The organism is Rhizobium sp. RHZ02 (genome assembly GCF_014851575.1).
Lineage (GTDB): Bacteria > Pseudomonadota > Alphaproteobacteria > Rhizobiales > Rhizobiaceae > Rhizobium > Rhizobium altiplani.
In genome coordinates this window covers 55,809-113,222 of sequence record NZ_JACUZX010000011.1, presented here as the reverse complement: position 1 = coordinate 113,222, position 57,414 = coordinate 55,809, and the positions used below count along the sequence as shown (strand labels likewise).

Sequence of the window (57,414 nt, the reverse complement as noted above, 5' to 3'; positions counted from 1 at the left end):
ATATCTTCGGGCGTGCCCAGGCGCTCCAGCGGGTTCATCTTGGCCATGCGGGCGATCAGTTCCTCCGATTTCCCATCAAGGAAAAGGTCGGTTGCTGTCGGCCCGGGAGCCACGGCGTTGACGGTGATGTTACGGCCGCGCATTTCCTTCGACATGATCGCCGTCAGGGCTTCGACGGCGGCCTTGGTCGCGGCGTAGACGCCGTAAGTTTCCAGCTTCAGGCCGACGATACTCGTTGACAGATTGATGATGCGACCGCCGTTGCGGAGGCGCTTTGCGGCTTCGCGCAATGTATTGAACGTGCCCTTCAGGTTCACGCTGACATGGCGATCGAAATGGGCATCGTCAGCATCGGCAATCGACGAAAGCTGCATGATACCGGCATTGTTGACGAGCACATCGATGCCGCCGAAGGCTGCTTCTGCCGCATCGAACATCCGGCTGACAGTCTCGGCATTGCTGACGTCGGCCTGCGCCGTCAGAGCCTTGCCGCCGTCGCGCTCGATCGTCTGCACAAGCTCCTCGGCGAGTGCGACGTTTCCTGAGTAGTTGACGACGACGGTGAAACCGTCTCTGGCCAGACGCTCCGCGATTGCGGCGCCGATGCCTCTCGATGCACCAGTAACCAGCGCAACCTTGTTCTCATTGCCCATTGCCTCTCTCCTTCTTTCGTTTTGCTCAGCACGTTTCTGATGGGGAGAAGATGCCGCTTTTCAGTTTGCGGATAATCAATCACTATCTGGCATCACTATCCGAATAATGCGAACAAATAAGATGGACAGATTCGATGCCATGCGGGTCTTCTCCCGCATCGTGGAGCGCCGGAGCTTCACACTTGCCGCAGAGGACATCGGCCTGCCGCGCTCCACGGTGACGGATGCCGTCAAACAACTCGAAGCACGCCTCGGCGTGCGGCTGCTGCAGCGGACCACGCGCCATGTCAGCCCGACACTGGACGGCGAAGCCTATTACCAACGCTGCCTTTCGATCCTCGCCGACATCGAAGACGCGGAAGGCGCCTTTGCCGACGCCATGCCGAAAGGCATGCTGCGTGTGGACGTGCATGGCACGCTTGCCCGGCATTTTGTGCTGCCGAGCCTTCCGCATTTCCTCGAAACTTATCCTGATATCGAGTTCTACATGAGCGAAGGCGACCGGCTGGTCGACCTCGTTCGCGAGGGCATCGATTGCGTGTTACGCGTCGGCACGCCCCAGGACAGCGACATGGTAGCAAGACGCGTCGCAATGTTGGAGGAAGTTACCCTTGCAGCTCCCGCCTATGTCGAGAAACACGGCCTCCCCGAACATCCGGACAGGCTCGATGGCCACCGCATGGTCGGTTTCCGCTCGACGGCGACGGGCGGCGTGCTACCACTGGAATTCATCGTCGGCGGCAGCATCCGTAATGTCACCCTGCCCGCGACGGTGACGGTGAACGCCGCCGAGAGCATCATGTCGGCTGCCAGGCTCGGCCTCGGCTTGATACAGGTGCCACGTTATCACGCCGAAGCGGATCTCGCGGCCGGCACGCTCATTCACGTCCTGCCGGATTTCCCGCTGACCGAAACACCGGTCTCCCTGCTCTATCCGCCCAACCGGCAGCTCTCGCCCCGCGTTCGCGTTTTCATCGACTGGCTGGTGAAGGTCTTTGCTCGACAATCCTAGCGAAAAGCGTTTCACTTACAGTGACTGTCAGAGCTGGAGAATTTTCATGACCATCACAGACGTCACCGTGCATCCGAAGGACGGCTGTTTTGTCGTCATCTTCACGGATCAGTCCGGCAACAACATATCGGTCACGCTCTATGCCGCCGCCTCTCCCGGGCTAACGAGCGATAATGCGATTACCCGCGCGAGGGCGTTGCTCGCAACAACACTGCAGAGTTCGCAAGCCGATGGCACACGCGGCAAGGATGCCGCGCTTCTCGAAGAAGAACTGGAAGAAGGCCTCGAGGATACTTTTCCGGCAAGCGATCCCGTCTCGGTGACCGGATCCTCCATTTCTGCTCATGACCCAAAGGTCGGTCATTAGTGCCTCATGGACCGGAAGCCTGAAACAGATGACACATGGCGTCGGTGCGATCGGCGCCACTCCCCTCGCCGGCCCTGATCTCACGCGCTTTTTCGAGCGCGATGCGATTGCCGTCGCCCAGGATCTGCTGGGCTCCCATCTGCGCGTCGGCGATGTCGGCGGCCGCATAACCGAGACTGAAGCCTACTTCCCTGACGACGAAGCCTCGCACGCCTTCCGCGGTCCCACGCCGCGCAACCGCGCCATGTTCGGTCGACCTGGCAATGTCTACATTTATCGCATCTACGGGATACACTGGTGCCTGAATTTCGTGTGCACCCCCGGCGCGGCCGTGCTGATCCGCGCAATCGAGCCGGAAGCCGGCATCGCGACGATGATCGAACGCCGCAGCAACCATGCGCTGACGCAGCTCTGCAGCGGCCCCGGCAAGCTCTGCCAAGCGCTCGGCGTCGATCTCTCCCTGAACGACAGGTTGCTCGACCGGTCGCCCTTCTCGATCGCTCCTTCGGCTCCCGTCGAAATTGTCGCCGGCCAGCGGATCGGCATAACGAAAAATGCCGAAGCGCCATGGCGCTTCGGCATCTCAGGATCTCGCTATCTCAGCAAACCGTTCCGCTGAGGCTCATTCCATGACGGCGCTGTGATCCATGGCAGGTGCCACTTTCGGCTTGCGCAGCAGCAGCGCGAGCGGAATGACCGCCAGCGACATGAGCATCAGCAGCTTGAAGTCGTCTATATAGGCGATGATCGTCGACTGCAGGGTGATCACTTCGTTGAGAGCCGCACGACCGGCCGCAGTCAGCGGATTCAGCCCCTGTGCCGACGTCGCCTCGAAGGCCCGGTTGAACGGCGTCACATAGGCAGCGATGCTCTCGTGGTTCACCTGGGCGTTCTCGACGAGAAGCGCCGAAACGATCGAAATGCCGACGCTCGAGCCGATGTTGCGCGACAGGTTGTAGAGGCCGGTGCCGTCGCCGCGCATGTGAGCGGGCAGCGTCGAAAAGGCGATCGTCGTCAGCGGCACGAACAGGAAGCCGAGCCCGGCGCCCTGAATGAAGCCGACGGACACGATCGTCCACTGCGAGACATCGGGCGTCCAACCGGTCATGTCATACATCGCCCAGGCCGTCAGCCCGAGTCCGGTCACCAAGAGCAGCCGCGAGTCAACTTTCCCGATCAGCTTGCCGACGATAAACATGCAAAGCATCGTGCCGAGCCCACGCGGCCCCATGACGATGCCCGCGGTGATGACGGGATATCCCATCAGCGTCTGCAGATAGGGCGTCATCAGCGCCAGCGAGGCGAGGTAGGTGATGCCGATCACGAAGATGAAGAGCATGCTCACCGAGAAGTTCCGATCGAGGAACAGCTTCGGATTCACGAACGACTTTTCGGCCGTCAGCGTATGCACGATCAACAGATAGAAGGCAGCGGCACAGACGATCGCCTCGATCATGATCTCGCCGGACGCGAACCAGTTCAGCTGTTCGCCGCGATCGAGAAAGAGCTGCAGCGACGCGATGCCGAGACTCATCATCCCGAACCCGAACCAGTCGAGCTTCGCCAGCGCATCGAGCTTCGTCTCCGTGACGTAGATCACGATGCCGGCAAACGCCAGCGCGCCGATCGGCACGTTGATGTAGAACACCCAACGCCAGCTGATATTATCGGTCAGCCAGCCGCCGATGACGGGTCCCAGGACCGGCCCGACCATGACCGAGACGCCAAATAAGGCCATGGCCGAGCCTCGCTCCTCAGCAGTGTAAATGTCGAGGAGGATGCCCTGAGAGAGGGGAACCAGAGACGCGCCGAACAGGCCCTGCAACAGGCGGAAGGCAACAATCTGGTTCAGCGATTGCGCAAGGCCGCAAAGAACGGAAGCCGCGACGAAGCCGGCGATTGCCGCCAAAAGCACCCGCTTGCGACCGAACTTGGCGGCCAGAAAGCCTGATGGCGGCGTCATGATCGCGGCCGCCACGATGTAGGAGGTCAGGACCCAGTTGATCTGGTCGGCGCTCGCCGAGACGCTGCCCTGGATATAGGGCAGCGCGACGTTGGCGATCGTCGTGTCCAGCGCCTGCATGATCACTGCCAGGATGACGCAAGCCGTGATCGCGCCCCTGTTGGCAACCAGGGTGGCCGGTGATGATGCAGCGTTACTCATGGTCCTTGCCGCCAGAGCGGCCCAAAAGCTTGGAAACGAAATCCGGAAGGCCACGGGCGCGGCCCGTATCGACATCGACGACCGTGCTCATGCCGACACGAAGCGGCGGCTTGCCTGCCGCGTGATCGATGCTGACGCGCATCGGAATGCGCTGCACGACCTTGACCCAGTTGCCCGTCGTGTTCTGCGCCGGCAGCAGCGAGAAGCTGGAGCCGGAGGCCGGGCTGATGCTCTCGACCTTGCCCTTCCACTCCACGCCCGGATAGGTGTCGACATAGATCGTCACCGGCTGGCCCGGCTTCACATAGGTCAGTTCCGTTTCCTTCGGGCTCGCGGAAATCCAGAGGTTATTGTCCGAAACCAGCGAGAAGGCCTGCGTGGACGCCTGCAGGTAGGAGCCCGGCTGCAGCGAGTTGACGTTCGTCACGATACCATGGAACGGCGCCTTGACGACGCTGTGGTCGAGTTCGCGCTGTGCGTCGTCCACCTTCGCCTTGGCTTCGAGATAGAGCGGGTTCTGCTCAACCGGCTGATCGGCATTGCCGCCGAGCTGGGCCAATGTTGCTGCCGCTTCGGCCTTTGCGACGGCGACCTTCTGATGGCCCGCATCGAGATTGTGCTTGGCCTGATCATAAGCAGTGCGCGTCGCGGCCGAGCTGTTCAGCAGGTTCTGCTGACGGTCGAATTCGGTCTGATAGTACGGAATATCAGCTTCGGCCTGCGTGATCTCGGCAAGCGACTGCTGATAGCTAGCCTTCAGATTGAGGATCTGGTTTCGGACGGCGCCGAGCTGCGCCTCCGCACCGTCGAGAGCAATCTTGAAGGAATCCTGCCGCAGGCTGAAGAGCACCTGGCCCTTCTTCACGGCTTCGTTCTCATGCACGTTAATCTGGTCGACGATACCGGAAACGTCTGTCGTCAGCCCCACCATGTCAGCCTGGATATAGGCATTGTCGGTCGACATGATCTGTCCGCCATTGACGTAGTAGTAGCCGCCAACGACGAGCGCGACGGGCAGCAGCGTGAACAGAACGGGGCGCGTGAGACTGCGCCGGCGGCGGACCTGAGTGCCGCTAGGCGCAGCCACAGCAGTAGCGGGCGCTGAATTGGATGAAGGCGCCTCGGCTACCGGTTCCTCACGAGGAGAAACATCCTTTTCTTCAACTGGGTTCTTGGCATTTGCGTCTGTAACGACGCGCAGGGAGGACTTCTCAGCCATGTTTTGTCTCATTCTCGGCTACCGGGGATCGGCAGGCCTGCACCAGGTTCGTCTTCATTTCGGTTAGAATGTCGAACAGCTGATCGCGCTGCTCGGAAGGGATGCCGGCGAATGCCTCGCCGCGTGTCAGGTCACCAAGCTCGCGCATCTCGGCCAGAAGCGGATGGGCTTCCTCGCGCACATGGAGAAGCCAGATACGGCGATCGGTCGGATGCTGCCGGCGCTCGATGAGACCGCGATCGGCGAGTTTGTCGAGAATGCGGACAAGCGTGATCGGCTCGATTTCCAGGATCTCGGCAAGTCCGCTCTGGTGGATCCCCTCATTGCTGCGCAGATAAGCCAGGGTCTGCCACTGCGACCGCGTCAGCCCAAGGCAGCGCGCACGCTGCTCAAACCGCTTGCGAAGCAGCCGTGCGACGTCGTGCAATAGGAAGCCGAGAGTAGGATTGCTGTTCATGGAAGCCAGTGCCGATAATTAATAAGCACACTTATAATACGCTCAGATATATTAAGCGTGTGCATAGCACAATAGGCGCTTCTCCAGATTCCGCATCTGCGGCCAAAATGCCGCATGAGAATACGCGCAGAGATTTCTGAGGGCTTTCGCAAATTGCAACCGTGTGGCATTTGCAATTTCGAGCGGCAGCCGTTTAAAGTAGAAATCCAGAGGGTTACCGGCGGCCGACCCATTTTTCTCGATGGTAGGGCCGGAACGCGGCCGAACGCGGTGATCGTGAATTTACAATGGCATAGGTGAATGAGGGCAGAGCCTTTGTTCAGAGACATCAAGACATGAATCGCATCACATCAGCATAAGCGACGGCAGCGTTTGCGGCCGTCCGGATAAGGAAACCGCCATGCCTTCCTCCCTTCGACGACTGCTGACTATTGGCACCCTGACTTTCCTGCCGTTCGCTTCGGCGGTGGCGCAGCAGCCAGGCTCTCCCCCTCCCGTCTCTGTCGCCAAACCTGTCGTGCGCGATGTCGTCGACAACGATGAGTTCATTGGACGCTTCGAGCCGGTCGATCAGGTATCGGTGCGCTCGCGCATTGGCGGCTACCTTCAGGAGGTTCACTTCACCGACGGCGCGCTCGTCAAGCAGGGTGACCTGCTCTTCGTCATCGACCAGAGGCCATTCGTCACTGCCCTGAACGAGGCGAATGCGGCACTGGAGGTGGCCAAGTCGACGCTCGTCTATGCCGAAGCGCAATTCAAGCGGGCCGAGAGCCTTGCGACGAGTGGTAGCCAGTCGATATCGATCCTTGACGACCGCCGGCGCGAATGGGTTTCGGCACAGGCAAACGTCCGTGGAGCGCAAGCAACGGCCGATCGCGCGGCACTCGACCTCGAATATACTAAGATCACAGCGCCGATCAGCGGCCGCATCGACCGCCGGCTGATCTCCGTCGGCAACCTTGTTCAGGCTGACCAATCGATTCTGACGACCATTGTCTCGGTGGATCCCATCGACTTCTATTTCGACGTCGATGAACGCCGCCTTCTCAACTTCGCGCAGACTGCCCGCGACCGCGGGGTCGATCTGCAGCAAGGCGGTGGCGGCGTGGAGGTCGAGGTCAGGATCACGGATTCGACCGAGAAGCCATTCAAGGGCAAGCTGGACTTCGCTGAAAACAGGATCGACAGCGAGACCGGCACGAAGCGCATACGCGCGCGCTTCGACAATCCGAACTATGTGCTCCAGCCGGGGCTGTTCGGTCGCGTTTCTGTCGAGGCGTCAAATGTTTACAAGGCGATCCTTGTCCCCGACGAAGCAATCGGGTCCGACCAGAACCAGCGCGTCGTCTATGTCGTCGGAGAGGATGGGACGGTCACTGCAAAGCCCGTCCGCCCGGGCCCGCGCCTCTACGGCTATCGCGTCATCCGCGAGGGCATGGACGGCAACGAGACGATCGTCATCAATGGCCTGCTGCGAGCCCGCCCCGGCTCCAAGGTCACGCCGCAGGTCGTCGAGCTACCGCAAAGCCGCGAGGAGATTGCGCCAGAAGCCGCCGGCCTGGAGCTCAGCCGATGAGATTTGCACACTTCTTCGTCGACCGCCCGATCTTCGCGTCGGTGCTCTCTATTGTGCTGCTGATTGTCGGCGGCATTGCCTATTTCCAGTTGCCCGTGGCGCAATACCCGGAGATTGCACCGCCGACCATCGTCATCCGCACCTCCTATCCCGGCGCTGACGCCGAGACGATCGCCAACACCGTGGCGACGCCGATCGAGCAAGAGGTCAACGGCGTCGAGGACATGCTCTACATGTCTTCCTATTCGACGGCCGATGGCTCCATGGCGCTGACCGTGACTTTCAAGCTCGGTACGGACCTCGACAAGGCACAAGTGCTTGTCCAGAACCGCGTTGCCATCGCCGAGCCACGCCTTCCCGAAGAAGTGCGGCGCATTGGCATCACGACGGCAAAAAGCTCGCCCGACCTGATGATGGTGGTGCATCTGCTGTCGCCGAATTCCCGATACGACCAACTTTATGTCTCCAACTACGCACGCACCCGTATCCGCGACACCCTGGTTCGTCTTGACGGCGTTGGCGACGTCATCCTGTTCGGTGAACGCGAGTATTCGCTGCGCATCTGGCTCGACCCGCAGAAACTGTCGGCTTATGGCATGACCGCCAGCGATGTCGTCGACGCGCTGCGCGAACAAAACGTGCAGGTCTCCGGCGGCTCGATCGGCGGGCCGCCGGCCGCCGGCACCAACGCCTTCCAATATACGGTGACGACGCAAGGACGTTTTTCGGATGCCCGACAGTTCCGATACGTCATCGTCAAAGCGACCTCCGAGGGGCGTCTCGTCCAGTTGCAGGATATCGCCCGCATCGAACTCGGCGCCAAGGACTATGTCACCAATAGCTATCTGAACGGCAAGCCGGCGGTCGCGCTCGGCATTTTCGCGCGTCCCGGCACCAACGCGCTTGCAGCCGCGGCCGAAATCAAGAAGACGATGGACACAGTCGCCCAGGATTTCCCGCAGGGCCTTAGCTACGACATCGTCTACAACCCGACCGAATTCATCGCGGAGTCGATCAACGAGGTCTACAAGACGATCGCTGAAGCCGCCCTCCTCGTCGCCATCGTGGTTCTCATCTTCCTACAGTCGTGGCGAACGGCAATCATCCCCATCGTTGCCATCCCGGTCTCGCTGATCGGCACCTTCGCGTTTCTGCTTGCCTTCGGGTTTTCGCTCAACATGTTGACGCTGTTTGGCCTCGTACTGGCGATCGGCATCGTCGTCGACGACGCCATCGTCGTGGTCGAAAATGTCGAGCGCAACCTGGCAAAGGGAATGACGCCGCGAGCGGCGGCGCATGTGACGATGAACGAAGTCGGAACGGCAGTCGTCGCCATCTCTCTCGTGCTGATCGCCGTGTTTGTCCCAACGGCCTTTATCCCCGGCATATCAGGCCAGTTTTATCGTCAGTTCGCCGTGACGATCGCGGTCGCAACCGCGATCTCGGCATTGAATTCCCTGACCCTCTCGCCAGCGCTCGCAGCACTGGTGCTCAAGCCACACGAGGAGCACGAGAAGCGGCGCAATCCGATCGCGCGTTTCGGAAGCGCGCTTGCGAATGGATTCAACAATGGGTTCGACAGGCTCAGTGCCGGCTATTCATGGATCGTCCGTCATACGGTGCAGACAGTCGCAGCACTCTGCGTCGCACTGCTGATCTTTGTCGGCCTGCTCGGCGCCACATACTATATGAGCAGGATCGTTCCCGGCGGCTTCGTCCCGGTCATGGACCAGGGGTACGCCATCGTCGTCGTGCAACTCCCTGACGGTGCAGCGCTTTCACGCACCGACGCGGTCGTCGAGCGCGCTTCGGAGATCATCCGCAACACGCCTGGCGTCAAGAATGCTGTTGCCTTCTCGGGCTTCAGCGGCGCAACGTTTACCAACGCTTCTAACGCCGGCGTGGTCTTTGCCGCCTTCGACACCTTCGAAAATCGTTTGGAGCATGGCGAGACGGCCACGAAGATCATCGGCCAGCTCTATGGGAGCCTGCAGGCGATCCAGGAAGCCTTCATCATCGCCATTCCGCCGCCGCCGATCTCCGGCATCGGCAATGCCGGCGGCTTCAAGATCCAGCTGATGGATCGCGAGAGCTCCGATATGCGCCGCGTCCTCGGCGTTGCCTATCAGCTGATGGGCATGGCGAACCAGACCGAGGGTCTGACGGGTGTCTTCACGACGTTTTCCGCCAACAGTCCACAATATTTCCTCGAAATCGACCGCGACAAGGCGCGCACGCTGAACGTACCGATCACCAACATATTCGACACGCTGTCGATCAATCTCGGCACATCCTATGTCAACGATTTCAATGCCTTCGGGCGTGTCTATCAAGTGCGCGCGCAAGCCGACCAGCAGTATCGCGTCGAGCGTGACGACATCCTCGCCCTCAAGGTAAGATCTGCGACGGGTGCACTCGTCCCGCTTGGCACGCTGGTCGACATCCGTGATACCAGCGGCCCATCCCTCGTCCAGCATTACAATATGTATGTGTCCGTCCCCGTGCAGGGTAATGCCGCCCCTGGCGTTTCGACGGGCACCGCACTCGACAAGATGGAAGGCCTCGCCAAGCAGATCCTGCCGGCAGGAACGACCTTCGAGTGGACGGAAATCGCCTTCCAGGAGAGGAACACCGGCAATACCGCAATCTACATCTTCGCCCTGTCGGTGGTCTTCGTGTTCCTGGCCCTGTCGGCGCAATATGAAAGCTGGGTTCTGCCGCTAGCCATCATCCTCATCGTCCCCCTTGCGATCCTGGGAGCCTTGCTTGGGGTCCATCTGCGCGGAATGGACAACAACATCCTGACGCAGATCGGCTTGATCGTTCTGATCGGGCTGGCGGCCAAGAACGCCATCCTGATCGTCGAATTCGCGAGACAGGCACAGGACGAAGGCAAGTCGGCAACCGAGGCCGCCATCGAGGCCAGTCACCTGCGGCTGCGGCCGATTCTGATGACGGCCTTCGCGTTCATCTTCGGTGTCGTGCCGCTAATGATCGCCACCGGCCCCGGCGCCGAAATGCGCCAATCGCTCGGAACGGCCGTTTTCTCAGGGATGCTCGGCGTAACGATTTTCGGCCTGTTCCTGACACCCGTCTTTTACGTCGTGTTGCGCGGGCGCCGGCGAAAGCCTGTTGCGCAGGCCGAGCCCGCCCCGCCCTCCGAGGAGGCTGCCACTGAGACTTCTTCATGAAGGGCGCCGCTCGACCGCGCTCGGTTTGAACAGGTCTGACGAAAGGATCTTCCGGAGCGGCTTTTCGACAAACTCGTAGGCTGCCGTTCCGAGGATCGTGCCGCCAATGACGGCAATTACGATCGTCGGCGTTGCCGACAGCCCGGCCGCGCCGGCAGCCTTGACGATCACGGAGATTGCCAGCGTGTGCCAGAGGTATATCGAATAGGATGCATCGCCGAGATAGGTGAGAAGCGGTACGCGGCCAATGCTGCCGTCCGCCTCGAGCGACACCATGCCGTAGACCAAAGCGATGGCCAGCGGCCCACAGATCGTTTCATTGAAATCGGCTTCGATCAGAAAGATCATGGCGAAGCCGACGAGTGATGCGCCAACGAATGCAAGGCCGAGACTGGTGCCTGCAATCCAGCGCCGGATCCACAATTCGGCGAGCAGCACTCCCCCGAGGAATTCGAGGATGATCGACCGGGTATAGGTGTTCAGCACGGGCGATGCAGGCTTGAACACCAGGCCGATCAGGAAGAAGCTCCCGAAAATGGCCGTCAGATAGACCAGTCTCCAGCGACGCGGCAGGAAGAGCGCGCCGGCAAACAGTATGTAGAAGAACATCTCGAAATTCAGCGTCCAGCCTTGGACGAGGACCGGCCAGATCTCGCCAGTGCTCGGCGAGTGGGCAGGAATGAAGAAAAGCGAGGACAAGATATGGGCGCCGGTCAGCTTCAGGTTTGGAAACAGACCGACGAGGGCGCCGGCGATCATCACGCTCGTGACCAGCCAGTAGGAAGGCGCAATGCGGCGAATGCGATCAAGCAGGAACCCCTGTGGCGTCATTGGGCGGCGGTCGCTGATGACCCACATGATGAAACCGCTGATGACGAAGAAAACATCGACGCCGGCGGCACCAATGGCGAAATGCTCACCGGTTCTTTCGGCCGCGTGGAAGACCACGACGGCAAGTGCCGCGAAGGCGCGCAGATATTGGATGCCGTAAAGTGTCTTCATCCGTTTCCTCGGAGAACCGGACCAAGCCCGGTCGAAAATGCAATGACATTATTGAGGGAGAGGCTCAGGCGACGCGTGCTGTCGCCATGAGCTCACCGCTGGTTGGCGGCGCGCTGTCGCCAGCTTTCCGGCGGCGAAATAGAAAAGAAACGTCCCGACGTTGTACGGTGTCAGAATATCGATCTCGACGAAGGAGCGGATCGTCAGCAGCACGGCGATCGAGAACAGCAGATAGGATTCGTCGTTCCTGAAATCCTCGATGACGCGGCGCAAGTGCCCCCACAAAATCCGCAACAGCATTCCTGCAAGAACGACCACGCCCGCGAGGCCCAGCTCGACGGCCGTTTCGATGTAGGTGTTGTGGAAGTGGAAGCCGCTGCGCGATCCGATGAAGAACTCTTCCCACAGGCGCTCCGGCTCCGAGAAGCCCTGAACCCAATAGGCCTGGTAGCCGATGCCGAAGACCGGATTCTGCTTTGCCGCCTCGATCCCCTGCTGCCAGAGATAGGTACGCCCGGTCAGCGTGGAATCCTTGCCGAAGATGCCGAGAACGGCATCGACCGCGCCGAGATAGACGCCAGCAACGGCGAGAATGATGACGGCGACGCCACCGCCGACGACCAGCAGCTTGCGGTGGTCGGGGGTCAGTGCGAGCACGACACGCAGCCCCATCATGAGGGCAATCACGACGGCAGTCGTCAAAACGGACGTCGCAGACTGGCAGGCGATGAGGCAGTAGGCCGATAGCAGCCCGACTATTCCCGACGCCGCCATCCAGAGGCGTCTCTCACCGAAGATAAAGACGGCCGCGAAGGAAACGATCAACCCAAGCGACGCATAGAAGCCAAGCTGGTTCTTCGAGGCGAAGGCCCCAACGAAACTGAAGGTGCCGTCCAGGGGATCGTACTCGTAGTAGCCGAACAGCAGCGAATAGACGAGAACGATCCCCACACCGGCGATCATGCCCACCGTCAGGCTTCTGACGTCCACCACGCGGACTGCAATCAGGGCACAGATGACCTGAGTCAGGTACTGGATGCTGGCACGCAGCGAAATGCTCGGAACCGCCGACCAGAAGACCGACAGGAAGGCAAGTGCTGCGAAGGCATAGATCCAGAGATAGCGACCATGGCTGCCGAGCACCTTCTTGTAGTCCACGGCAATCAGCGGCAACCAGAGCGCATAGTAAAGCAGGATCGCCACCTGCCCGAACTTAATCGAGTAGGCGAAGCAAAAAAGTGACAGCGCCACGGCAGGGATGGCGAAATTCGCATTCCTGCCTGGCTGAATGAGCACAGATTTTGCGATCCGCATTGCGGCCTCGTTATCTCATTGCCAATCCGGCGGTGACCTTGATCAGGTCGCCGGGCTGCAGTGCCGTATTTTCCTGAACCGGAATCTCCTTCGCCTTGCCGTCGACATCGCGGACGATCGAGTAGGCGATGCTCGCAGCCCCGGTGCTGGTGTCAAAACGGGCGGCATCGGTGGATTGCGTCAATGCCTCCGCCATCAGCGAATTGCTGGTTTCGAGCTTAAGATGGAGTTCGTCTAGTTGAGCTTCGGCATTCTGAAGTTCCTGGGCAAGCTGCGCATCCCAGTCGTTCCGAAGCGTGATCTCGTCCTGATCGGCCTTGCTGATATCCTGCTTGGCCTTCAGCGAATTTGTGTCGATATCGAGAAGCGTCGCCTCGGTATCGGCAGCGCGCTGCTCGGCGGCCATCTTGCGGGCGCTGAGTGCCAGACCCTTCTCCGCAAGATCCTCGACCTTGTCGCGGTCCGCGGTCGCAAGCTGCAATTGCCGAGTCTGCGTTTCGCTCTTTTTGGCGAGGGTCTCGACCTCGCTTTGCAGCAGTTGCTTGAGGTCAGCAAGAGCCTGAAGCTGCAGCGTCAGCCGCTTCTTGCGCGTGTTCATGAGAGCCGTTTCGCTGTCAAGCAGGGGCTTCGCCTCCGGCTTGTCTTGCAGCTCCTTCGGCATTTCGATCGTATCCTGGTTCGCGATCTCCGCGCGCAACCGCGCCTGCTTCACCAGCAGGCGTGCACGGTCGGCCATGTAGACGACCGCGTCACCCTTGGCGTTGATGAAGTCGCGGGCGAAGCGTTGCCCGGCGTCCGCGCGGCGCAGGCCACCCGCGAGGCTCACGGCCTTGACGATCGTGAGATTGGGCGCGAACGGATATTCACCGGGCTTTTCAACGTCACCGGAGAGATAGACCGGCCGGAATTCCGACAGTTCCACCGAGGCAGAAGGTCGGTCTTTCAGAGCAAATTGCTTCTGCAGAGCCGAACCGATCTCCTGGGCGATCGCATCCGTCGTCTTGCCTGATGCGGGCATGTCACCGACGAAAGGCAGGGAAATGCTTCCTGAAGGCCCGACCGTATAGTCCCCACTGATAACCGACCAGTCGCGGATGCTGCCATCCGCGGTCTGCCACTCGGCCACCCGAATCCTCAGCTTGTCCATCATTCCGAGACGGTAGTCGTCTGCACTGGCAAGCGATGAGGACGCCAATAAAGCAGCAAGTCCGGCTGCGACAACAATACCGGATCTTAGCGAACGAAATCGTCCGGCCTTGCCGTCAAGAAAGCGTCTTTCCATGAACCTTCCCCGTGTCTCAGCACGACAAGCCGCAAGGCGTCGCCGCGCAGTACTGTTTTGGGTTTTGAGATGCGGCTTAGTAGCTGCCGCGTTGAGCGCATACCGCCGGGATTGTGCGTGCGATGATCACGACATCCCGAACCAGCGACCAGTTTTCGACATAGTGCGTGTCGAAGGCGACGCGGGTGGCGTAAGAAACGTCATTGCGTCCGCTGATCTGCCAGAGGCCTGTCAGGCCAGGGCGAGCTTGCAGATAATAGACGGCCGCATTCTCGTATTTTTCGAGTTCGTCTCGAACAACGGGACGCGGACCGACGACGCTCATTTCGCCGCGGATGATATTGAAGAGCTGGGGCAGCTCATCAAGGCTCAATTTGCGTAGAACGGCACCAACGGCAGTAACCCGGGGGTCATCCTGCAGCTTGCGCGTTTCACGCCACTCTTCCATGGCCTTCGGATTGTTTCGCAGGTGCTCCTGCAGAACCTTGTCACCATTGGTGACCATTGTCCGAAACTTCAGGCAACGGAACTCCTGGCCATTGTGGCCGATGCGGCGATGTCCGTAGAAGATCGGCCCCCTGTCGGAGAGCTTCACAAGCAACATCACCATCAAAAAAAGCGGGCTCAGAAAGATGAGCCCGAGGCAGGCGGCGGACACATCGAATGCCCGTTTTGCGATCCCGCCAGTCGGCGGAAACACGCTCTGATGAACTGCGCCATAAAATGGCGAACTGTCCGATCTCGTCGCAGACTTCATAGAGGTAACTCCACTTATGTTTGCCGTTTGGTCGGGTAGGCTCAGGCCGCTTAGCTGGCCCTGACGAATTCGAAGTGTATGAGGTGATTTTGTTTTTTTAAGCCACAATTTTACGACTGACGCTTTACGACGTGTTTTTCCGGCCGCCGTTCAGATTTTTTGTTTTTAAGAATCCGCTGAAATAGTCATACAATTCTCTGGCGATCTCGAAATAATCTATGCGTGTACCAATAAAAGTCTGGGCCGTTGCTATCGGAGCCAAAGATACTGAAGTCTAGGTCGTTCGGGCATGGTGGGAGCAATTGGTGGTTTGCACTGGCGGCTTCTCGCAAAGCAATGGATTCTATTTGTCGAAAGAGTTCTCTATTGCATTGCACCATCAGTTTTGCACTGCACTAGCAAACCGATTAAAATTAAAAACTTTGTAATAAAAGTTGAACGCACAACCCCTCCAACGCACCCGTTGTGACCGACATTGTGGCACTAATGCTTACGTGTATTGCCAAATTAGGCGCAACCAAAGATCGATGTAATCTTCTTTAATCATCTTTCGCAAAAGCCCGCGAAGGGTGACAGCGCGTGGCATTTTTACCAATAGCCGGAAGAAACCTTTAAGATCGTCGCTGTACTACGCATTTCGCAGGCGCAAAAAACGTCTCCAGACCTTCAGTTGAAACAGGAAGTCCTGTAAAACATTATCCTAGGAAGGATCCCGGTGGCGCTTTCGTCTTCGATAATTGTTCGTTGAAGAAGCTCCGATGGAGGAGGCAACAGATGTATGCACCTCGCGTTATCTTCAGCATGCTCGGCGCATTGGCCGTATTTGCTGTGGCGACGTATTGGCTGAGCGGTTCCCTCGCTGGCACCGCGATCAAGACCGCAATTTGCGCCGTCCTGCTTCAGGCCGGCTACTTTGGCGGCGTGCTTTACCTTGTCTGGAAGGAATCCAGGAGCCGCACGATTCGCCCCGCCGTAAAGCGCGAAGAAGCGGAAAAAATGCCTGTGTCGCCCTTCAAGGGCTCTGAGCCGTTCAATCGCTAAGCATCGCAATTCGTACCGCGGTCGTGCCTGTCCGGCATGGAAGGCATCCTCGCCCCGTAACATCATTTGAACGGCCGCCCGTTGTCCGCCACACTTTGACGTCCTAGTTGTTGAGCGAAAACAACGGAGGCTACGCGTGGCAGAAACGGCAAGCATTTGCGTCATCATCGCAGCCAAGAACGCGGCGGACACGATAGAAACCGCCGTGAGATCGGCGCTTCGGGAGCCCGAAGTGACCGAAGTGGTGGTCGTCGATGACGGCTCCAGCGACGGCACGGCAGGGGCCGCGAGACGTGCGGACGACACCAGCGGAAGGCTGAATGTCGTCAGATTCGATCAGAACAAGGGCCCCTCTGCCGCCCGCAACCACGCCATCGACATCTCTTCGGCACCCCTGATCGCAATCCTCGATGCGGACGACTTCTTCTTCGAGGGCCGCTTTCGCCAGATGCTTGTGGAGGACGACTGGGAGTTCGTTGCCGACAACATCGCCTTTGTCGATGCCGATACAGCAAGCCAGGCGCCCCAGCGCCTACAGCAATTTGCCGCAAGCCCGCTCTTCCTCGACCTGCCCACCTTTGTCGACGGCAACATTTCCAAGCGTGGCGTTCGGCGCGGCGAGATTGGCTTCCTTAAGCCGATCATGCGACGCGCCTTCCTGGACAAGCACGGCCTGCGTTACCGCGAGGAGATGCGGCTTGGAGAGGATTACGACCTCTACATCAGGGCGCTGGCGCTCGGCGCGCGCTACAAGGTGATCCACAGCTGCGGCTACGGGGCGGTCGTGCGCGGAAATTCGCTCAGCGGTCGACACCGCACCGAAGATCTTCGTCGCCTCTACGAGGCCGATCGCGTGCTGCTGGCATCGTCAAGATTGCCGCCTGAGGCCGCCGATGCTGTGCGTCGGCACGAGCGGCACGTGCGCGGCAAATATGAGCTGCGGCGGTTCCTCGACATCAAATCACAATCGGGCCCGCTGGCGGCCATCGCCTATATCGCAACCCACCCAACCGCCTTCCCGCCCATTGCGACGGGCATCCTGATGGACAAGACCGAGCGCCTGCGAAATCCGGGTGGCGTTTCCGTCACCGCGCAAGGCGATGGCTTGCGATATCTTCTGAGCGCCCCAGCCAAGTAGCCGGGTTCGACTATCTGGAAAACTTGGCCGCCGCCAGCTGCAGCGCGCTCTGAAGCAATCGGGGATCGCGTGCCGCCCAGCGTGCGAGCAGCCGGAAATCCGGCTTCTTGCGGCGACGCAGAAGGCCGATCTGGCTCCAGATCGCCTGCTTTCGGGCGGTGTTCTTGTGCTCCTTGATCGTCTCCACCTCCCGCGGTCGGCGAGAGAAGCGGCTCTCCAGCTCGTCGAGCGCCATCCAGGTGATGAACTGCTGCTTGAGAAACTCCGGCGAGGCGTTGTCGACACCGTGGAAGATGTTGATGCCCTCGCCGCGCAGCGCCCCAGGCTCGCCGCAGAGCAGCACCTGTTTCGCGGCGATGATGCAATCGCAAAAGAACAGAACGTCCTCGGCCGCCAAGCGCAGGGCCGCGTCGAAACGAACCTTCTCGAACAGCGGCTGGCCGATGACCATGCAGGACATGTGCAGGAACGCCCAGTTCTTCAGCATGACGCCCGCGAGGTCAGGCACGTCGAGGATTAGCGGCTTGCTCAGGAGACGCCGCGCCCCCTCCTCTTTCTCGAGAGCGGCGATACCAAAATGGTAGTCGAACTCCTCGCCCCCTTCGATGGACGCCCAGTAGCAGTCGCCACCGAAAGCCTCCATCGCCTTGGCTGCATTGGCCAAATGATCGGGCGTCCAGACATCGTCGGAGTCGAGAAAGGCAACATATCGCGTCGCCTCCGGCACATGATCGAGTCCCGTGTTCCGGGCACCGCCCGGTCCGGCATTCGGCTGGGCGATCACCGTGACACGCGCCCTATCCTCCTCCGACAGCGACGCTAGGTCCGCATCCGGAGAGCGTGGCGACTGGTCGTCGACGACGATGACATCAACATCCTTGAAGCTTTGCGAGAAGACCGACGCCAGGGCGCGGCTGAGAATGCCGTCCTGACGTTGGTAGAAGGGGATGATGATCGTGAAGGTCGCCATACGCTCTCCTTGAGATACGCGAAGTGATGTTTTCCGCCCCTGACGCATCTAGGGGTGAATGAAAGTGCAGCAAGTCTGCTGCACTGCAAAATGATGACGTTCATTTCGGCCGAAGTTTGTCAAAGCGGGTGATCTGAGCGGGTCGTCCCAAACTGTATCGGAACGAAACGGCCGTTCAGTCCCAAGCCGCAATTCGGCCACGATCGGAGCAATTCGTCAGCCTCGCGTTGTAACAATCGTTCACTAGTCAACAAAAACTTTCAGGCCCCGCGGCGCATAAAGAACCCAGAAATTGATGAATATCATCATGTTATGAAATGCACTGCTCACGTTGACGTTGAGCTCGATTCGGCAGACCCCTGCGTAGGCGTTTTCCCATACTGAGCCAGGACAGAACGACTGTTACGAAGTGGGACCGCCGATCACTTTTTGCTGCAGTGCCATATTTTCTTCCGGGAATCCGCCGTAGCTTTCTCGGCGCGGGCTCGAGTCTGCTCTGATTGAAAACGGTCGCAAGGGGAGGTGCGGCCCAAAAGGGGTGACTGATAACGTGAATGTTGATGCGAATGTATCGTCGCGGATCAATCTGATGCGCATCGTGCTCATTTCGGGCATTGTGTTTGTTCACATACCGTTCGATGCCGCCAGCAGTCCCTACGACGGGACCTACGGCGCATTTGACTGGATTCGGGTTTTCCTGACGGAGGCGCTCTTTCGCGTCGGCGTTCCCTGCCTGAGCGCGATCTCGGGCTATCTGCTGTTTCGCGGCGGACAGGAAAACTTCAGCTACAGGAAAACCGTGCGCACGAAAGTGCAGACGGTGTTCCTGCCATTCCTGCTCTGGAACTGCGCGTTCATTGCAGCGATCATTCTGGCGACCAGTGTCGGCATCGGTGACGGCTATCTGCCTGATCCGCTGAACGCGTCCGGCCGCGATCTCATGACGCAAGTGCTGGCAGTGGAGAATTTTCCTGACAATGTGCCGCTCTACTTCCTCCGCGATCTCTTCGTCTGCATCCTGCTTTCACCGATCCTCGCGTGGCTGATCAGCCGTGCGCCGATTTTGACGTTGACCGCCTTGCTGGTGATCGCGCTGATTCCGGAGCTGTCGATCTACATCGTTCTCAAGCGCTCGATCCTCTTCAGCTTCAGTCTCGGCATCTTCATTGCCCTGCAGCAGTTCGACTTGAAGGCTCTCGATCGCTTTGCGCCGGTTGGCGTCTTTCTCTTGCTCGCCGCCTCGGCGCTCCTCGCAACGGCGATCTTCTTCACGGGCCCGTCCTTGCCGGACTGGGTGCAATTGTTTCGCAACGCGCTAGCAATCGTCGGCGCTCTTGGCTTCTGGCTGCTATCGGCGCCGCTGATCAAGACGCAACTCGGCCAACGGCTCGCGAAAACGGGAAGCCTGAGCTTCTGGATCTTCTGCGCCCACTATCCGCTACTCGTCTTTTTCTGGATCCTATGGGGCAAGTCGGACCTGAGCTTCTACCCGCTCTTCTTCGTTCTGTCTTTCGCGCTGCTGTTTCCGTTTCTCACGTTCTCGAACGGGCTCTGCCGGAAGAATTTTCCGCGGCTCTACGCAATCCTGACGGGTGGCAGAACCAAACGGTCCGCAAAACCGACGTCGCCGCACGACGTCTCCCCCGAACTTGCTACACAGCAAAGGTGACACATGACGACCCAAATCGCCCATGCGCGAAAACTTTGCCTCGGCCTGATCGCCATTACGGCAGCCTGCGCTTCAGCGCTGCCGGCTTCAGCACAGCAGGCATCCGGAAAGTCCTTCGTTGACGATTTCGACAAGATCAACCATGGCTTCTGGTACGTTTCTGACGGCTGGAACAACGGCGCCCACCAGAATTGCACCTGGTCGAAGAACAACGCGAAGGCCGAGGACGGCGCCCTTCAGCTTTCGTTCGCCGACGGAAAATCGAACGACCGCAACTACTTGTGTGGTGAGATCCAGACGACCAAGCGTTACAGCTACGGCACCTACGAAGCCCGCATCAAGGCTGGAACAGGCTCGGGGCTGAACTCCGCTTTCTTCACCTATATCGGTCCAGCCGACAAGCAGAAGCACGATGAGATCGACTTCGAAGTGCTGGGCAAGAACACCGGCGAGGTGCAGGTGAACCAGTATGTGCAGGCCAAGGGTGGCAACGAGAAACTCGTTCCGGTTGGCAACAAAGCCGATGAGGGCTTCAATGACTATGCCTTTATCTGGGAAAAGGATCGACTGCGTTACTACCTGAACGGCAAGCTTGTTCAGGACGTTACTGATCCGTCGAAGATACCGTCCAACCCGCAGAAGATCTTCTTCAGCCTATGGGGTTCCGACACACTTTCGAACTGGATGGGGCGCTTCAACTACACGAAGCCAACCACTCTCAGCGTTGACCGCGTGGCCTTCACCGCGCTCGGCGACAAGTGCCAGTTCCCTGAATCGATCGCATGCACGCTCAACTGACCAGCGCGGGCCAAGCCCATACAGCAAAAGGAACGTCGATGCTCAAAGTGCTCTACCTCGTGCACGACCTGGCAGATCCGGCCGTCAGACGGCGGGTGCTGATGCTGCGCGAGGGCGGCGCCGAGGTCGTGCTTGCCGGTTTCCGCCGCGGCGAGAACCGGCTTGCGGAAGTGCATGGCGTCACGCCGATCGAGCTTGGACGCACGGCCGATGCCAAATTTGCGCAGCGCATGAGCGCCGTCGCAAAGGCGATGACCGGCCTCAAGGCTCTGTTGAAGAACGTAGAGAAGCCCGATCTCATCATCGGCCGCAATCTGGAGGCACTGGCCGTCGCGCACAAAGCCAACACGCTTTTCGGTGGCAACGTTCCCGTTGTCTACGAATGCCTGGATATCCATCGCCTTCTGCTGCGCGACGACGTGGTCGGCAAGGCGATCCGCCGCGCAGAGGCGCATTTCGGCAGGAATACCAAGCTCATTCTGACCAGCTCTCCGGCTTTCATCGAGAACTATTTCAATCCTCGCTCCGGCGTCAAAGCCGAGATGCTTCTGATCGAGAACAAGGTCATCGCCCTTGACGAAGCCGCTATCGAGCCGGCATTTGGCCGTCCCCTGAAGCAACCGGGCGAGCCGTGGAAGATCGGCTGGTTCGGTGCGCTTCGCTGCCGCAAGTCGCTCGGCCTTCTTGCCGAATTCTCGCGCCGCATGGAAGGCAAGGTCGAGATCGTTCTGCGTGGTCGCCCCGCCTACTCGGAGTTCGAGGATTTCGATGCCTTCGTGCGCGACGAGCCCTATCTTCGTTTCGAAGGCCCCTATCGCAATCCCGAGGATTTGCGGGCGATCTACGACGACGTCCATTTCTCCTGGGCGATCGATTTCTTCGAGGACGGCCTCAATTCGAGCTGGCTCCTGCCGAACCGGCTCTATGAGGGATGCCTGTATGGCGCCGTGCCGATTGCCCTCGAAGGCACGGAGACCGCGCGCTTCCTCCAGTCACGCGACATCGGCCTAGAGCTTTCCGAAGCCAACGTTTCGCAGCTCGCAGAGTTGTTCGAAACCATGACAGGCGAGCGGCACCGCGCATTGAGCGAGGCCGTCGCCGCCAAGGATCGCAAGATCTGGCTTGCCGACCGCAACGATTGCGCGGCCCTCGTCGCAAGCCTTTCCCGCCTTGTCCCGGCAACCGCAGAGAGGGGCGGTGCCGGCGCAATCATTCCAACAAGCGTGTCTCCAGAAGGGTGGACAACCATGAAGCCTGATGTCGGTGCCAGCGTCTCCAGTCTCATCATCATTCCCTGCCTGAACGAAGAGAAGCATATCGAGGCGTTGCTCGCCAAATTGAGCCTCGAAATCGATCACATGGATGCCCGGATCGTCGTCGCCGACGGCGGCAGCACGGATGCGACACGCGACATCGTCGCTCGCATCAGCGCTGCCGATCCGCGGATCGTGCTCTTGCACAATCCCCGACGGATCCAGAGTGCGGCGGTCAATCTCGCGGTTCAGACCTTTGGCCGTGACTACGACTACCTGATCCGGATCGACGCACACGGCGATTACCCCGCCGATTACTGCCGACGCCTCGTTCAGGAGGCCGTGCTCACCCAGGCGGACTCCGTCGTGGTCGCCATGGAAACGGTCGGCTTCGGTGTCTTCCAGAAGGCAACTGCCTTTGCTCAGAATTCCAAACTCGGGAATGGCGGTTCCAAGCATCGCGAGGGCGCCAAGGGGCATTGGACCAATCACGGCCATCACGCGCTGATGCGCATCGCGGCCTTCGACGCGGTCGGCGGCTACGATGAAACCTTCAGCCACAACGAGGATGCGGAGCTCGACTACCGCCTGAAGCAGGCGGGCTTCGGCATCTGGATGACCGACAAGACGCGAATGACCTACTATCCGCGCTCGACCATTTCGACGTTGTTCCGCCAATATCTTGGCTATGGCAGAGGTCGCGCGAAGAACATCCTGAAGCATGGCAGCATGCCCAATCTTCGGCAGATGCTCCCGCTTCTCGTCGTTCCGGTCTTTATCGGCGCATTTCTTGCCGTTCTGAACTGGGCGGCCGTTATCCCATTCAGCCTCTGGGCCGTCGCATGCGTCGGCTACGGCTTCTGGATGGCCATCGGCCACAAGAATCCATACGGCCCGCTTGCCGCTGTTTCGGCAATGGTGATGCACTTCGCCTGGTCTGCCGGTTTCTGGATGGAGCTTCTGAGCTTCCGCGGCAGAAAGGTCTCTTCATGAACGACATGCCCCCCCTGCAGATCGATATCGGCATTTGCACTTACCGCCGCGCTTCGCTTGACGAAGCGCTGCTTTCGCTTGCGGTCCTCGCGGTGCCCGATGGAGCAACGCTGCGGATCATCGTCGCCGACAACGACAAGGTTCCGAGCGCCAAGGAACGGGTCGATGCGCTTCGTCCGACCATTCCGCATGAAATTGCCTATGTGCACTGCCCGGCATCGAACATTTCGATTGCCCGCAATGCATGCCTGGAAAATGCGACGGGCGATTTCCTTGCCTTCATCGACGATGATGAGGATGCCAGCGAGGAATGGCTGGTGGAATTGCTTGCCGTTGCCAGGAAGACCAAGGCGGATGCGGTGCTTGGCCCCGTCCGCAGCGTCTACTCGTCCACGGCGCCGAACTGGATGCGCGAGGGCGACTTCCACTCGACCCTGCCCGTATGGGTCTGCGGTGAAATCCGCACCGGTTACACCTGCAACGTCCTTCTTCGCCTCGATTCGCCCCATGTGGTCGGGCGCCGCTTCAACCTTGCACTTGGGCGCACCGGCGGCGAGGACACGGAGTTCTTCAGCCACATGCATGCCGATGGCGGCGGGATTGCCTTTGCACCCGAGGCCTATGTTTATGAACCGGTGACCGAAAGCCGCGCTGGCCTGTCCTGGCTTGCCAAGCGCCGCTTCCGCTTCGGCCAGACGCATGGGCGGCTGCTCCAGGAAAAGAACGCTGGCCCGCAGCGGCTAAAGCAGATCGGCCTGGCGGCAGCCAAGGCGGCCTTCTGCTACGGCGCGGCGCTTGCCTGCGTCTTTTCTCCGGTTCTGAGGTATCGCTACGCCCTTCGCGGCCTCATGCATACCGGCGTGGTGAGTGGCCTGCTCGGCGTTCGTGAGATTCGTCAGTATGGAACGGCGGAGGCTGCATGACGCAAACCCAGCCCGACGTCAGCTTCATCGTCGCTGCCTACAATGCCGAGGAGACGCTCGCCAAGGCGATCGACAGCGCCCTTGCACAAGAGGGCGTGTCGGTTGAGGTGATCGTCGCCGATGACTGCTCAACGGACGAGACGAGAACCATTGCGGAAAGTTACGCGAACAGGGGCGTGAAGCTCCTGGCGCTTGGGCGCAATGGTGGGCCGGCGGCAGCGCGCAATGCCGCGTTGTCGGCTGCAACCGGCCGGTGGCTTGCAGTGCTCGACTCCGACGACACGGTCGAGCCGCAGCGTTTGCAGCGCATGATCAAGCGCGCAGAGAATGCCGGTGCCCAGATTGCCGTCGACAATCTCCGTGTCATTCGCGCCGACGGCACGCCGCCGGAGACGATGTTTATCCAGCAGTCGTTGGCCGAGACACCTGAGCTGACGCTTCCGATATTCATACGATCGAATGCCCTTTTTCAGACAACGCATAACTTTGGTTATCTCAAGCCGATCTTTCAGCGCGCCTTTATCGAACAGCATGGACTTCGCTTCAACGAAGCCCTCAAGGTCGGTGAGGACTATCTGTTTCTCGCCTCGGCCATGGCGCTTGGTGGGCGTTGCGTGATCGAGCCAATCCCTGGCTACGACTATCAGATTCGTGAGGGATCGATTTCACGCGTTCTTGCCCTTCATCACATCGATGCCATGATCGAGGGTGATAAGGCCTTCCTTCGAGATCACACGCTGGATGCGGAGGCGGCGGCCGCACAGGAGTTTCGCGAACAAAGCCTCCGCCGGGGCCGCGCATTCCTCATCCTCGTACAGAACATCAAAGACCGGTCGATCTCCGGAGCGATCAAGACGGCCTGGAGCAATCCGTCGGCGTTGGCCCATCTCAGGATGCCAATCGCCATCCGGATCAATCGCGCACTCGCGCCGCTTCGCCACTTGGTAAGCCCTCGGACCAACCTTACAGCCATCGATGGCGTGACCCGCTCCCGCAAAGGATAGAGCCATGAACCAACGGAACCTGACCTTGCACAGCACTCTGCCCAAAGCGGCCGACGATTCCGATTCTTTCATCGACATCGATCGCCTGATTGCCATCCTGATCCGGCGCGCCGGATCAATCGCGCTCTGCGTTGCCGCAACCGTGACGCTCGCCGTCATCTTTCTGCTCCTTGCGACCCCGCAATATACGTCGATGACGCAGATCCTGCTCGATGACGACATCGCGAAATACGCGCAGGATCCGACGCCGGCCGCCAGCTCGCAGCAGGTCGACATGCAGATCGCCAGCGCCGTCGAAATTCTCAAGTCGAACGAACTTGCGCTTCGCGTCGTCGATGCCGAGAAACTTCAGGACAATTCGACAATCCTTGACCCTTCGAAGTCGCCAGTTGAGCTAGTCAAGTCCGGCGTGAAGCTGATCGTCAGCGCCTTGGCGCCCGGCGGTCCGCCGGTAACGGAAGACGATGCGCGCAACGGCCGCCGCCAGAAGGCGGCCGCCCTGCTGCAGGAGGCCGTGGCGGTATCGCGGGTCAATCGCAGCTCCGTTCTCGCGGTTTCCTTCCGTTCGACCGACAAGCTTCTGGCACAACGGATCACCAAGGCGTACGCCACCGCCTACCTGAACGATCAGCTGAACGCCAACTTCGACGCCACGGAAAGCGCCTCGGTGTGGCTGCAGCAGCGCCTTGCGGATCTTCGCGAGCGGTCGCAGCAGGCTGCCCTCGATGTCGCGAAGTTCAAGTCCGACAACGGCCTCACGTCGGCCAATGGCGAACTGATGTCGGAACAGCAGCTTGCCGACCTGAACAAGCAACTGATCGTCGCCCAGGCAGACAGTGCCAGCGCGTCGGCCCGCTACAGCCAGTTCAAATCGATCATCGACCTTGGTCCGGAGAGCGCTGTGAACAACGCCGCGATCTCGTCAGGCCAAGCGGATAATACCGTGATCAAGGATTTGCGCACGCGTTACGCCGCGGTGAACAAGCGCGAGCAGGAGGTTACAACCAACTTCGGGGAAGACCATCCGCAGGCCGTCGCTTTGCGTGCCGAAAAGCAGGACCTGACCCGCCAGATCTATCAGGAACTGCAGCAACTGACGGCCAGCTACCACAACGAATCCGAAGTCGCGCGCGTACGCGAGGCCTCGCTCCGCCAGAACATCGAACACCTGACTGGCAAGAATTCGGAGGCCGACAGGTCGCTCGTCCAACTCAACGATCTCGAGCAGCGCGCGACCGCCCTGAAGACCCTTTATGAATCCTACCTCGGCAAATACGAGGAAGCCTCGCAGCAACAGTCCTTCCCGATCGCCAAGGCTCGCGTCATCTCTGAAGCCGGCGTGCCGGCATCGCCGTCCAGCCCGAAAAAGACCATGACGCTTGGCCTCGCCATCGTTCTCGGCCTGATGGCCGGGGGTGGACTTACGGCGTTCCAGGAATTCCGTGAACGGTTCTTCCGTGTCGAAGGCGATGTCAGGACGATCCTTGGCCTCAAGTTCCTCGGCTACCTGCCGCTCATCGGCAAGGCGCCGCGGGAGGGTAAGATCTTCCGGCCGCGCACCAATCCGCCGGTCGAAGCCGCCGAAGCAGAGTCGGATGCAACCTTCGAACGCATCATGCGCGTCGTCCTCGAGGCGCCACGCTCGGTCTTCGCCGAAACGCTGCGCAACGCGAAGCTTGCAAGCGACGTCATGTTCCTGGGCAAGTCGGACCGCGTCATCGGAGTCGTCTCGGCGATGCCGGGAGAAGGCAAGTCGACCACGGCGGCCAATTTCGCAGCACTTCTCGCCTCCAGCGGCAAGCGCACGCTGCTGATTGACGCCGACCTGCGCAATCCGGGCCTGACCCGTATGCTGCGGAACCCACCGCAACAGGGTCTTGTCGAAGCAGTCCTCGGTGAGGTTCCGTGGGCGAGTGCCGTCAAGATCGATCCGATAACGAAGCTCGCGATCCTGCCGGTTCTGCCGAACGATCACCTTATGCACACGAGCGAACTGCTTGCTTCGCAGGGCATGTTCAATCTGATGGAAAATGCCCGCAAGATGTTCGACTACATCGTGGTCGACCTTGCACCGCTCGGCCCTGTTATCGACGCCAAGGCGTTTGCTCCGCAGGTAGACGGCTTCCTGTTTGTGACCGAATGGGGCTCGACACCGACATCAGTCGTGCGCGACCTTCTGAATTCCGAGCCGCAGATCAAGTCGAAGATTCTGGGTGTGATCCTCAACAAGACCGACATGACGGAACTCGGCAAGTTCACCAACTTCGGCGGCACTGAACGCTACCGCCACAAATATGTGAGCTACTACACCGAAGAGACGTCAAGGAAGCGGGAGCCCGCAGAAGCCGGCGCCTGATCACGTCTGGAAGAGATGCACGCGCCCTCTCCACAGTCTGGCAACCGTAAGTCTGCCGCTGTGGAAGGCGCCTGTATCAAGGTTGAGCCTCATCGGCAGGACCTCGGGCTCATCGTTCGGCGTATGGCCATGAACGATCACTTTCGGCAGCGGCCGGCTGCTCTCGAAAAAGCGATGGCGGATGAAAACGAGATCCTCGTCGCTTTGCGCATCGATCGGCAGCATCGGATCGATGCCGGCATGAACGAACAGAACATTCGGCGTGTCGACGAAGATCGGCAGGGATCGCAGGAAATCTATGTGCGGCTTCGGTATTGACTGCTTGATGTAGCCCACGAGCTTGGCGGCGTTCGGAAAAACCAGCGGCAGTTGTTCCGGATCGAGCCCGTAGGAGCGTAGCAGCGCATCCGACCCCATCCGCATCCAATCCGAGAAGGAAACCAGACCGTCGAGATAGTCGAGCATCGTGGTCTCGTGGTTCCCGGTCAGGCAGATGCGGTCGAAATTCGCCGCTGGAGGCATCATCAGGTGCGAGATCACCTGTGCCGAAGAGGGGCCGCGATCAATGTAGTCACCGAGCGTGATGATAAGCTTGCGCCCCGGGATCACGGCAGCGTCGTCAATGATGGCCTGCTCCGCCTTCAGCAGCAGGTCGTACCTGCCATGAATGTCACCGATGGCGTAGATCGGAATGTCGCCGGGATCCAGTTTCAGCCGCTCATGGACTGTTGAAGGCATGTTGAACCTCTCATTGCGGACAGCGAAGCGTCGCACGCTTCGCATTAGTGCAATCAAGCGACAATAAAATTCAATCGCTCGTGCATTCGTAGAAAAACGCGCCTTATCATTGCACCCGCGATCCAGCAATCCTAGAGGCGCAACTGATAGGAGAAGCGATGGGAACCGTATCGCGGTTTCAAGACCGGACAAGACCAGCCGCGCACCGTATCGAAAGCGAGGAAGAGGCGATAGCCACCGCGCGCCGCCTTGCCGCGGACTTTGCGCTGCAGGCGAGCGAGCGTGACATCAACCGGGTGTTTCCTCGCGCGGAGCTCGACGCCCTTTTCCAGTCGGGACTGACGGCCGTGACCGTGCCGCCTGAGAACGAGGGGCTGGACGTCGGCAATGCGCTTCTCGGCGAGATCGTTGCCATAATCGCTGAAGGCGATTCTTCCATCGGGGAGTGCCTCGAACGCCATTTCACGGTGCTCGAGGAACTCCGGAGTGAACAGAATGAAGAGCGAAAGGCACTCTTCTTCGCTCACGTCCTTGCCGGCGATCATTTCGTCGCAGCAGCTTTTCCCGAAGCCGGTGCGGCTGTTCCCTCCGGCCTCCATTATCAATTAAGCGGCCGGAGCTTGCGTGCGCCCGGCATCCTCTTTGCCGATTGGATCGCTGTCGACGCGACTGACACGCAAGGGCAATCGGTTCGCTTCTACCTTCCCCGCGAAGCCGCGGGCCTGCAGATCATCGATGACTGGGATGGTTTCGGGCAACGGACGAATGGCGCCGGAACCGCTGTCGCCCAAGGTGTCACCGGGAACGCCGAAGAGACGGACAATCAACGGCAACGCCACTCGACCAGTTCGGCGCTGGCCGCCCTACTCCATGCAGGCACGGACCTCGGCATTGCCCGGGCCGCGCTCGCCAACCTCCGGGAGGCGCCGCTCTCAGCCAGCATCGGCAAGCTTGCCCTTTCCGTGCAGGCGACTGCAGCGCTCCTGGAAAGCGCCGGCAACAAACTCGATTTTTCCCAGGTCGGCCCATCGACCGGCGCGGTCGAACTCGCGTTCTTCTCCGCTTCAGCTGCCAAGATCATGGCAAGCAGGACGGCCCTGGAAGTCGCCAACGCACTGTTCGAGCTGTCGGGCTCCGGCGCGACAAGCATCGGCCGGAATCTCGATCGACATTGGAGAAATGCGCGAATTCGCGCGAATGATGCGGCCGACGACGATCTTTACCGGGCGGCAGCAGAGCATTATTTTGGCGGTAGCTGATGCTGCTTAGTTGGCAACCGAGATAGCGACTTCCTCGTCCGCATCGTCCAGCTTGCTGCCCGACGCGACGAACTGCTCAAGCGTCATATTGTCAAGAATGTCTGCGATCGCATCGCGGACCTCAGTCATGGAGCGCCGCACCTGACAGTTTTCGGGATCGGAACAGTCGTCGCAGGCTTCGTAAGCTGTACGGCTCGCACAGCGAATAGGCGCCAAAGGCCCGTCAAGCGTGCGGATGACGTGGCCAATGCGAATTTCAGACGCCGGACGCGACAGCGAGTACCCGCCACCGGGGCCCTTTTTCGACCGAAGAATGCCGACATTTCGCAATTCGAGAAGAATCGTATCCAGGAATTTCTTCGGAATGTTGTTGCGCGAAGCAACGTCATTGATGAAGGCGGTTTCCCCCGGCGCAAGCCGCGCCAAGTCAACCAGCGCCTTCAGCCCATACTTTCCCTTTTTCGTCAGCATTTCTTGTTGCCTTACGCCCCCGTACTCTCCATCCCCATTATTCAGCAAATAACGCCAAAACCGTGAACACACAACAAATAGCTATTATTTATATAGTTTATATTCGCCTTCTGCTCGCCCCGGGAACGACTCCGGAAGGCGAAAGAGCTCGACCTTCTCCGAGAAGCCCTTGAGCGCGTGCCAGCCCACCGAGACGGCCTCGGCCTGAGCCTCGCACCGGAATGCATCGGACATCAGGAGCGGGACGCGAAGATCTCCGCATGCCGTTTGGATGCGGCTGACCAGATTCACGTCGGGACCGATCAACGTGAAATCGAGGCGGCGACCGGATCCGATATTGCCGTAGCTGACTTCGCCATGGTGCAGGGCGATGCCGACGTTGAGAGCGATATCGCCGAACTCGAATTTATCGATCTCACGCAGAATGTCCTTGGCGGCGATCAATGCCGAAGCGCTACTGCGGGCCGGATCATAGCCAGGAAAGAACGCAAGGACGGCATCGCCCATAAATTTCAGAACTTCGCCGCCTTCGCGCGTGATGGCGGGAATGACCTTGTCGAAATAGGCGTTGAGCAACTCGAGCACGCTGTTGCTTGGCAGCCTGTTGGATATCTCCGTGAACCCGCGCAGATCGCAAAGCAGAAGAGCCGCCTCAATGGACTCGATCTCGCCCTGCCGGACTCGCCCGGCGAGGATGCGCTGCGCTGTGAGCGGACCGATATAGGTGTCGAGCAGGCTGAGTTCGACTTGACGCATCACCCGCAATTCGCAGGTGTTGCGCAACGCCGGGAGGATCCGCTCGAGAGCCTGGATTTCGGCAGGTGTAAAGCCGCCGGGCCGCCGGGTCCCGAAGGCAGCCGCGCTCACCGGCCCGTCGGCATTGCAAAGAGGCGCGATCATCAATTGCACGAGGCCACGGCCTGCAAAGATATCGATATCCTGCCAGCGGCCGTGCATGCTGTCACCCAGCCCGACAACCAGCGGCTCGCGGCTGTCCATGACCTTGCGCAAAGGACTGCTGGCAAAGGTCTGGCGCGCGCTGTGTTCGCGATCGTGGATCTCGACCGGATCGCCCGGAGCCCAGGCAAGCGTACGGCCAATCAGTTCCGGATGAAGCGTCATGAGATGAAGCGTCATGCGATCGATAGGCAGTCCGAGTGCCAGTAGGCGGCGGCCGAGGGTGGAGATCAGGCCGGGCTCATCGAGCGCATGGCATTCATCGCCGGAGAGCCACTCGATCAACGACAGCAGTGAGTTTGTATTGCCTGCTACGCGATCTGTCTTTGAGGGGCGGGTCTCGGTTTCGATTTGGAGGATGCGGTTCATGGCGTTTCTCCCTGGTGGCGGAGTGAGGCGCTAGTGAGCGCCGCCCCCGGACAGATGACCCGGCTTCTTCAGCAGCAGCGTTGCGAGCAGTGCGACGAGCAATGCGGCACCGAGCACGAAGAATGTGTCGCTGAAGGCCATGATGTTGGCCTGCTTGCGCAGCTTGAGCGCGATGGCGACGACGGCCTTGTTGGTGGCAACAGCCTGATCGCTGACACCGTGACTCATGAAGTAGGCGGTCAGTTTCGCTACACGATCCCGAGTGGCTTCTTCGAAGACCGAGATCGAATTCGTCAGGATATTCGAATGGAATTGCTCGCGCTTGCTCAGAAAGGTCTGCAGGCTTGCGATGCCGACGGCGCCTCCGAGGTTACGCATCATGTTGAAGAGCGCGGATGCGGAACCTGCATTTTCCTGTTCGATGCCCGCTGTTGCGACGGCCGAGAGCGGCGCGAAGACAAGCGCCTGCCCGACGGCGCGGATGACGTTTGGCCAGAAGAGCTGGTCACTCGCATAGTCGGCGGTCATGTAGACATTCATGAAATTCGAAGCGGCAAACAGCGCAAAACCGAAGGCGATCAGTAAGCGAACGTCAAAACGCTTCATCAGGCGGGGCACCAGCGGGATCAACAGCAGCTGCGGAATGCCCGTCCAGGCGAGGACCATGCCGATCTGCTCGGAATTGTAGCCCTGGATGCGCGACAGATAGATTGGAAGAACGAAGGCAGAGCCATAAAGGGCGATCCCAAGCAGGACGTTCGCCACAATCCCGAAGCCGAAGTTGCGACGGACGAGGAGCCTGAGGTTTAGCAGCGGATGGGCGGTCTTCAGCTCGATAATGAGGAACAGCGTCAACGACACGACAGCGATGATCGACAGGCGGACGATGAAATCCGATCCGAACCAGTCCTCCTTGTTCCCCTCTTCCAACACCGTCTGCAGGGCGGCAAGGCCGATTGCCATGGTGATGATGCCCGGCCAATCGCCCTTGGCGAGCAGACCGAGTTTCATCGGAGCGCGATCGAGCGACGCCCAGAGCATTCCCACCATGAGCAAACCGGGAACCAGATTGACGTAGAAGATGAACTCCCAGCCGTAGTTCTCGGTCAGATATCCGCCGATGGTAGGCCCGATGGCAGGAGCAAAGGTCGCCGAGAGGGCAAAGAGGGCCAGACCGATCGGCTGCTTGGGCTTCGGCAGAAGCGTGATGATGATGGTGAACGCCATGGGGATCAGCACGCCGCCCGCAAAGCCCTGAACGGCGCGCAGCACGATCATCTGCTGGAGGTTCGCCGCGAAAGCACAGGCGACGGAAAATAGCAGGAACAAAATGGCGTTGGTCAGGAGATACTTGCGGACGGAAAAGACCTGAGCAAGCCAACCGCTGAGAGGGATGACCACGATCTCCGCAATCAGGTAGGAGGTCGAAATCCAGCCACCGTCGTCCTTGCCCGCGCCGATCGCACCCTGGATATCCGCGAGCGAAGCGTTGACGATCTGGATATTGAGGACGGCCATGAACGCGCCGAGCGTCGAACCGACGACGGCGCTCCACATGCGAAAGGCGCTCATCGCAGCTGCGGGCTTCGGAGCCGCAGCGTCCACTGGACGCGGGCTGGAATTGTTGGCGACGATCTGAAGTGTAGCCATGACGTCTCTCCTTCCGGCTATGCGGAAACAATCTCATGACGAGGTTCGGCTGATAATTCGGGAAAGGAGGGAAGGATCATCCAGTCAGGCTGGATAATCCTTCCCGGTACCACCTACCTGACGGCCGCTTTGGTATCGATCTCAGGCTCGACGGACATTCCGGCGCGAAGCAAACCGCTCACTTTCTCGTCGTCGATGACGATCTTTACCGGGATGCGCTGGACGATCTTGGTGAAGTTGCCGGTCGCATTGTCAGGGGGTAGCAGTGAGAACTCCAGCCCGCTCGCTGGTGAAATACTGTCGACATGGCCCTTGATTTCCACGTCGGGGAAACTGTCCACCTTGACCTCGACAGGCTGCCCGGCGCGTACATGAGTGAGCTGTGTTTCCTTGAAGTTGGCGACGACATAGACGGAATGCAGCGGCACGACCGCCATCAACTGCGTCCCCGAGGTTACGAACTGTCCGACTCGAATGGTGCGGGCGCCGACGGTGCCGTCGACCGGAGCGATGATCTGTGTATAGGAAAGGTTAAGTTCAGCCTGATGCTGGGCGGCGGCGGCGCGCTCACGCTGCGCGACAGCCTGCTCGCGCTGTGTCTGAAGAACGGGCACCTTCTTTTCCGCGGCGACCAGCGCCGCCCGATCCCGTTCAAGTGCCGCCTGCGCCTGATCGCGAAGTGATTGGCTCTGTTCCGCCCGCGACTGCGTACCGACACCATTGGTGATCAGCCGTTGCGAACGGGCCGCATCGGAGCGAGCAAAATCCAGCGTCGCCAGTGATGCATCGATCGTCGCCCTGGCTTGGCCGATGATCGACTGCTGCAGTTCGATCTGCGCATCGAGATTTGTGATGGCTGCAGTTGCGGCCTTGACGTCGGCCTTGACCTGGGACAATGCGGCCTGATGGTCGCGATCGTCGATCTTGGCGAGCACCTGCCCAGCCTCGACTGCATCGTTATCACCGACAAGGACTGCGGCGACATAGCCCGAGACCTTCGGTGCAACGGTCGTATAGTCGGCCTTCACATAGGCATCATCAGTGGATTCGATGAAACGGCCAACCGTCCAATAGTGATGGCCGTAGTCCGCCACAAAGGGGGCACCGGCAAGAAACGCGGCAGCCAAGATCGCCCGCTTAACGAGCTTGCGACCCTTCTTGCCTTTGGCTTCGACGGCAGAGGCAACGTCCGCTGCCGGTGCAGCCGGGGCTTCGGTGACCCTTGCAACCTCGGGCTCGCCAGCCGCCTCGAAGGCTTCCTTGCGGGGTAATTCGACCATTGTCCTTCTCCAGTGGTTTGCCTCGTCAGGCGAGGCTAAATTCGATGAGACAGACAATGCGTCGTTACACGCGATCTGATAATCTGCTTAAATCGGGAAGGATCATCAACTCAGAGCGGATAATCTAGGGGGTGCAATGGATCGGCTGACGAGCCTCACAGTCTTTGGTCGCGTGGTGGAGTGCGGCGGCTTTTCAGCGGCCGCGCGCCGTCTCAACATGTCGGTGACGATGGTCGGCAACCACGTGCAGTCCCTCGAGGACAGGCTGGGCGTCAGGTTGCTCAACCGCACCACGCGCAAGGTCAGCCTCACGGAAACCGGCAAGTACTACTACGAACGCTCGGCTCAGATACTTGCCGATCTCGAGGAAGCCGACAGCACGGCCGGTGCAATGAGCTCGACACCGCGCGGCACGCTCAAGGTCTATACCAGCGCGGCCATCGTCCGCTTCCTGCTGCCCGTCGTCAGCGAGTATCTTGAGCTATATCCCTCGATCGCGCTCGACCTGAGTGTTGGGGAGAGGATGATCGATATGGTCGAGGAAGGTTACGACCTCGTGATCCGCACCGTGCCGCCACCGGATTCGAGCCTTGTTGTCAGGAAGTTGACGCCATGGCGCCATATCCTGGTCTGCTCGCCGAACTACCTTGAGAACCATCCGGCGCCACAGGTCCCGGCGGATTTGGCAAATCACAACTGCCTCCAATATACGTATTACCCCTACGGAGACGAATGGCGCTTCGAAGATGCAGATGGCGCCCAGATGAGTGTGAAGATTGGCGGCAACGTCGTATCCAACAGTGCCGAGACCCTGCGGCACCTCACGACGACGGGCCAGGGCATATTCCTGGCACCAAGTTTCGTTGTGTTTGATGACATCGCCTCCGGACGATTTGTCCGGGTCATGCGCGACTATCGCGCCGTCGAGTTCAGCATCAATGCCATCTATCCGAACCGCAACCACTTGCCGACGAAAGTTCGCCTGTTCATCGACCTCCTCGCGGAGCGCTTCGCGGAGCACCGGAAATGGATGACGTGAGGGCCTTGGTCAGTTCGTGTTCTGCGTCGGCGGCGGTGCGGTGCTGGGGCTGCTTGCCCCTGCCGGTGCTCTCGGTGCAGGGCTGCTGCCGCCGCCCGTCCAAACGCTGAACGCCAAGAGGACCGCGGCAATCACGAAGGCGACAGCGCCCAGCAACGCCCAGGCGGACAGGCTGCGCCCTTCTCGGGACAGCGCCGTTTCCTGCGCTTCGTAAGCAGTTTGCCGATCGCTGGAATGATTGTCCGGCCTGTTGTCATTGGCGGTCATCATTGCACCTCTGGCAACGAAACGCCGGCGGCGTTCGCCAAGTTCCAAGAGATCAGATCAGAGGATCCCGTCCTTCGGCAGCGGCGAGGTTCAGTTCGCGGGCGATGTCCTCCGCGTCCCTCTTGCTAAGGCCGACGAAATCCCTTCCGTCCGTTGCCGCCGGCAAGGACGTCAAGGTATCGACGATCGTCCACCTGCCACGCGGCTCCTGACGGATTTCGTAACGGGGAAGATCCTCGGATGGACAAGCTTCATCTGTCACGTTCTTACCGCTACCTCAGAGTGCTCCTGGGCCACATCTGGCGCGATGCATGGCTTTTGCAAGGCATCTCTGCCTACGCCTTTACATCCGGAACGTTCGCTTTCAATTCCTTGAGCCATATCCGGGCGTTGCCGTCCGACGGCGCGCGCCAATCTCCGCGGGGAGACAGGGAACCACCCGACGTCACCTTCGGGCCGTTCGGCGATGCCGACCGCTTGAACTGGCTGATCGTGAAGAACCGAAAGAGGAAGACCTCCATCCAGTGCTTGATGACAGGCAGATCGAAACTGCGGCGCTTGTCGGCGGGGAAATGCGGCGGCCAGACGCCGACCTCGGCGTCCCGCCAGGCATTGTAGGCAAGGAAGGCGATTTTCGACGGGCGAAGCCCGAAACGAGTCGTGTAGTAGAGTGCGAAGTCGTGCAGATCGTATGGGCCGATCTTGTCCTCCGTGCTCTGCATGACGCCATTTTCATCGGCAGGCACCAGTTCCGGCGAAATCAGCGTGCCAAGAACGCTTTCCAATGTCGCATTGGCTTCCTCGTTGAAATCCCCTGAGCGGATCACCCAGCGGATCAGGTGCTGGATCAAGGTCTTGGGCACCGATGCGTTGACGTTGTAGTGGCTCATCTGGTCGCCAACGCCGTAGGTCGACCAGCCGAGGCCGATTTCCGACAGGTCTCCGGTTCCCAGCACCAGCGCGTTTCGCTGGTTTGCCGCGCGGAACAGGAAGTCCGTGCGCAGGCCGGCCTGGACGTTTTCGAAGGTTGTATCGTAGACCGACTCGCCGCCTGCGAAGGGATGCTTCAGATCCTTTAGCAACTGTAGCGCCAACGGCCTGATATCGACCTCCTCCGCCGTGACGCCCATGCTGCGCATCAAGGCCCAGGCGTTCGACTTGGTGGCGTCGCCCGTCGCAAATCCCGGCATGGTGAAGCAAAGAATATCCGAGCGCGGCCAGCCGAGCTGGTCGAAGGCACGCGCCGCGACGAGTAGCGCATGGGTGGAATCGAGCCCACCCGAAATGCCAATGCAAAGCCGCTTGATGCCGGTCGAGCGCAGCCGCTTCATCAGTCCCTGCACCTGGATGTTGAACGTCTCATAGCAATCCAGATCGAGGCGGCTTTCGTCAGCCGGCACGAAGGGGAAGCGCGCAACATGGCGTTTGAGGCCAATGTCGCCCTTCGGCTTCTTGAACTGGAACCCTACTCGCCGGAATTCGCGACCGGCGGTAAGAGTGAGCGTCGCCGCATCATTGAACGTGCCCGTTCGCAGCCGCTCCAGCCGCAGTCTCTCGACATCGATGTCCGCAACGCACATCTGCGACGAAATTGGGAAGCGGTCGGTTTCGGCAAGCAGGCTGCCGAGCTCATAGATGCAGGCCTGGCCGTCCCAAGCGAGGTCCGTCGTCGATTCGCCGGGGCCGGCTGCTGAATAGACATAAGCCGACAAGCTGCGCGCCGATTGTGCCGAGCACAAAAGCTTGCGGGTCTCAGCCTTTCCGACCGTTATGTTGCTGGCCGAGAGATTTGCGAGAATCAATGCGCCGGCCAACGCGCCGAAATCGCTCGGCGGCGCCGGAGCCCAGAGGTCTTCGCAGATCTCGATATGGAAGATGAAATCATCCATGTCCTCGGCGGCGAAGACGAGATCCGTGCCGAATGGCACCACCTCGCCGGCGGCACGAATGCTCTCGCCTCGTACGTCTCGTCCCGACGCGAACCAGCGCTTCTCGTAGAATTCGCGATAGTTCGGGAGATGCATCTTCGGAACGACGCCGAGAATACGACCAGCGTGAATGGCGACCGCGCAGTTATAGAGCCGACCGCCACTCTGCAGCGGCGCGCCGACAAGAAGTACCGGCGTCAGGTCGCGACTTGCCCGGACGATATCGCTGATTGCAGCATCCACACCCCTGAGAAGCGCATCCTGCCCCAAAAGGTCGTCGATCGCGTAGCTGGAAATCCCGAGTTCGGGGAACACCATGAGGCCAACACCTTCGGCGTGTCCCTGCCGCGCCAGTTCCAACGTTGCCTGCGCGTTGAAATCGGGATCGCCGATCTCGCAATTCGGGGTGCAGGCCGCGACACGGACAAAACCTTGATCGTAAACCGAATAGAAATTCACCAATGCCTCCAGCAGTCACGCGCCTTATGACTGACCATTACATCCAAATGCCTCCGGGCAAAACCTGATCTCGCCCACCCGGCAATCTTATTCGACATCGCTCATGCAAGCGGTAAATAGTATCGTTTAAAATGAATGACTTATCGACAGTTGTGACAATGTGAAAATCAACATCACTGCCCAGAATAAAATTACCAAACTGTCATAAAACTATGGAAGAGACAGCCTATATCGCTCGCGCGCACACTTCGATTTACCCTCTTCCAGAGCGATCAATGTCCAACTTTATCCGCGTCCGCGCCGGGCTGCTTCGGGAAACACATCCCGGTGAGCGTCGCGTTGCGTTGACGCCGGAGGACGTGCGGCGGCTTTCCAAGCGTGTGTCGGTTCGTTTCGAGCGCGGTTGCGGTGTCGGCGCGGGCCACGTTGATGAGGCCTATGTCGTCGCCGGCGGCGAACCGGCCGAGTTCGCTGATATGGTGCCCTCCTCGGACATATTCGTGAGCGTGCGGCAGCCGGCAACCACGCGGGTATTTCCAGCGACCGCGACCCTCGTTTTCCTTGGTTCGCACGCACCCCTGGCCACCCGTCTTCCCAGCGGAGCGCGACCGCTCCACCTCGACATCGCCCGCCTCTCCTGTGTGCAGGGGGTCAAGGGCGCCGACATCTCATCGAGACAAGCGGCAATCACCGGCCACGCCGCCGCCCTTGAGGCCGCCAGGCAGTTCGGCATTTCGCACCCAATGTTGATGGTGGACGGCAGCTTCGTGCGGCCGGTGAGAATGGCTGCCTTGGGCGGCGATGCTGCAAGCCTGCAGGCATTGGCGACCGCCCGTCGCCTCGGCGCACTGACTCATGGCTTTGGCCTTGCCAAGGATTCGCAGGACAAGATCGAACGGCTCGGGGCCAGATTTCTCGGCACGACCCTAGCTCCGATGCCCTTTCCCCGCGCATTGCCGGAGCAACAACTGGCACGGCTTCGCCGAGAGCTTTCGGATCCCCTCTCGAAGATGCAATTGATCACCACAAACGCCGTGATACCCGGTCAAACTGCCCCTCTCCTCCTCGACGAAGACATGCTTTCGCGGCTGAGTCCAGGAACGGTCATTGTCGACCTTGCCGCAGAAAACGGCGGAAATTGCGCACTGACGCGAGCCGACGAAGTCATCAACGTCTTCGGCGTGCGGATCATCGGCTCCACGACACTTGCGAGCCACGAGGCTGCCGAAGCGAGCCGGCATTTCAGTGAGGGTGTGAGAAACCTGCTGGAACACCTGATCAACACGGATGGTGTTCTTAGGCTCGATCCATCCGATCCCACCGCTGCCGCGCTGCTGAAAGAAGTGGCCAAAACGACGCGCGCGTCATCGTGATTCAGGCCCAGCGTTGACAAAAGGATGAGCCGCAGGGCGATGCAAATGCTGCGATGCAACAATATTATCCGGATGACATCCATATAAAAAACCCTTTGAATACCAAACTGTTACAGGTTGCATTAGCAACCTCTTCTTGCGCAGAAAGTGACAGTTGCGATTGCGCAACACCCCGATTTCGCTTTGCAGCAAAACCCAATTTTTGTCTGTATCTATTATTGATACATTTAACGGGAAATGTAATTTGGCGCTGCGGACGTACCGCGTTTCCCGCAAGGGCTTGTACGAAACAATTTGGGGTAGGTAGAGCCGGTTTCGGCAGTGATGACCTGTGCCCAATCGACAAAAGATTGGACTGAGAATGAACATTAAGATGATCCTTATGAGCTCGGCGGCGGCCCTGGCTGCCTTTACGAGCGCCCAGGCTGCTGACGCCATCGTTGCTGCTGAGCCGGAACCAGTTGAATACGTCCGCGTTTGCGACGCTTACGGCAGCGGCTACTTCTACATCCCGGGCACCGAAACCTGCCTGAAGATCAGCGGTTACATCCGTTTCCAGGTTAACGCCGGCCCGAATGCCAGCGCAACCACTGGCAACGGTACCTATGTTGCGAATGACTCCGACTGGGATGCCTACACCCGTGGTCAGGTCCAGTTCACCGCCAAGAGCGACACCGAATACGGCCCGCTCACCGGTGTTATCGTCCTGCAGACGAATGCCGACAACTCTAAGTCGCAGGCATCTTTGCTTGACTCCGCTTACATCGACATCGCTGGCTTCCGCGCCGGTCTGTTCTACAGCTGGTGGGACGATGGTCTCTCGGGCGAAACGGACGACATCGGCAGCAAGGTCACGCTACACAACTCCATCCGTTATCAGTACGAAGCTGAAAACTTCTACGCTGGCATCAGCGTTGACGAGCTGGAAGACGGCTACTTCAGCGCTGGTGAAAACCCGAACAACGTCGGCGTAGCAGTCGGCATCGGCGGCAAGGCTGGCATCTTCAGCTACCAGATCACGGCCGGCTACGACACAGATAACGAAGAAGGTGCCGTTCGCGCCATGGGTACCGTTGCCGTCGGCCCGGGCACCCTCGGCCTCGCAGCGATCTACTCCAGCGGCCCGAACTCCTACTATCAGACCGCCGAATGGGTTGTCGCGGCTGAGTACGCCATCAAGGCGACCGACAAGCTGAAGATCACCCCGGCCGCTCAGTACTACGGCAACTACGGCATCGTCGCGGGCGACTTCGACGACAACAACGACGCCTGGAAGGTCGGTGTCACAGTTGATTATCAGATCGTCGACAACCTCTACGCCAAGGCAACCGTCAATTACTTCGACTCGGACAAGGCTGACGACGTCACGACGGGCTTCTTCCGCCTCCAGCGCGCATTCTAACTAAAAAAGCGGCGCCGCGTTTCCGCCTCTCTCCGTTGCTAAAGTCACGGGGAAAGGCAGCGCGGCGCCGCGCTTTAAGAGTTCTGATCAGATTGACCTCCGATCAGTTAGGAGGGGTGGCACGGGTTCCCTGCCCGGCCGCCCCTTTCCAGTTTAAGGATGAAATTATTCGGCGGGGTGGCGATCGCGCACGAGGCTAGCATCCGCCGAGTGCTGATGTCCGGCAGATTTCTCGGCCTCGAGTCGACGCAGCTCCGCCACACTGTCCTCGATGGTCACCGAACCAAGCATGTCGACGACAGCCTGCTCCGCTCGATCACACAGAAACTCCGAAAGGTCGCCGATATTCTCACCCACGAGTCCCTCATGCGGAATATCGTGCCGAGTCGCCCAGATCTTCTTGTCACCGGTCACGGCGGCATAGATCTGGCTGAGCAAAATCTGGTCACGTGGTCGTGCCAAACGAATGCCCCCCTTGCCGCCCTGGGAGGTAGCAAGAATTCCGTTCTCATTGAGCGGAAGCAACAGCTTGCGGACAAAGCTTGCGCTTGTATCGAGCCCTTGCGCAAGTGATTGGCTCGTGGTGCGGAGATTGGCCTCTTCATTGACGGCAACGCTGATGACAATCTGTAAAGCGGTCGAAAAGCGCGTGTCGATCATGCTGAGCTAAGGCCTTGCGTCGGAAGCCGGAGAGCACAGATATTTACCGCTAAAACTCATTGTCAAGAACGCGTGGTTGAAATCACGCCAACTTGACTGAAACCTCGACAGGCGCGTGTACGACCACCGTACGATGTGTACTGCGAAATGAGCCAAAAGCCGGGCCGCGGGGGCCGCACCCTTCAGACTCCTCCCGAGGTCCCATCACGTGATTTCGATTTTACGCCGAGACTTACCTGCAATACGCTTCCTTCCGCTAGAAATTTCAACCGGGGAGAGACGCCATGAGACGCAGGTTTGCCTATATCGCGGCCGCTTTGGCCTTTTCAGCGGTCGGGGTCCATGCTCAGGACACCGCCATGAGTTTCTTCGTGACCAGTGTAAATCCAGGCAAGGGTGGCGATCTCGGTGGTCTCGCCGGTGCGGACGCCTATTGCAACACGCTTGCCACGGCCGCTGGCTCGACGGGCAAGACCTGGAAAGCCTATCTTTCCACCGACGCCGAAAATGCAAAGGACCGCATTGGCTCTGGGCCCTGGTATAACGCCAAAGGCGAAAAGATCGCCGACGACGTGGCCTCTCTGCACAGCGACAAGAACAACCTGACCAAGCAGACCGCGCTCAATGAGAAGGGCGAAATCATCAACGGCCGAGGCGACACGCCGAACCGGCACGACATGCTCACCGGTTCGAAAGCCGATGGCACTGCGGCGCCGGAGACATGCGGCAACTGGACGATGGGCGGCGCTGAAGGTGTCGCGATCGTCGGCCACAGCGACCGAACAGGCCTTGATGACTCCGCCCAAGCGAAGTCGTGGAACTCCTCGCACCCGACACGCGGCGGCTGCACCGTCAAAGCCTTCAATGGGACTGGTGGCGACGGCCTGTTCTACTGCTTCGCAGCGAATTGATCGCATAGAGGACAGCGCATTCAAGGCTCGTAGTCTGGGACGATGCCGTGCTCTAAAGCCAGCCGATACGCCGAAGCACCCAGAGCGTCGCAACGGATGTGATCGTCACGAATACGACAATGATGATGAAAGCCCAGGTGTCGTTGACCCCCGGAATGCCTCCGACATTCATTCCGAACAAGCCGGCCACGACACTCGGAGGCAGTAGCAACGCCGCCAGCGCCGCCAGCCGGTTGGAATTGCGCGCGATGCGCTCGCTGATCACCGTCGAAAGGTCGTCGTGCAGAATACCCGTACGGTCGCGGATGGCATCGAGGTACTCGATGAAGCGCATCAGCTTGTCGATCACCTCGCGCATCCGCAGCTTGTCGCGCTCCAGCAGCCATGGCGCATCATCATGCTCGATGCGGTTCAACGCATCGCGCTGCGGCGCCAGATAGCGGCGAAGCTGGACAGAACGCCGACGCAGCAGCTTGAGGCGTTCGCGCACTTGGCCTGCCTCGCCGTGAAAGATCATCTCGTCAAGCTCGTCCACCTCCTCGTCCATGGAGTCGAGCACTGGCTCCAGGTCGCGCACAAGCTTGTCGCCGATCAACGCCAGCAGGTCACCGGTGCGTAGCGGGCCCTTGCCTTTCTGGAGCGCCTGGCGAATGTCGCGAAGGGCGGTAATGTAGTGACCGCTGTCCCGCAGCGAAATCACCTTGTTCGCATCGACCCACATATGGAGCGGCACGAGATCGATGTCGGTCTGCTTTTCCGACGCTTCGTCCGGCGCAGTCGCACAGACGCCGCGAAGGATGATCAGCAGGCCATCGTTGACTGGCTCGACGCGAGGCCGTGTTTCCTCTTCGAGAAGAGCTTCGGTCACGAAGCTATCGAGACCGCTTTCCCGGTTGACCCAATTGGCCGCCGCCGCATGGTCGCGCTCGAGGTGCAGCCAGATGATCCCATCTTCCGGCTTCCACATTTGCGCCCGGGCAATGTCCAACTGCGTGCAGCCGCCACACCCGTCCAAGAGCAAGGCGAAGCGTAATCCCGGCTCCGCGCCATAGGTCAGCTTAGAGGTAACTGCCGTCTCCATCGCGCCCCGCATATAGCTAGAGGGAACCAAAAAATGCAGCCGACACAAAAGCTTGGCACCGGAGATTCTAGCAGGTCGCGATAAAGGCGCAAGACCGGCGGAATCGGCACCGGGATTCGGCAGCCACCGGCTTCGGTGCTTAAAATAGGTCGCCTTCCTCTGCCAAGGCGATTTCAACGCCGGTCAGATTAGCGTATTATTCCAGTGCAACCGTGCGGGCCGATCCATGAAGGAGGGCCAGATTGATCACGACAACCACCGACGACCGCAACTGGTCACAAGGCTTCAGCGCATCTCACGATGGTGCGGCTCCACGCAACGTTCGTGATCTCACCAGCCATGCCGATATTGTCGTGCTGCTGCCCGATCCAGCCTCGGCACAAACCTGCCTCGATCTGGCCGACGACGCGGCCGATGCCGTGCAGGACAACATTGCCGCCGTGCACATCGGTGCCGATCCACTGTCGATGCTCGTATCCGCCGAGGAAATCGAACTGCAAATGATGCGCGACCTGGAGGAAGGTTCGACGCACGAGCGGTACGAACACGTCAGGCAGCTGTTCGAGGAGTGGAAATTGCATGCGCCTCACCGGCAAGACCTGATGCTCGGCGATTGCCAGGGCGATCTGCGCCGCTGCGTCAGCACTGTCTGCCGGAATGCATCGCTTGTCGTAACGCCCTACAGAGGCAATCTCGACGCTCGTGATGCCTTTCACGATGTCCTCTTTCATGAAGGCAAGCTGGTGCTGGTCCCCCCAGCCAGTGGCTATCGGGGGCACCTGCTGGACCACGTCCTCGTTGGCTGGAAGCCGCATGACCACGCACGACGGACAATGGTCGCCGCAAGGCCCTGGCTTGCCGCCGCCAACCGCATCACGGTGCTCTGCGTCGATGACAAACCGAACAGGCACTACGAGAAGTCGGCCAGGGAAATCTGCCATCAGCTGGGGCTGGATGCCGAGATTGTCGTTACCTCGTCATCGGGCCGCTCGGTCGGCAACACCATCCTCGACTTTGGCACGTCGACGAACGCCACCTGCATTCTGATCGGTGCGTTCAAGCACGGTTATCTGCTCGAGCTGCTTCTCGGCCGCGTCACCTATCGCCTGCTGTCCCATGCCACTATTCCTCTACTTATGAGCCATTGATGGAGCCGACTAGACCGGCGCTTGATCGACGCCGCGCGCGACAAGGCGCGGAACGCTTCGTGCGGGTCAAACCGCCTGTTCACGCAGACAGCTAGGAGGCGAATATGTCCCGAATATTCAATGAAAATTTGCGTTCACGGATCATGACGGCCGAGGACGCGGCATCGCTGATAACCAGCGGCTCGACGGTGGGGATGAGCGGCTTTACCGGATCGGGTTATCCGAAATCAGTACCGCTTGCACTTGCGGCCAAGATCGAAGCAGAGCATGCGGGGGGCAATCCTTTCCATCTTCGTGTCTGGACTGGCGCCTCCACCGGTCCCGAACTCGACGGCGCGCTCGCCCGAGTGAACGGCATCGAGTTTCGACTGCCCTACAACTCTGATCCATACGCCCGCGAAAAGATCAACCGAGGCGAAATGGAATACTTCGATATGCATCTTTCTCAGGTCGCGCCCATGGCCTGGCAGGGCTTTCTCGGCCCCCTTGATACCGCGATTGTCGAAGTCTCCGGCATTCGCGCCGATGGCTCGCTTATTCCGTCCTCCTCGGTCGGCAACAACAAGACCTGGCTCGACCGCGCAGAGAAGGTCATACTCGAGGTCAATCGTTGGCAGAGTCCGGCGCTCGAAGGCATGCACGACATCTATTATGGCACGGCACTGCCGCCGCACCGGGTCCCGATACCGTTGGTTCGGCCGGATGACCGGATCGGCGAAACGGCGTTCCGCTGCGATCCCGACAAGATCGTCGCTATTGTCGAGACCGATGCGCCGGATCGCAACTTGCCCTTTACGCCGCCGGACGACGCCGCCAAGGCCATTGCCGGCCACCTGCTGGAATTCTTCGGTCACGAAGTTGCCAAGGGGCGTTTGCAGGCTTCGCTTCTGCCAATCCAGTCCGGCGTCGGCAATATCGCCAATGCCGTGCTGACTGGCTTGATCGACAGCCCTTTCGAGAACATGACGGCATTTACCGAGGTCATCCAGGACGGCATGCTCGACCTGCTCGATGCCGGTAAGCTCAGGATGGCTTCCGCGACCGCCTTCTCACTCAGCCCGGAGGCGGCACGTCGTCTTAACGAGAACATGCCAACCTATCGTGACAGGATGGTGCTGCGGCCGCAGGAGATCAGCAATCATCCCGAACTGATCCGCCGTCTTGGCTGTCTTGCGATGAATGGCCTGATCGAGGCTGATATCTACGGCAATGTTAACTCGACCCACATCATGGGCTCGCGCATCCAGAACGGTATCGGCGGCTCCGGGGATTTTGCGCGCAATGCCTATATCTCCATTTTCATGACTCCATCGACTGCCAAGGGCAGCAAGATTTCTGCGATTGTGCCGCAGGCAAGTCGTGTCGATCACATCAACCAGGACGTCCAGGTGCTGGTGACGGAACAGGGCCTTGCGGATCTGCGCGGGCTTTCGCCGAAGCAACGCGCGCGGACGATCATCGACAACTGTTCCCATCCCACCTACCGGCCCGCTCTTCTTGACTATTTCGAGCGCGCGCTTGCCGGCTCTTACGGTTTACAAACCCCAACCTTGCCGAAGGAAGCCTTGTCGTGGCACCAGCGCTTTATCGATACCGGCTCGATGTTGTGACGGAGCCAGGTTGCCATCCAAGCCATTGTTGTACGCTGGTGGCCGCTGTCTGCGCAAAGCCGTCAGTTGCCAATGATCGCCCCAAGCGGACGCGTTCCGTTCCGCGATGGGTGTTGCCGTTGAATCGGGTGTTGGCAGGAGAGAATTCGCCGGCCGCCCTTTATGAAGCGATCGACGCCGTAAGGTCTGATTTCTCCTCGGTCCGGAGGTTGCCGCATTCGTGCTGACTGACGATGTTGTGTGAAAGATCGCCGGATCCTCGGCGGTCAGACCGTTGCGAGACTGCAGAACTGACTATACGTTTCGTCATCCAACCTCGACGGGAGCGGAAAATGCAAATTGATCTTACTGGTAAGAGGGCGCTGGTCACAGGATCAACGGAAGGCATCGGCTACGCAATTGCCCGCCAGCTTTCAAGGGCTGGAGCGGATGTCGTTGTCAACGGCCGGTCCGAAGACAAAACCGCAAAGGCCGCCGCACGGCTCAAGAGCGAAGGTCCCGGTGGCAAAGTCAAGTCTGCTGCCGCCGACCTCTCAACCGCCGAGGGGTGTGCAGCGCTTGTCGCCCAAATTCCTCAGGTAGACATCCTGATTAACAACGCGGGCATCTTCCAGCCAATCGACTTTTTCGACGCTGAGGACGAGGTCTGGGATCGACACTGGCAGGTCAACGTCATGTCCACCGTCAGGCTCTCCCGCGCCTATCTCCCAGGCATGCAGAAGTTAAACTGGGGCCGCGTGATATTCCTGGCCTCCGAATCCGGTTTCAACATTCCGGTCGAGATGATCCACTATGGCGTCAGCAAGACCGCCGACATCGCGGTTGCCCGTGGTCTCGCCAAGCGCATGGCCGGCACGGGCATCACAGTGAACTCTGTCCTCCCTGGGCCCACGCTTTCCGAAGGCGTAGAAACGATGCTTGCCGAAGAGCAAGCTAGAACCGGACTGCCGCTGGAGGAGGTCGCTGCCGCCTTCGTCAAGCAGCATCGCAGCAGCTCGATCATTCAACGTGCCGCCACCGTCGAGGAAGTCGCCAACTTGGTGACCTATCTTGCGTCGCCGTTCGCTTCCGCGACCACGGGCGCGTCCGTTCGCGTGGACGGTGGGGTCATCGACACTCTCTGACAACAGACTTTTGCCGGGTTCGACCGGCCTGGAGCCACTACTCGGGAAGAGCAGCTCTCACGCCGGTGAACCGCAACTCCATGGTCCTTGATCTCTGCGTGCCGCGCCTCCGATGGCTGCCTCGTGGCAGCCGGCAGAGCGCAGAGCAGGACGCAAAGGCGCGGGAACTCGTCCCGCGCGATGGCGACGGGCGCTAAGCGTTCTGGTCTGACCCCTTGGGCAGGTTCGCCCATCCGAGTGCGTGGTAGAGGATAATCGCTCCGATCGTCGCGGTACCAATTCCGTCAAGCGTAAATCCCCCGACCGCGAGCTTGAAGTTGCCCGCACCCAGCACAAGCGCGACGCCAACCGTGATGAGGTTGCGCGGCTCGGCGAAGTCGACCTTGTTCTCGACCCATATGCGGCCTGCAGTCGCCGCGATGAGACCGAAAACGACGATCGAAAGCCCGCCGATAACAGGTCCGGGGATCGTCTGGATAAGGGCGCCGAATTTCGGCGAGAACCCGAGCAGGATGGCGACCGCGGCCGCAACGAGGAAGACGAGCGTGGAGAAGATGCGCGTTACCGCCATCACCCCCATGTTTTCGGCATAGGTCGTCATGCCGGTACCGCCGAAGGCACCCGAAACCATGGTCGCGATACCGTCGCCGATGAAGGCGCGGCCGAGATAGGGGTCGAGATTGCGCCCCGTCATTGCCCCGATTGCTTTGATGTGCCCAAGATTTTCGGCAATGAGGATAACGACGACTGGGGCGATCAGCGTGATCGCGGAGCCGGAAAAGACCGGCGCCGTGAAGTGAGGCCAACCGAACCAAGGGGCCGCCGCGACGCCGGAAAAATTGATCGGCGCGCCGTGGCCCAAACCGTTCGCGACAAAGAAATAGGCGAGATAGGCGAGCGCGCCGCCGAGAAGAATCGGCAGGCGGCGGGCAATGCCCGGCGCGTAGACCGCGACCAGGCCGACGGCGGCGAACGTCAGAATTGCGACCCAGCGCGAGAGCTGGTCGCCCTCAGGGTTGGCAGGGCCAATGCCCGAGGCGCTGGATATGGCGATCGGCGCGAGCACAAGCCCGATTGCGGCGACGATTGCGCCGGTGAGGACTGGTGGCATTAGCCGTTCAATCCAGCGATGACCGGCGAGCGCGACCGCGACGCCGATCAGCGCATAAATCGCCCCCGCGGCGATGATGCCACCGAGCGCCAGCGCGATGTTCGGGTTGGGTGCCCCGGCGACCGCCCCCGTTGCAGCAAGAACGGGACCGATGAAGGCGAAGGACGAGCCGAGATAGCTCGGCACGCGCCCGCCTACGGCGACAAAGAAAATCAACGTCGAAAGGCCGGAAAACAGAATCGAGACGTTGGGGTCGAAACCCATGATTATCGGAGCAAGCACCGTTGAGCCAAACATTGCCACGACATGCTGGAGGCCCAGCACCATCGTCTGCCCTGTGGGCAGCCGCTCGTCGGGCAGAATGCGCCCCTCCGTCTTCAGCCGCCAACGCGGAAAATAGCCATTTGTGTCGCGCATCGCTCGCCCCGTTCCGTTCGATTTCGCCAAGCGACCTTGAAGAATTTTGAGATGGGTCGGAGGCGCTAAATAGAGTTATCGGTCATCCGAATACTCAACCGTCGCTAGGCTTAGACTTCTTGTACCGGCTTACCCGATGCTTCGATACTGATATCGGCCGCCGCTGTCATGGGGTCGGAACACTTTCCCACAACATCGACCCGCTGAATGATTCAGGCGAGGAATAAGCTGTCGGACAATACCTGTCGGCCGAATGACCGCTTGCGGTGCATCCCGGCCGAAGCTGTCTTTTGGGCGAGCGTCGACCACCTGGCGGCAGAGCACTCATTCCGATGCCAGCACCGGATTGCCCGGTCGAAACTGTGTTTCGTAGAAGATCCGGACTGACAGGACTACCCCAGCAATAAGAATGGCGACTCCTGCGGTTTCTACAGCGCTCGGCCATCGCACATGGACTGCCAGCCCGCCGATGACACCAAACGCGGTTTCCGAAACGATCAATTGCGCGGCCAGTGCGACAGGCAAGTTTCTTGAGGCAATGTTCCAGGCCCACACGCCGCATACCGTTGCCAGTAGTGCGAACGATACGCCCCAAACATAGAGCGAGCCGGCGGAATGCCAGCCGAAGCCGAGCTTGGGAAGCTGGAAGAGACCCATTGCAGCTCCGGCCGGGTAGAAGGCAAGCATCAAGACGCCTCCACCGACGAGAATAAGAGCGGACCACACACCAGATGGCATGTCAGGCCGGGCGGCCAGTGCGGCCTGGTTGGAAATCGCGAACCAGACCCACAACGCGACCGCTGCAAGCGCCAATGGAACGCCGATCCAGAATGAACGGACAGAATCCAATCCTTCGGCCGTGAATACCGTACCATTGACCAACATTAGACCGACCAGGACCAACATGAGGGGCATCAGCAGAAACCGCCATGGCAATGATGCCTGCCGTTGATTGCCGATGACCATCAGAGCGATTGGAACCAGACCAAGAAAGGCGGGAGCAATTACTGGCCCCGCAAAAATGGCAGCTCCCGTTACCGTCAGGAAGTAACCGACATAGCCAATGAAGGAGAGCCAGATCGTGGAAAGCACGTTTCGGAGCGTGAGATATTGTACCGCCCCCTTATTCGAAAACAGAACGCACAAGCCGACCAATGCGGAGGCTACATGGCGGACAAGGGCAAAATCAAAGGTCGAATAGCCACCAATTATGAAGGGCACAACGAAGTTGAGCGAAAAGGCAAAAGCCGCGAAGAGTGCGGCAAGTACGCCTATGTAGAAGCCTTTTTCCATCGTCCTGCCCTCTGGTCTTCCAAACACCGGTACATCCTTGGCTGCTGCCCTGTCGACGATCTTCCAAAATCGGCGTTGAGCAACCGAGCGTTTGCGCGCGCGTTGGACTTGCCCAACATCGCGTCGGATTAGAGCGGCCGAATGTATACGGCGTGTGTTTGTTGAGCGTCGATTTGTACCGGAATGTACCTTAGGTCGCGGGTGCCGAGGTGCCGACGCATTCCAGGACGAAGGGCAAATTGACTTATCTGGCGCGATCCGGACGTGATTGATCTTCTGCAGCCAGCCGGATTCGCCAAACGAACCTCAAAGTTTTCCCGAGGGTCGATCGGGGCATGGGCTCTCAGCCCTGCCTTACCTTCTGCTCCAGGCCAAGAACGGCCGATAGTGTCGCTGGACTATAAGCAGAGTTCGATCGGGCTGGATGACATAGATCTCCTCGACCTCACGCCCCGTCTGATCCGTGAACGTATGGGGGAACGAAGAGCCGATCGGCGCCTTCGTCAGCTTCGTTCGAGGCTGGCCGCCATAGGTTATGCTGCCGGGAATAGGCGCATATCCTTCCCCCGAATAGGAAACCGACGTGACCGCGCAACCCGCAACAAGAACTGCCATCATCGCCGCCGCTACTATTTGGATCATCCTCAGGCCCCCAGGTTATAGTCAGATTCTCGCACATGTAGTCACCGCCGATCAATGGTGTACCTTATTTCTCGATGTGTTTGTCGCAGAAAGCGATCGGACGCTTGAGGCTGCCTAAGGCCTGAGCGATCCAGATTGTTTGGTCTGCTGCTGCATAGGCGCAATGCGCCCCTCGCACCCAGAACCGCGGAAATGTTCGCCCTGGCGTGACCGCCATCTCAATGCGAACGGCGCGCCGCGAGCAGCTTGTCACCGGACAGCTGCCGGCCCAATGCCATCGGAATGAACAAAACGATTTCCATGACTTATCGGAGGAATTCAAGGTGTGGACATTGTATCGCAATGTATCCAAAGATCCGTTGGATACAGAGACATGCAAGCCCGCAGGCCGTAAACATACGGCGGATACATCAGGGGCGTCGCTAGCAGTGCAATAATGGAGATCGCGCGATGGAGCACATCGACCACATCCTGATCGTCGATGACGATCGCGAAATCAGGGAGCTCGTGTCGAGCTACCTGAAGAAAAACGGCCTGCGTGTCACCGCCGTCGCCGACGGCCGGCAAATGCGCGCATTCCTCGACGCGAACTCGGTCGATCTCATCATCCTCGATGTCATGATGCCCGGCGACGATGGCCTCGTTCTGAGCCGCGAGTTGCGGGCCGGACGACACAAGGCCGTTCCGATCGTCATGCTGACAGCGCGCACCGACGAGATGGATCGCATCATCGGTCTCGAGATGGGCGCAGACGACTACCTGGCCAAACCATTTTCGGCACGCGAATTGTTGGCGCGCATCAAGGCCGTGCTCCGGCGTACCCGCATGCTGCCGCCCAATCTGCAGGTGTCGGAAGCCGGCCAACTGCTGAGCTTCGGCAAGTGGAAGCTCGATACGACAGCACGCCATCTTGTCGATTCCGACGGAACGGTCATCGCACTCAGCGGCGCCGAATATCGCCTTCTGCGCGTCTTTATCGACCACCCCCAACGGGTGCTGAACCGCGATCAGCTTCTCAACCTGACACAGGGCCGCGACGCCGAGCTTTTCGACCGCTCGATCGACCTTCTGGTCAGCCGTGTCCGCCAGCGGCTTGGCGACGATGCCCGCGAACCGACCTACATCAAGACCGTCCGCAGCGAAGGCTATGTCTTCTCCATGCCGATCGAGATCACCGAGGCCCGCTGATGGCGACGCACGCCCTTCTGAATGGATTTCGTCTGTGGCCGCGCACCCTCGGAGCGCGGCTATTTCTTATTCTGCTTGCGGGCCTGGCGGTCGCCCATGCCATGTCGTTCACCGTGCTGTTTTTCGAGCGCTACACGGCCGCCAGATCGGTGATGTTCAACACCCTCGAAAACGATGTTTCGACCTCGATCGCCATCCTCGATCGCCTCCCGCCAGACGAGCGCGCCGACTGGCTCGATCGCCTTGACCGGGGAAGCTACAGCTTTGTTCTGGGGCCGGGCCTGCCAGGAAAACCGGCGCTCGATGCACGCGGCACCGAATTTGCCGCCAAGGTACGGGCGGCGATCGGGCCGAAATTTCCGATCACGGTCGAAACCATCCCCGGTCCGAATTTCCGCCTTCAGGCGCATCTCGCCCTCAGCGATGGAACGCCCCTGACGATAGACGTCAATCCCGCGGGCATTATGCCCCTCGCCGACTGGCTGCCCTATGTACTCGCCGCGCAACTGGCTTTGTTGGTCCTCTGCAGCTGGTTTGCCGTGCGTCAGGCCATTCGTCCTCTCGTCAATCTCGCAAAAGCGGCTGACACACTTGATCCGAACGTGAAGGCCCTTCGCCTGAGTGAGACGGGACCAAGCGAAGTCGCCTATGCCGCAACCGCCTTCAACGCAATGCGCGAGCGCATCGCTCAATATCTAGAGGAGCGCGTCCAGATACTTGCAGCCATATCGCATGATCTGCAGACGCCGATCACGCGCATGAAGCTCCGGGCAGAAATGGCCGAGGATTTCGGCGATCGGGACAAGTTGATGCAGGATCTCGGCGAGATCGAACGTCTCGTCAAGGAAGGCGTCGCCTATGCTCGTAGCGCCCACGGCAATGTCGAAAAACCTTCGCGCATCGACCTGTCCTCGTTCATCGAGAGCCTTGTCTACGACTACCAGGACACCGGCAAGGCCGTTGCTATCAAGGAGATGAGCGGCGGCGCGATCATGACGCGGCCGCATGCCTTGAGGCGCGTTTTGACCAACCTCATCGACAATGCACTGAAGTTCGGCGGCAGCGCCGAGATCGAGGTGAAACGCCGCTCCGATGAGGGCATCGTGATCAGCGTGCTCGATCACGGCCCCGGCATTCCGGATGATCAGTTGGAAGCCGTCCTCAAGCCTTTCTTCCGGCTGGAACAGTCGCGAAATCGCGACACCGGCGGAACCGGACTTGGCCTTGCTATTGCCGTGCAGCTGGCCGCGGCAATCGGTGGGTCGCTGACGCTGCGCAACCGCGACGGCGGTGGCCTCGTGGCGGAAATCGCCATCAACAAAACCGCGGCTTAACCCGCCGCCGGGCACACTCTCCAATAAAAAGAGCGGCAGCCGTGACGGCTGCCGCTCCTCAACATCACACACCCGATCTGACGGGGAGGACCGTTTTTCTTATCTCGTCAGACGAGGTTTATGGTGACGTTGATATTGCCGCGTGTTGCCTTGGAATACGGGCAGGTCTGGTGTGCCGCGTCGACAATGGCCCGCGCAGTTTCCTGATCAATGCCCGGCAGGCTGACGTTGAGGCGTGCCTGAAGAGAGTAGCCGCCGGTGCTGCTGCAAAGGTCCACCTCGGTATCAACCGCAAGGTTGGCCGGAAGCGCGACCTTCAGGCTGCCGGCGGCAAAGCCCATTGCGCCAATGAAGCAGGCCGACCAGCCGGCGGCAAAAAGCTGCTCGGGGTTCGTCCCCTGCCCCGTGCTGCCCGGCGAGGACAGCTTGACGTCAAGGCGACCGTCGGAGCTGTGCGATGCTCCATCGCGGCCGCCGGTCGTGTGTGTCTTACCAGTGTAGATGACTTTCTGGTTCTCACTCATACTGTTCTTCCTTTCGACGAAATGGACGCCGCCGAGGCCCGATTGCCTCGCTTGCGGTCGAACACAGATGGCGCTCCGCACGTGTCTGGAATGTTTCGCCGTCACGCTGAAATGTAACCAACTCCCCCACAGACGTGGGGCCGATACACTGCGATACGAACCACAGGCGAAAGGCCGATATCTCAACCAATTGCCGGACGCAGATTGCGACTGATGAGATCGCTTCACACGCGTACCCATGAAAAAACCCGGCGTGAACGCCGAAAACGCTCTCCGCCAGGTTCAGAATTCCAAAGGCCAAACCGGAAAAGCCGCGGCTATCCACCGGTAGAGCGATCAGAACCGGTCGACGTCGACCACGGCCTGTGCAAAGGCTTGAGGCGCTTCTTGCGGCAGATTGTGACCAATGCCGCCGGTGATCAGCCGATGCTCATACTTGCCCGAGAACTTCTTGGCATAGGCCTCCGGCTGCGGATGAGGCGCACCATTGGCGTCACCTTCTAACGTAATTGTCGGCACGCCGATAAACGGGAACTTGGCAAGCTGTGCTTCGAACTTGTCATACTTCCGCTCGCCCTTGGCCGCACTGATACGCCAGCGGTAGTTGTGAATGGTGATGTCGACGTGATCGGGATTTTCAAAGGCGGCGGCGCTGCGGTTGAAGGTCGCGTCGTCGAAATTCCACTTGGGGGACGCGAGTTGCCAGATGAGCTTGGCAAACTCGCTCCGGTATTGCTCATAGCCTTTGCGACCGCGTTCGGTCGCGAAGTAGAACTGATACCACCAGGCTAGCTCCGCCTTCGGCGGTAGCGGCGCCTTGTTGGCTTCCTGGCTGCCAATGAGGTAACCGCTGACGGAAACCAGGGCCTTGCAGCGCTGCGGCCAAAGCGCCGCGATGATGTCGGCCGTCCGAGCGCCCCAGTCGCAACCGGCGATCAGCGCCTTCTCGATCTTCAGGACATCCATGAACGCCACGATATCGGCAGCAATCGCAGCCTGCTGACCGTTGCGCATCGTCTTGTCGGAGAGGAAACGCGTAGTGCCGTAGCCACGCAGATAAGGCACGATGACGCGATAGCCGGCGGCGGCCAGCAGTGGCGCGACGTCGACATAGGTGTGGATGTCATAGGGCCAGCCATGCAGGAGAATGACCGGAGGCGCGTCGCTCGCTCCAAGTTCGGCGTAGCCGACGTTAAGCATGCCTGCATCGATCTGCTTGATTGTGCCGAACGACGTGTTGGTGCCTGGCGCGATGGCAGGAATGCGGGCAGCAGCCGGCGTCGCCGCCTGGGCAAGGCTCGTCCCGATGCCCCCTAATTGTGCGGCTGCGACGGTCAGTGCCGCCACGCCCATGAACCGCCGCCGTTGTTGATTGACTTCCTCTGCCATCGCTACTCTCCAGACTTTGTTAAAGACACCGATATTAAGCATGATCGATGTGTATCGTTTGTGTGTCCGCTGGCTGGAATTGAAACCCAATGTAGATACGTTTGTTGAGAGATACATTGGTATACATTGCACTGCTTTTGTCCGCTCCCAGCACAACCTACAACAACTCACGCGCGCGAAAATCAGCAAGGCCGGGCCAACGCGTGACCCGACCTCGAGGGCTGAAGCACCCAGCGGTTGAATATCCTAGATTCCCTGTGCGGACGACCCGATGTGGCGACAATCAAGCGGCGCGGCATTCGGCCGCACTGCGAGCCATCAAGGCTAAGAATCCGGCAGCGGTACTGGTTGAACAGCAAGGATCTCAGCTTCGGGGCGCCGGACCATTGTCGGCAAAGGCGGGGATCTCTCGAAGCCTGGCGACAACCGCTGCAATTCGGGGCCACTGGTCGAGCGGAAGCCCAGTCCGCTCCGCATTGATCGCCTGTGGGAAGAGGCAGATGTCGGCCATCGACGGCGCATCGCCGGCTACATACTGACCTGTCTGCCGCCGCGCGAGCAATTCTTCCACTGCCGTCAGGCCGACACGGATCCAGTGGCGGCTCCATTCCGCGATGTCCTCGGCCTTGACGCCGATCGTTCCCAGGTGCGCGGCCACCCGGGGCGGAAGAAGCGGATGGATATCCGCGGCGATCGCCAGGGCGACGGTCCGCGCAAAGGCGCGATCTTCAAGCTTGCCGGGCAGGAGTGGAGGTTCGGGGAAACGCTCGTCGAGATATTCGATGATGGCGAGAGACTGCGTCAGCAATACGCCTTCATCCGTCAGCAAAGCCGGAACGAGCCCCTGCGGATTGAGTTGCAGATACTCCGGCTTCCGGTTGAGTGCATCCGGCCCAAGAATTCCGATCGCCTCGCGCTCGACGTCCAGACCCTTCAGCGCAAGTGCGATCCTGACACGGGACGCAGCCGACGAGATCTTGTCCTGGAAGAGTTTCATTGTTGATTTCCTCAATAGTTCGCGTGTTGGAGCAATAGGTTATCAGACGTCACGAAGGAAGCCTTTGCAATCTGCGCGGGCTCCTGCGAGCCGGCATCCGCCGCCGGCGACAACAGCGAGAACAGTGCCGCGATCGGGGGCGGCTCGCCCGGAGCGCTATCCCAGGCGCATGGCACGGCTGCCAACGCAAGCACGGCATAAGTGATGACCAGAATGCGCATTTTTTCTTTCTCCTCGATTGCTCGGTCTGTTCGGGCCAGCGGCCGAAAAACTCAGATTGCTCGTCAGCGGGTTGAATTCAGCGTGACGGCAGCGCGTATCGTGAATGTGTTCGAATGTGCTGAGAACTGTACCTCTGTGTAAGACTCGGGATCGGGCGGAACCCGAGCCGATCTGTATTGACCATTCCTGGCCACGCGCCGCGTCGCGCGGCTAGCGTCAGCGTGACTGGTCCGCGACGAGCACTGGTCGCTCGCGATACTGCTCCGGGAAAAGCCGCTTCAGAGCTTCGATCTTCGGCTGCTCGTAGATGTAGACATAGGGCTGGCTGGGATTGTTGTAGACGTAGTCCTGATGATAGGCCTCGGCGCGATAGAACGTTTTCCCAACTTCGATCGACGTCGCAATCGGGCGACCGAACGCGCCTTCCTTGCCGAGTCGCGCGATGTAGTCGGAGGCGACCTTGGCCTGCTCGTCGTTCAGCGGAAAGATCGCCGACCTATATTGCTTGCCGACGTCAGGCCCTTGCTGATCCACCTGTGTCGGATCGTGAACCACAGAGAAGAAGATCTGCAGCAACTGGCCGTAGGTGACTTGCTTCGGATTGTAGACGATCTCCACGGCTTCAGCATGACCGGTCTGCCCTGTCTCGGTCATCTCGTAGGTCGCGGTCGAGGCACTTCCGCCGGCGTACCCCGCCGTGGCACTCACGACGCCGGCAACGTGCTGAAACGCACCTTGGACGCCCCAGAAGCAACCGCCGGCAAGCACCAGCGATTGCTTTCCGGGCGTCGCTGCCACGTCATGCAGAGCCGGAGGAGCGTGCTTGGCTTCCTCGGGCTTCGAACCGCCATTCAAACTCAGCGCCACGCCGCCGCCACCGATCACCGCCAGCGCCACAAGGCCGAGGCGTGCAATGGCGCGGAATGAGGCCGAAGGGTCTTTCCGTCGATTTTTCATTGTTCTGCCCTTTCATCCGAAGGTAAAGACGAATGCCTCGACACCAGGATCGAGGAAGCGGATCTCGAACGTCCGTTCCCGAACCTCTCCCGATTGTCGCACCAGTTGATAGAGCCGGGTTTCCGAAACGGTACCGTTTCCCTCAGCGTCGATATCCGAACCGTGGTCCGCGCCGGGGGCCACGCCATCCACCTTCACCTGAAAGCGGATCTTCTTGCCGTCAGCGCCTGGCCCAAGCACGAGGTGCAAATCCCGTGCGCTGAACCGATAGGTGATGCCGCCGCCGGCCTGATCCAGCGAGGCCTGCTCACCGCCCACGGTCCACTTGCCTGTCAGACCCCATTCGTTGAGATCGGGCTTTCCCACCGTATAGTCGCGCGCAGCGTCTGCTCCGACGCCTTCCGGTGAGATGAAGTTGGCGGCGCGGAGGTAGCCGATATAGGATTCGCCGGATTGCAGCTGCGCGAAGTCGGGC

Annotated in this window: 51 protein-coding genes and 1 pseudogene (2 of these 52 running past the window's edge); 24 read left to right on the top strand and 28 right to left on the bottom strand. The window is 59.9% G+C overall.

Annotated features, from left to right (window positions below; genetic code table 11):
• Positions 1–653 carry the 5' portion of an SDR family oxidoreductase gene (locus IB244_RS17750; RefSeq protein WP_192304937.1) on the bottom strand. It extends 85 nt beyond the left edge of the window, so 653 of the gene's 738 nt are visible here — the first part of the coding sequence; it begins with the start codon at positions 651–653; the stop codon falls past the left edge of the window.
• A gap of 121 nt (positions 654–774) precedes the next feature.
• On the opposite strand from IB244_RS17750, the gene IB244_RS17745 reads away from it, so the two are divergent.
• The 3 genes from IB244_RS17745 to IB244_RS17735 are packed head-to-tail and all read left to right on the top strand — an operon-like array spanning position 775 to position 2,651.
• Positions 775–1,665, top strand: coding sequence for a LysR family transcriptional regulator (locus IB244_RS17745; protein ID WP_192304935.1), 891 nt, complete (start codon positions 775–777; stop codon positions 1,663–1,665).
• Between the two features lie 46 nt (positions 1,666–1,711).
• Positions 1,712–2,032 carry a hypothetical protein gene (locus tag IB244_RS17740; protein WP_025660014.1) on the top strand — a complete coding sequence of 107 codons (321 nt, stop codon included), beginning with the start codon at positions 1,712–1,714 and terminating at the stop codon, positions 2,030–2,032.
• Between the two features lie 28 nt (positions 2,033–2,060).
• Complete coding sequence (locus tag IB244_RS17735; protein WP_018857346.1) at positions 2,061–2,651, top strand: DNA-3-methyladenine glycosylase; 591 nt, start codon at positions 2,061–2,063, stop codon at positions 2,649–2,651.
• A 3-nt stretch (positions 2,652–2,654) separates the two neighbouring features.
• Here the strand turns inward: IB244_RS17735 and IB244_RS17730 are convergent, their stop codons facing one another.
• Genes IB244_RS17730 through IB244_RS17720 form a run of 3 tightly spaced genes read right to left on the bottom strand, consistent with a single transcriptional unit; the run spans position 2,655 to position 5,872 of the window.
• Positions 2,655–4,196: a DHA2 family efflux MFS transporter permease subunit gene (locus tag IB244_RS17730; protein WP_192304933.1), complete on the bottom strand. Its 1,542-nt coding sequence runs from the start codon at positions 4,194–4,196 to the stop codon at positions 2,655–2,657.
• Complete coding sequence (locus tag IB244_RS17725) at positions 4,189–5,415, bottom strand: HlyD family secretion protein (protein ID WP_192304931.1); 1,227 nt, start codon at positions 5,413–5,415, stop codon at positions 4,189–4,191. Before IB244_RS17725 ends, IB244_RS17730 begins: the two co-directional genes overlap by 8 nt.
• Entirely contained in the window at positions 5,408–5,872 is a 465-nt protein-coding gene (locus IB244_RS17720) for a MarR family winged helix-turn-helix transcriptional regulator (RefSeq protein ID WP_192304929.1), read from the bottom strand. Before IB244_RS17720 ends, IB244_RS17725 begins: the two co-directional genes overlap by 8 nt.
• A 400-nt stretch (positions 5,873–6,272) precedes the next feature.
• Between IB244_RS17720 and IB244_RS17715 the strand changes: the two genes are divergently transcribed.
• Together IB244_RS17715 and IB244_RS17710 are read left to right on the top strand one after the other, a co-directional pair.
• Positions 6,273–7,448 (top strand): efflux RND transporter periplasmic adaptor subunit, encoded by a 1,176-nt coding sequence (locus IB244_RS17715; RefSeq protein WP_025660018.1) that lies wholly within the window; start codon positions 6,273–6,275, stop codon positions 7,446–7,448.
• Positions 7,445–10,639 carry an efflux RND transporter permease subunit gene (locus tag IB244_RS17710; RefSeq protein WP_192241561.1) on the top strand — a complete coding sequence of 1,065 codons (3,195 nt, stop codon included), beginning with the start codon at positions 7,445–7,447 and terminating at the stop codon, positions 10,637–10,639. The genes IB244_RS17715 and IB244_RS17710 overlap by 4 nt, the downstream gene beginning before the upstream one ends.
• On the opposite strand, the gene IB244_RS17705 is transcribed toward IB244_RS17710, so the two are convergent.
• From IB244_RS17705 to IB244_RS17690, 4 genes are all read right to left on the bottom strand, one after another.
• Positions 10,634–11,641, bottom strand: a complete 1,008-nt coding sequence (locus tag IB244_RS17705; RefSeq protein WP_169682270.1) for an acyltransferase family protein — start codon at positions 11,639–11,641, stop codon at positions 10,634–10,636. The genes IB244_RS17710 and IB244_RS17705 overlap by 6 nt on opposite strands.
• 48 nt (positions 11,642–11,689) lie before the next feature.
• Complete coding sequence (locus IB244_RS17700) at positions 11,690–12,955, bottom strand: O-antigen ligase family protein (protein WP_192304927.1); 1,266 nt, start codon at positions 12,953–12,955, stop codon at positions 11,690–11,692.
• Positions 12,956–12,965: 10 nt separating this feature from the next.
• On the bottom strand, positions 12,966–14,237 hold the full coding sequence (locus tag IB244_RS17695) for a polysaccharide biosynthesis/export family protein (RefSeq protein ID WP_113161517.1): 1,272 nt from the start codon (positions 14,235–14,237) through the stop codon (positions 12,966–12,968).
• 76 nt (positions 14,238–14,313) lie between these two features.
• Positions 14,314–14,994: a sugar transferase gene (locus IB244_RS17690; protein WP_025660022.1), complete on the bottom strand. Its 681-nt coding sequence runs from the start codon at positions 14,992–14,994 to the stop codon at positions 14,314–14,316.
• Positions 14,995–15,768: 774 nt separating this feature from the next.
• Between IB244_RS17690 and IB244_RS17685 the strand changes: the two genes are divergently transcribed.
• Both IB244_RS17685 and IB244_RS17680 read left to right on the top strand, forming a co-directional pair.
• A complete protein-coding gene (locus IB244_RS17685; RefSeq protein WP_018117241.1) occupies positions 15,769–16,035 on the top strand; it encodes an exopolysaccharide production repressor protein in 267 nt (88 codons plus the stop codon).
• Positions 16,036–16,171: 136 nt separating this feature from the next.
• Positions 16,172–17,173 carry a glycosyltransferase family 2 protein gene (locus IB244_RS17680; RefSeq protein ID WP_113471287.1) on the top strand — a complete coding sequence of 334 codons (1,002 nt, stop codon included), beginning with the start codon at positions 16,172–16,174 and terminating at the stop codon, positions 17,171–17,173.
• 10 nt (positions 17,174–17,183) lie between these two features.
• Here IB244_RS17680 and IB244_RS17675 read toward each other — a convergent pair whose 3' ends face one another.
• Positions 17,184–18,143: a glycosyltransferase family 2 protein gene (locus IB244_RS17675; protein ID WP_192304926.1), complete on the bottom strand. Its 960-nt coding sequence runs from the start codon at positions 18,141–18,143 to the stop codon at positions 17,184–17,186.
• A 589-nt stretch (positions 18,144–18,732) separates the two neighbouring features.
• On the opposite strand from IB244_RS17675, the gene IB244_RS17670 reads away from it, so the two are divergent.
• From IB244_RS17670 to IB244_RS17640, 7 genes and pseudogenes are all read left to right on the top strand, one after another.
• The gene (locus IB244_RS17670) at positions 18,733–19,812 is read left to right on the top strand and encodes an acyltransferase family protein (protein WP_210258301.1); all 1,080 of its coding nucleotides are present in this window, start codon (positions 18,733–18,735) and stop codon (positions 19,810–19,812) included.
• A 3-nt stretch (positions 19,813–19,815) separates the two neighbouring features.
• On the top strand, positions 19,816–20,610 hold the full coding sequence (locus IB244_RS17665) for a glycoside hydrolase family 16 protein (RefSeq protein WP_018857333.1): 795 nt from the start codon (positions 19,816–19,818) through the stop codon (positions 20,608–20,610).
• 38 nt (positions 20,611–20,648) lie between these two features.
• A pseudogene (locus IB244_RS33130) lies at positions 20,649–21,797 on the top strand (glycosyl transferase); the annotation flags it as partial.
• Between the two features lie 60 nt (positions 21,798–21,857).
• On the top strand, positions 21,858–22,856 hold the full coding sequence (locus tag IB244_RS17655) for a glycosyltransferase family 2 protein (RefSeq protein ID WP_026371804.1): 999 nt from the start codon (positions 21,858–21,860) through the stop codon (positions 22,854–22,856).
• Positions 22,853–23,779, top strand: coding sequence for a glycosyltransferase (locus tag IB244_RS17650; RefSeq protein ID WP_169682263.1), 927 nt, complete (start codon positions 22,853–22,855; stop codon positions 23,777–23,779). The genes IB244_RS17655 and IB244_RS17650 overlap by 4 nt, the downstream gene beginning before the upstream one ends.
• Positions 23,776–24,783, top strand: coding sequence for a glycosyltransferase family 2 protein (locus tag IB244_RS17645; RefSeq protein WP_192304924.1), 1,008 nt, complete (start codon positions 23,776–23,778; stop codon positions 24,781–24,783). The genes IB244_RS17650 and IB244_RS17645 overlap by 4 nt, the downstream gene beginning before the upstream one ends.
• 4 nt (positions 24,784–24,787) lie before the next feature.
• Positions 24,788–27,139, top strand: a complete 2,352-nt coding sequence (locus IB244_RS17640; protein ID WP_018857329.1) for a polysaccharide biosynthesis tyrosine autokinase — start codon at positions 24,788–24,790, stop codon at positions 27,137–27,139.
• On the opposite strand, the gene IB244_RS17635 is transcribed toward IB244_RS17640, so the two are convergent.
• Positions 27,140–27,877: a metallophosphoesterase gene (locus IB244_RS17635; RefSeq protein WP_018857328.1), complete on the bottom strand. Its 738-nt coding sequence runs from the start codon at positions 27,875–27,877 to the stop codon at positions 27,140–27,142.
• A 158-nt stretch (positions 27,878–28,035) separates the two neighbouring features.
• Here IB244_RS17635 and IB244_RS17630 point away from each other — a divergent pair, with 158 nt between their 5' ends.
• Positions 28,036–29,136 (top strand): monooxygenase, encoded by a 1,101-nt coding sequence (locus IB244_RS17630; protein WP_018857327.1) that lies wholly within the window; start codon positions 28,036–28,038, stop codon positions 29,134–29,136.
• 6 nt (positions 29,137–29,142) lie between these two features.
• On the opposite strand, the gene IB244_RS17625 is transcribed toward IB244_RS17630, so the two are convergent.
• The 4 genes from IB244_RS17625 to IB244_RS17610 form a co-directional block, all read right to left on the bottom strand.
• Positions 29,143–29,607, bottom strand: a complete 465-nt coding sequence (locus IB244_RS17625; protein WP_018117230.1) for an RrF2 family transcriptional regulator — start codon at positions 29,605–29,607, stop codon at positions 29,143–29,145.
• A gap of 84 nt (positions 29,608–29,691) precedes the next feature.
• Positions 29,692–30,933: an adenylate/guanylate cyclase domain-containing protein gene (locus IB244_RS17620; protein WP_018117229.1), complete on the bottom strand. Its 1,242-nt coding sequence runs from the start codon at positions 30,931–30,933 to the stop codon at positions 29,692–29,694.
• A 30-nt stretch (positions 30,934–30,963) separates the two neighbouring features.
• The gene (locus tag IB244_RS17615; RefSeq protein WP_018857326.1) at positions 30,964–32,583 is read right to left on the bottom strand and encodes an MDR family MFS transporter; all 1,620 of its coding nucleotides are present in this window, start codon (positions 32,581–32,583) and stop codon (positions 30,964–30,966) included.
• Positions 32,584–32,696: 113 nt separating this feature from the next.
• Positions 32,697–33,863 (bottom strand): HlyD family secretion protein, encoded by a 1,167-nt coding sequence (locus tag IB244_RS17610; RefSeq protein WP_192304922.1) that lies wholly within the window; start codon positions 33,861–33,863, stop codon positions 32,697–32,699.
• A gap of 136 nt (positions 33,864–33,999) precedes the next feature.
• Here IB244_RS17610 and IB244_RS17605 point away from each other — a divergent pair, with 136 nt between their 5' ends.
• A complete protein-coding gene (locus tag IB244_RS17605) occupies positions 34,000–34,902 on the top strand; it encodes a LysR family transcriptional regulator (RefSeq protein WP_025660030.1) in 903 nt (300 codons plus the stop codon).
• A 9-nt stretch (positions 34,903–34,911) separates the two neighbouring features.
• Here IB244_RS17605 and IB244_RS17600 read toward each other — a convergent pair whose 3' ends face one another.
• The 3 genes from IB244_RS17600 to IB244_RS17590 all read right to left on the bottom strand — a co-directional run bounded on the left by IB244_RS17600 (position 34,912) and on the right by IB244_RS17590 (position 37,556).
• Complete coding sequence (locus tag IB244_RS17600) at positions 34,912–35,169, bottom strand: hypothetical protein (protein WP_246734434.1); 258 nt, start codon at positions 35,167–35,169, stop codon at positions 34,912–34,914.
• Between the two features lie 52 nt (positions 35,170–35,221).
• Entirely contained in the window at positions 35,222–35,431 is a 210-nt protein-coding gene (locus IB244_RS17595; RefSeq protein WP_018117224.1) for a hypothetical protein, read from the bottom strand.
• Positions 35,432–35,504: 73 nt separating this feature from the next.
• Entirely contained in the window at positions 35,505–37,556 is a 2,052-nt protein-coding gene (locus tag IB244_RS17590; protein WP_192304918.1) for an NAD(+) synthase, read from the bottom strand.
• A gap of 275 nt (positions 37,557–37,831) precedes the next feature.
• On the opposite strand from IB244_RS17590, the gene IB244_RS17585 reads away from it, so the two are divergent.
• Both IB244_RS17585 and IB244_RS17580 read left to right on the top strand, forming a co-directional pair.
• Positions 37,832–38,929 carry an NAD/NADP transhydrogenase subunit alpha gene (locus IB244_RS17585; protein WP_192304916.1) on the top strand — a complete coding sequence of 366 codons (1,098 nt, stop codon included), beginning with the start codon at positions 37,832–37,834 and terminating at the stop codon, positions 38,927–38,929.
• Positions 38,930–39,290: 361 nt separating this feature from the next.
• Positions 39,291–40,331 carry a porin gene (locus IB244_RS17580; RefSeq protein ID WP_018857319.1) on the top strand — a complete coding sequence of 347 codons (1,041 nt, stop codon included), beginning with the start codon at positions 39,291–39,293 and terminating at the stop codon, positions 40,329–40,331.
• 165 nt (positions 40,332–40,496) lie between these two features.
• Here the strand turns inward: IB244_RS17580 and IB244_RS17575 are convergent, their stop codons facing one another.
• Positions 40,497–40,991 (bottom strand): RrF2 family transcriptional regulator, encoded by a 495-nt coding sequence (locus tag IB244_RS17575; RefSeq protein ID WP_018117220.1) that lies wholly within the window; start codon positions 40,989–40,991, stop codon positions 40,497–40,499.
• A gap of 284 nt (positions 40,992–41,275) precedes the next feature.
• Between IB244_RS17575 and IB244_RS17570 the strand changes: the two genes are divergently transcribed.
• Complete coding sequence (locus IB244_RS17570) at positions 41,276–41,902, top strand: hypothetical protein (RefSeq protein WP_018857318.1); 627 nt, start codon at positions 41,276–41,278, stop codon at positions 41,900–41,902.
• A gap of 52 nt (positions 41,903–41,954) precedes the next feature.
• On the opposite strand, the gene IB244_RS17565 is transcribed toward IB244_RS17570, so the two are convergent.
• Positions 41,955–42,983: a CorA family divalent cation transporter gene (locus tag IB244_RS17565; RefSeq protein ID WP_025660036.1), complete on the bottom strand. Its 1,029-nt coding sequence runs from the start codon at positions 42,981–42,983 to the stop codon at positions 41,955–41,957.
• Between the two features lie 242 nt (positions 42,984–43,225).
• Here IB244_RS17565 and IB244_RS17560 point away from each other — a divergent pair, with 242 nt between their 5' ends.
• The 3 genes from IB244_RS17560 to IB244_RS17550 all read left to right on the top strand — a co-directional run bounded on the left by IB244_RS17560 (position 43,226) and on the right by IB244_RS17550 (position 46,865).
• Positions 43,226–44,131, top strand: a complete 906-nt coding sequence (locus IB244_RS17560; protein WP_018857316.1) for a universal stress protein — start codon at positions 43,226–43,228, stop codon at positions 44,129–44,131.
• A 104-nt stretch (positions 44,132–44,235) separates the two neighbouring features.
• A complete protein-coding gene (locus IB244_RS17555) occupies positions 44,236–45,741 on the top strand; it encodes an acetyl-CoA hydrolase/transferase family protein (protein WP_018857315.1) in 1,506 nt (501 codons plus the stop codon).
• 332 nt (positions 45,742–46,073) lie between these two features.
• Positions 46,074–46,865: an SDR family NAD(P)-dependent oxidoreductase gene (locus IB244_RS17550; RefSeq protein WP_018857314.1), complete on the top strand. Its 792-nt coding sequence runs from the start codon at positions 46,074–46,076 to the stop codon at positions 46,863–46,865.
• Between the two features lie 193 nt (positions 46,866–47,058).
• Here the strand turns inward: IB244_RS17550 and IB244_RS17545 are convergent, their stop codons facing one another.
• From IB244_RS17545 to IB244_RS17535, 3 genes are all read right to left on the bottom strand, one after another.
• A complete protein-coding gene (locus tag IB244_RS17545) occupies positions 47,059–48,393 on the bottom strand; it encodes a solute carrier family 23 protein (protein WP_018857312.1) in 1,335 nt (444 codons plus the stop codon).
• 324 nt (positions 48,394–48,717) lie between these two features.
• Positions 48,718–49,686, bottom strand: coding sequence for a DMT family transporter (locus tag IB244_RS17540; RefSeq protein ID WP_192241566.1), 969 nt, complete (start codon positions 49,684–49,686; stop codon positions 48,718–48,720).
• 354 nt (positions 49,687–50,040) lie between these two features.
• Positions 50,041–50,304, bottom strand: a complete 264-nt coding sequence (locus IB244_RS17535) for a hypothetical protein (protein ID WP_409564072.1) — start codon at positions 50,302–50,304, stop codon at positions 50,041–50,043.
• A 474-nt stretch (positions 50,305–50,778) separates the two neighbouring features.
• On the opposite strand from IB244_RS17535, the gene IB244_RS17530 reads away from it, so the two are divergent.
• Positions 50,779–51,516 carry a response regulator gene (locus IB244_RS17530; RefSeq protein WP_018117210.1) on the top strand — a complete coding sequence of 246 codons (738 nt, stop codon included), beginning with the start codon at positions 50,779–50,781 and terminating at the stop codon, positions 51,514–51,516.
• Positions 51,516–52,850: a sensor histidine kinase gene (locus IB244_RS17525; protein ID WP_169682251.1), complete on the top strand. Its 1,335-nt coding sequence runs from the start codon at positions 51,516–51,518 to the stop codon at positions 52,848–52,850. The genes IB244_RS17530 and IB244_RS17525 overlap by 1 nt, the downstream gene beginning before the upstream one ends.
• A 107-nt stretch (positions 52,851–52,957) precedes the next feature.
• Here IB244_RS17525 and IB244_RS17520 read toward each other — a convergent pair whose 3' ends face one another.
• The 6 genes from IB244_RS17520 to IB244_RS17495 form a co-directional block, all read right to left on the bottom strand.
• Complete coding sequence (locus IB244_RS17520) at positions 52,958–53,374, bottom strand: organic hydroperoxide resistance protein (protein ID WP_018117208.1); 417 nt, start codon at positions 53,372–53,374, stop codon at positions 52,958–52,960.
• 336 nt (positions 53,375–53,710) lie between these two features.
• Entirely contained in the window at positions 53,711–54,763 is a 1,053-nt protein-coding gene (locus IB244_RS17515; protein ID WP_018857309.1) for an alpha/beta fold hydrolase, read from the bottom strand.
• Between the two features lie 364 nt (positions 54,764–55,127).
• A complete protein-coding gene (gene maiA / locus IB244_RS17510; protein WP_192304914.1) occupies positions 55,128–55,760 on the bottom strand; it encodes a maleylacetoacetate isomerase in 633 nt (210 codons plus the stop codon).
• 11 nt (positions 55,761–55,771) lie between these two features.
• A complete protein-coding gene (locus IB244_RS17505) occupies positions 55,772–55,981 on the bottom strand; it encodes a hypothetical protein (protein ID WP_018857307.1) in 210 nt (69 codons plus the stop codon).
• A 217-nt stretch (positions 55,982–56,198) separates the two neighbouring features.
• Positions 56,199–56,939, bottom strand: coding sequence for a peptide-methionine (S)-S-oxide reductase MsrA (gene msrA, locus IB244_RS17500; protein ID WP_192304912.1), 741 nt, complete (start codon positions 56,937–56,939; stop codon positions 56,199–56,201).
• A gap of 12 nt (positions 56,940–56,951) precedes the next feature.
• Positions 56,952–57,414, bottom strand: the 3' portion of a protein-coding gene (locus IB244_RS17495) for a cytochrome c biogenesis protein DipZ (RefSeq protein WP_192304910.1). The gene runs 1,304 nt beyond the window's last position; the window shows 463 of its 1,767 coding nt (coding positions 1,305–1,767); its start codon lies beyond the right edge, outside the window — the gene reads right to left on this strand; its stop codon occupies positions 56,952–56,954.

Excerpts from the sequence above, each read along its gene's own strand:
- IB244_RS17745 (WP_192304935.1), top strand. The coding sequence starts at position 775 with ATGGACAGATTCGATGCCATGCGGGTCTTCTCCCGCATCGTGGAGCGC.
- IB244_RS17605 (WP_025660030.1), top strand. The coding sequence starts at position 34,000 with ATGGATCGGCTGACGAGCCTCACAGTCTTTGGTCGCGTGGTGGAGTGC.
- IB244_RS17640 (WP_018857329.1), top strand. The coding sequence starts at position 24,788 with ATGAACCAACGGAACCTGACCTTGCACAGCACTCTGCCCAAAGCGGCC.
- IB244_RS17620 (WP_018117229.1), bottom strand. The coding sequence starts at position 30,933 with ATGAACCGCATCCTCCAAATCGAAACCGAGACCCGCCCCTCAAAGACA.
- IB244_RS17675 (WP_192304926.1), bottom strand. The coding sequence starts at position 18,143 with ATGGCGACCTTCACGATCATCATCCCCTTCTACCAACGTCAGGACGGC.
- IB244_RS17720 (WP_192304929.1), bottom strand. The coding sequence starts at position 5,872 with ATGAACAGCAATCCTACTCTCGGCTTCCTATTGCACGACGTCGCACGG.
- IB244_RS17570 (WP_018857318.1), top strand. The coding sequence starts at position 41,276 with ATGAGACGCAGGTTTGCCTATATCGCGGCCGCTTTGGCCTTTTCAGCG.
- IB244_RS17635 (WP_018857328.1), bottom strand. The coding sequence starts at position 27,877 with ATGCCTTCAACAGTCCATGAGCGGCTGAAACTGGATCCCGGCGACATT.
- IB244_RS17520 (WP_018117208.1), bottom strand. The coding sequence starts at position 53,374 with ATGAGTGAGAACCAGAAAGTCATCTACACTGGTAAGACACACACGACC.
- IB244_RS17525 (WP_169682251.1), top strand. The coding sequence starts at position 51,516 with ATGGCGACGCACGCCCTTCTGAATGGATTTCGTCTGTGGCCGCGCACC.
- IB244_RS17625 (WP_018117230.1), bottom strand. The coding sequence starts at position 29,607 with ATGCTGACGAAAAAGGGAAAGTATGGGCTGAAGGCGCTGGTTGACTTG.
- IB244_RS17710 (WP_192241561.1), top strand. The coding sequence starts at position 7,445 with ATGAGATTTGCACACTTCTTCGTCGACCGCCCGATCTTCGCGTCGGTG.
- IB244_RS17690 (WP_025660022.1), bottom strand. The coding sequence starts at position 14,994 with ATGAAGTCTGCGACGAGATCGGACAGTTCGCCATTTTATGGCGCAGTT.
- IB244_RS17730 (WP_192304933.1), bottom strand. The coding sequence starts at position 4,196 with ATGAGTAACGCTGCATCATCACCGGCCACCCTGGTTGCCAACAGGGGC.
- IB244_RS17585 (WP_192304916.1), top strand. The coding sequence starts at position 37,832 with ATGTCCAACTTTATCCGCGTCCGCGCCGGGCTGCTTCGGGAAACACAT.
- IB244_RS17715 (WP_025660018.1), top strand. The coding sequence starts at position 6,273 with ATGCCTTCCTCCCTTCGACGACTGCTGACTATTGGCACCCTGACTTTC.
- maiA (WP_192304914.1), bottom strand. The coding sequence starts at position 55,760 with ATGAAACTCTTCCAGGACAAGATCTCGTCGGCTGCGTCCCGTGTCAGG.
- IB244_RS17665 (WP_018857333.1), top strand. The coding sequence starts at position 19,816 with ATGACGACCCAAATCGCCCATGCGCGAAAACTTTGCCTCGGCCTGATC.
- msrA (WP_192304912.1), bottom strand. The coding sequence starts at position 56,939 with ATGAAAAATCGACGGAAAGACCCTTCGGCCTCATTCCGCGCCATTGCA.
- IB244_RS17515 (WP_018857309.1), bottom strand. The coding sequence starts at position 54,763 with ATGGCAGAGGAAGTCAATCAACAACGGCGGCGGTTCATGGGCGTGGCG.
- IB244_RS17740 (WP_025660014.1), top strand. The coding sequence starts at position 1,712 with ATGACCATCACAGACGTCACCGTGCATCCGAAGGACGGCTGTTTTGTC.
- IB244_RS17565 (WP_025660036.1), bottom strand. The coding sequence starts at position 42,983 with ATGGAGACGGCAGTTACCTCTAAGCTGACCTATGGCGCGGAGCCGGGA.
- IB244_RS17705 (WP_169682270.1), bottom strand. The coding sequence starts at position 11,641 with ATGAAGACACTTTACGGCATCCAATATCTGCGCGCCTTCGCGGCACTT.
- IB244_RS17650 (WP_169682263.1), top strand. The coding sequence starts at position 22,853 with ATGAACGACATGCCCCCCCTGCAGATCGATATCGGCATTTGCACTTAC.
- IB244_RS17670 (WP_210258301.1), top strand. The coding sequence starts at position 18,733 with ATGCGCATCGTGCTCATTTCGGGCATTGTGTTTGTTCACATACCGTTC.
- IB244_RS17725 (WP_192304931.1), bottom strand. The coding sequence starts at position 5,415 with ATGGCTGAGAAGTCCTCCCTGCGCGTCGTTACAGACGCAAATGCCAAG.
- IB244_RS17545 (WP_018857312.1), bottom strand. The coding sequence starts at position 48,393 with ATGCGCGACACAAATGGCTATTTTCCGCGTTGGCGGCTGAAGACGGAG.
- IB244_RS17600 (WP_246734434.1), bottom strand. The coding sequence starts at position 35,169 with ATGACCGCCAATGACAACAGGCCGGACAATCATTCCAGCGATCGGCAA.
- IB244_RS17700 (WP_192304927.1), bottom strand. The coding sequence starts at position 12,955 with ATGCGGATCGCAAAATCTGTGCTCATTCAGCCAGGCAGGAATGCGAAT.
- IB244_RS17580 (WP_018857319.1), top strand. The coding sequence starts at position 39,291 with ATGAACATTAAGATGATCCTTATGAGCTCGGCGGCGGCCCTGGCTGCC.
- IB244_RS17610 (WP_192304922.1), bottom strand. The coding sequence starts at position 33,863 with ATGGTCGAATTACCCCGCAAGGAAGCCTTCGAGGCGGCTGGCGAGCCC.
- IB244_RS17735 (WP_018857346.1), top strand. The coding sequence starts at position 2,061 with ATGACACATGGCGTCGGTGCGATCGGCGCCACTCCCCTCGCCGGCCCT.
- IB244_RS17615 (WP_018857326.1), bottom strand. The coding sequence starts at position 32,583 with ATGGCTACACTTCAGATCGTCGCCAACAATTCCAGCCCGCGTCCAGTG.
- IB244_RS17530 (WP_018117210.1), top strand. The coding sequence starts at position 50,779 with ATGGAGCACATCGACCACATCCTGATCGTCGATGACGATCGCGAAATC.
- IB244_RS17540 (WP_192241566.1), bottom strand. The coding sequence starts at position 49,686 with ATGGAAAAAGGCTTCTACATAGGCGTACTTGCCGCACTCTTCGCGGCT.
- IB244_RS17685 (WP_018117241.1), top strand. The coding sequence starts at position 15,769 with ATGTATGCACCTCGCGTTATCTTCAGCATGCTCGGCGCATTGGCCGTA.
- IB244_RS17575 (WP_018117220.1), bottom strand. The coding sequence starts at position 40,991 with ATGATCGACACGCGCTTTTCGACCGCTTTACAGATTGTCATCAGCGTT.
- IB244_RS17550 (WP_018857314.1), top strand. The coding sequence starts at position 46,074 with ATGCAAATTGATCTTACTGGTAAGAGGGCGCTGGTCACAGGATCAACG.
- IB244_RS17630 (WP_018857327.1), top strand. The coding sequence starts at position 28,036 with ATGGGAACCGTATCGCGGTTTCAAGACCGGACAAGACCAGCCGCGCAC.
- IB244_RS17645 (WP_192304924.1), top strand. The coding sequence starts at position 23,776 with ATGACGCAAACCCAGCCCGACGTCAGCTTCATCGTCGCTGCCTACAAT.
- IB244_RS17505 (WP_018857307.1), bottom strand. The coding sequence starts at position 55,981 with ATGCGCATTCTGGTCATCACTTATGCCGTGCTTGCGTTGGCAGCCGTG.
- IB244_RS17555 (WP_018857315.1), top strand. The coding sequence starts at position 44,236 with ATGTCCCGAATATTCAATGAAAATTTGCGTTCACGGATCATGACGGCC.
- IB244_RS17695 (WP_113161517.1), bottom strand. The coding sequence starts at position 14,237 with ATGGAAAGACGCTTTCTTGACGGCAAGGCCGGACGATTTCGTTCGCTA.
- IB244_RS17535 (WP_409564072.1), bottom strand. The coding sequence starts at position 50,304 with ATGATGGCAGTTCTTGTTGCGGGTTGCGCGGTCACGTCGGTTTCCTAT.
- IB244_RS17655 (WP_026371804.1), top strand. The coding sequence starts at position 21,858 with ATGAAGCCTGATGTCGGTGCCAGCGTCTCCAGTCTCATCATCATTCCC.